This window comes from Pseudoalteromonas prydzensis (genome assembly GCF_011050055.1).
Taxonomy (GTDB): Bacteria; Pseudomonadota; Gammaproteobacteria; order Enterobacterales; family Alteromonadaceae; genus Pseudoalteromonas; species Pseudoalteromonas prydzensis_A.
The window spans coordinates 1-57,671 of the sequence record NZ_DRGM01000023.1; the positions used below are offsets into that span (position 1 = coordinate 1).

At 41.7% G+C, this 57,671-nt stretch carries 36 protein-coding genes and 2 pseudogenes; 27 read left to right on the forward strand and 11 right to left on the reverse strand.

What is annotated here, in order from left to right:
- Together ENH88_RS01665 and ahpC are read right to left on the reverse strand one after the other, a co-directional pair.
- Nucleotides 1–340, reverse strand: a pseudogene (locus tag ENH88_RS01665) (alkyl hydroperoxide reductase subunit F); the annotation flags it as partial.
- 129 nt (nucleotides 341–469) lie between these two features.
- Nucleotides 470–1,039, reverse strand: a complete 570-nt coding sequence (gene ahpC, locus ENH88_RS01670) for an alkyl hydroperoxide reductase subunit C (protein ID WP_304178796.1) — start codon at nucleotides 1,037–1,039, stop codon at nucleotides 470–472.
- 224 nt (nucleotides 1,040–1,263) lie between these two features.
- On the opposite strand from ahpC, the gene ENH88_RS01675 reads away from it, so the two are divergent.
- From ENH88_RS01675 to ENH88_RS01695, 5 genes are all read left to right on the forward strand, one after another.
- On the forward strand, nucleotides 1,264–1,683 hold the full coding sequence (locus ENH88_RS01675; protein ID WP_304178799.1) for a DUF3429 domain-containing protein: 420 nt from the start codon (nucleotides 1,264–1,266) through the stop codon (nucleotides 1,681–1,683).
- Between the two features lie 57 nt (nucleotides 1,684–1,740).
- Nucleotides 1,741–2,112 carry a hypothetical protein gene (locus ENH88_RS01680; protein ID WP_304178800.1) on the forward strand — a complete coding sequence of 124 codons (372 nt, stop codon included), beginning with the start codon at nucleotides 1,741–1,743 and terminating at the stop codon, nucleotides 2,110–2,112.
- Nucleotides 2,112–2,909, forward strand: coding sequence for a class I SAM-dependent methyltransferase (locus ENH88_RS01685; RefSeq protein WP_304178801.1), 798 nt, complete (start codon nucleotides 2,112–2,114; stop codon nucleotides 2,907–2,909). The genes ENH88_RS01680 and ENH88_RS01685 overlap by 1 nt, the downstream gene beginning before the upstream one ends.
- Before the next feature lie 2 nt (nucleotides 2,910–2,911).
- Entirely contained in the window at nucleotides 2,912–3,901 is a 990-nt protein-coding gene (locus ENH88_RS01690) for a Gfo/Idh/MocA family protein (RefSeq protein WP_304178803.1), read from the forward strand.
- Between the two features lie 213 nt (nucleotides 3,902–4,114).
- The gene (locus ENH88_RS01695) at nucleotides 4,115–5,791 is read left to right on the forward strand and encodes a methyl-accepting chemotaxis protein (protein WP_304178805.1); all 1,677 of its coding nucleotides are present in this window, start codon (nucleotides 4,115–4,117) and stop codon (nucleotides 5,789–5,791) included.
- A 61-nt stretch (nucleotides 5,792–5,852) separates the two neighbouring features.
- On the opposite strand, the gene ENH88_RS01700 is transcribed toward ENH88_RS01695, so the two are convergent.
- On the reverse strand, nucleotides 5,853–7,913 hold the full coding sequence (locus ENH88_RS01700) for a TonB-dependent receptor (protein ID WP_304178889.1): 2,061 nt from the start codon (nucleotides 7,911–7,913) through the stop codon (nucleotides 5,853–5,855).
- A gap of 374 nt (nucleotides 7,914–8,287) precedes the next feature.
- Here ENH88_RS01700 and ENH88_RS01705 point away from each other — a divergent pair, with 374 nt between their 5' ends.
- The 3 genes from ENH88_RS01705 to ENH88_RS01715 all read left to right on the forward strand — a co-directional run bounded on the left by ENH88_RS01705 (nucleotide 8,288) and on the right by ENH88_RS01715 (nucleotide 11,150).
- Nucleotides 8,288–8,584, forward strand: a complete 297-nt coding sequence (locus ENH88_RS01705) for a hypothetical protein (protein WP_304178806.1) — start codon at nucleotides 8,288–8,290, stop codon at nucleotides 8,582–8,584.
- The gene (locus ENH88_RS01710) at nucleotides 8,581–10,155 is read left to right on the forward strand and encodes a PepSY-associated TM helix domain-containing protein (RefSeq protein ID WP_304178808.1); all 1,575 of its coding nucleotides are present in this window, start codon (nucleotides 8,581–8,583) and stop codon (nucleotides 10,153–10,155) included. Before ENH88_RS01705 ends, ENH88_RS01710 begins: the two co-directional genes overlap by 4 nt.
- Before the next feature lie 131 nt (nucleotides 10,156–10,286).
- Nucleotides 10,287–11,150 (forward strand): EamA family transporter, encoded by an 864-nt coding sequence (locus tag ENH88_RS01715; protein WP_304178811.1) that lies wholly within the window; start codon nucleotides 10,287–10,289, stop codon nucleotides 11,148–11,150.
- Between the two features lie 79 nt (nucleotides 11,151–11,229).
- Here the strand turns inward: ENH88_RS01715 and ENH88_RS01720 are convergent, their stop codons facing one another.
- Both ENH88_RS01720 and ENH88_RS01725 read right to left on the reverse strand, forming a co-directional pair.
- Entirely contained in the window at nucleotides 11,230–12,093 is an 864-nt protein-coding gene (locus ENH88_RS01720) for a diguanylate cyclase domain-containing protein (protein WP_304178813.1), read from the reverse strand.
- A gap of 319 nt (nucleotides 12,094–12,412) precedes the next feature.
- Nucleotides 12,413–14,440: a PAS domain-containing hybrid sensor histidine kinase/response regulator gene (locus ENH88_RS01725; RefSeq protein WP_304178815.1), complete on the reverse strand. Its 2,028-nt coding sequence runs from the start codon at nucleotides 14,438–14,440 to the stop codon at nucleotides 12,413–12,415.
- A 272-nt stretch (nucleotides 14,441–14,712) separates the two neighbouring features.
- On the opposite strand from ENH88_RS01725, the gene ENH88_RS01730 reads away from it, so the two are divergent.
- From ENH88_RS01730 to ENH88_RS01750, 5 genes are all read left to right on the forward strand, one after another.
- Nucleotides 14,713–17,028, forward strand: coding sequence for a TonB-dependent receptor (locus tag ENH88_RS01730; RefSeq protein ID WP_304178817.1), 2,316 nt, complete (start codon nucleotides 14,713–14,715; stop codon nucleotides 17,026–17,028).
- A 57-nt stretch (nucleotides 17,029–17,085) separates the two neighbouring features.
- Nucleotides 17,086–17,373 (forward strand): hypothetical protein, encoded by a 288-nt coding sequence (locus ENH88_RS01735; protein ID WP_304178819.1) that lies wholly within the window; start codon nucleotides 17,086–17,088, stop codon nucleotides 17,371–17,373.
- Nucleotides 17,370–18,980 carry a PepSY-associated TM helix domain-containing protein gene (locus tag ENH88_RS01740; protein WP_304178820.1) on the forward strand — a complete coding sequence of 537 codons (1,611 nt, stop codon included), beginning with the start codon at nucleotides 17,370–17,372 and terminating at the stop codon, nucleotides 18,978–18,980. The genes ENH88_RS01735 and ENH88_RS01740 overlap by 4 nt, the downstream gene beginning before the upstream one ends.
- Nucleotides 18,977–19,210, forward strand: a complete 234-nt coding sequence (locus tag ENH88_RS01745; protein WP_064665225.1) for a hypothetical protein — start codon at nucleotides 18,977–18,979, stop codon at nucleotides 19,208–19,210. The genes ENH88_RS01740 and ENH88_RS01745 overlap by 4 nt, the downstream gene beginning before the upstream one ends.
- Nucleotides 19,211–19,407: 197 nt before the next feature.
- On the forward strand, nucleotides 19,408–20,097 hold the full coding sequence (locus ENH88_RS01750; protein WP_304178825.1) for a VC0807 family protein: 690 nt from the start codon (nucleotides 19,408–19,410) through the stop codon (nucleotides 20,095–20,097).
- A 240-nt stretch (nucleotides 20,098–20,337) separates the two neighbouring features.
- Here ENH88_RS01750 and ENH88_RS01755 read toward each other — a convergent pair whose 3' ends face one another.
- Nucleotides 20,338–22,317 (reverse strand): ligand-gated channel protein, encoded by a 1,980-nt coding sequence (locus ENH88_RS01755; RefSeq protein ID WP_304178826.1) that lies wholly within the window; start codon nucleotides 22,315–22,317, stop codon nucleotides 20,338–20,340.
- Nucleotides 22,318–22,438: 121 nt separating this feature from the next.
- Here ENH88_RS01755 and ENH88_RS01760 point away from each other — a divergent pair, with 121 nt between their 5' ends.
- On the forward strand, nucleotides 22,439–23,341 hold the full coding sequence (locus ENH88_RS01760) for a LysR family transcriptional regulator (RefSeq protein WP_304178828.1): 903 nt from the start codon (nucleotides 22,439–22,441) through the stop codon (nucleotides 23,339–23,341).
- A 63-nt stretch (nucleotides 23,342–23,404) separates the two neighbouring features.
- Here ENH88_RS01760 and ENH88_RS01765 read toward each other — a convergent pair whose 3' ends face one another.
- Nucleotides 23,405–26,122, reverse strand: a complete 2,718-nt coding sequence (locus ENH88_RS01765; RefSeq protein WP_304178830.1) for a choice-of-anchor I family protein — start codon at nucleotides 26,120–26,122, stop codon at nucleotides 23,405–23,407.
- A gap of 395 nt (nucleotides 26,123–26,517) precedes the next feature.
- Here ENH88_RS01765 and katG point away from each other — a divergent pair, with 395 nt between their 5' ends.
- Nucleotides 26,518–28,731, forward strand: a complete 2,214-nt coding sequence (gene katG / locus ENH88_RS01770; RefSeq protein ID WP_304178832.1) for a catalase/peroxidase HPI — start codon at nucleotides 26,518–26,520, stop codon at nucleotides 28,729–28,731.
- A 99-nt stretch (nucleotides 28,732–28,830) separates the two neighbouring features.
- On the opposite strand, the pseudogene ENH88_RS01775 reads toward katG, so the two are convergent.
- Nucleotides 28,831–29,019: pseudogene (locus ENH88_RS01775) on the reverse strand (alpha/beta hydrolase family protein); the annotation flags it as partial.
- Between the two features lie 100 nt (nucleotides 29,020–29,119).
- Nucleotides 29,120–31,546, reverse strand: a complete 2,427-nt coding sequence (locus ENH88_RS01780; protein ID WP_304178836.1) for a S9 family peptidase — start codon at nucleotides 31,544–31,546, stop codon at nucleotides 29,120–29,122.
- A 144-nt stretch (nucleotides 31,547–31,690) separates the two neighbouring features.
- On the opposite strand from ENH88_RS01780, the gene ENH88_RS01785 reads away from it, so the two are divergent.
- The 5 genes from ENH88_RS01785 (at nucleotide 31,691) to ENH88_RS01805 (ending at nucleotide 40,112) form a co-directional block, all read left to right on the forward strand.
- A complete protein-coding gene (locus ENH88_RS01785; RefSeq protein WP_304178838.1) occupies nucleotides 31,691–32,698 on the forward strand; it encodes a LacI family DNA-binding transcriptional regulator in 1,008 nt (335 codons plus the stop codon).
- Complete coding sequence (locus tag ENH88_RS01790) at nucleotides 32,695–33,936, forward strand: glycosyltransferase (protein WP_304178841.1); 1,242 nt, start codon at nucleotides 32,695–32,697, stop codon at nucleotides 33,934–33,936. The genes ENH88_RS01785 and ENH88_RS01790 overlap by 4 nt, the downstream gene beginning before the upstream one ends.
- A 107-nt stretch (nucleotides 33,937–34,043) precedes the next feature.
- Nucleotides 34,044–35,270 carry a threonine/serine ThrE exporter family protein gene (locus ENH88_RS01795; RefSeq protein ID WP_304178842.1) on the forward strand — a complete coding sequence of 409 codons (1,227 nt, stop codon included), beginning with the start codon at nucleotides 34,044–34,046 and terminating at the stop codon, nucleotides 35,268–35,270.
- A gap of 598 nt (nucleotides 35,271–35,868) precedes the next feature.
- Nucleotides 35,869–38,427: a TonB-dependent receptor gene (locus ENH88_RS01800; protein WP_304178844.1), complete on the forward strand. Its 2,559-nt coding sequence runs from the start codon at nucleotides 35,869–35,871 to the stop codon at nucleotides 38,425–38,427.
- A 275-nt stretch (nucleotides 38,428–38,702) separates the two neighbouring features.
- Nucleotides 38,703–40,112 (forward strand): TonB family protein, encoded by a 1,410-nt coding sequence (locus ENH88_RS01805; RefSeq protein WP_304178846.1) that lies wholly within the window; start codon nucleotides 38,703–38,705, stop codon nucleotides 40,110–40,112.
- Here ENH88_RS01805 and ENH88_RS01810 read toward each other — a convergent pair.
- Nucleotides 40,093–42,246: a winged helix-turn-helix domain-containing protein gene (locus tag ENH88_RS01810; RefSeq protein WP_304178848.1), complete on the reverse strand. Its 2,154-nt coding sequence runs from the start codon at nucleotides 42,244–42,246 to the stop codon at nucleotides 40,093–40,095. The genes ENH88_RS01805 and ENH88_RS01810 overlap by 20 nt on opposite strands.
- Before the next feature lie 201 nt (nucleotides 42,247–42,447).
- Between ENH88_RS01810 and ENH88_RS01815 the strand changes: the two genes are divergently transcribed.
- The 3 genes from ENH88_RS01815 to ENH88_RS01825 all read left to right on the forward strand — a co-directional run bounded on the left by ENH88_RS01815 (nucleotide 42,448) and on the right by ENH88_RS01825 (nucleotide 47,824).
- Nucleotides 42,448–45,072, forward strand: coding sequence for a TonB-dependent receptor (locus ENH88_RS01815; protein ID WP_304178849.1), 2,625 nt, complete (start codon nucleotides 42,448–42,450; stop codon nucleotides 45,070–45,072).
- A gap of 93 nt (nucleotides 45,073–45,165) precedes the next feature.
- A complete protein-coding gene (locus ENH88_RS01820; RefSeq protein ID WP_304178851.1) occupies nucleotides 45,166–47,217 on the forward strand; it encodes a S9 family peptidase in 2,052 nt (683 codons plus the stop codon).
- Nucleotides 47,218–47,398: 181 nt separating this feature from the next.
- The gene (locus tag ENH88_RS01825; protein ID WP_304178852.1) at nucleotides 47,399–47,824 is read left to right on the forward strand and encodes a hemerythrin domain-containing protein; all 426 of its coding nucleotides are present in this window, start codon (nucleotides 47,399–47,401) and stop codon (nucleotides 47,822–47,824) included.
- Nucleotides 47,825–47,894: 70 nt separating this feature from the next.
- Here the strand turns inward: ENH88_RS01825 and ENH88_RS01830 are convergent, their stop codons facing one another.
- The gene (locus tag ENH88_RS01830) at nucleotides 47,895–50,075 is read right to left on the reverse strand and encodes a TonB-dependent hemoglobin/transferrin/lactoferrin family receptor (protein ID WP_304178854.1); all 2,181 of its coding nucleotides are present in this window, start codon (nucleotides 50,073–50,075) and stop codon (nucleotides 47,895–47,897) included.
- Nucleotides 50,076–50,248: 173 nt separating this feature from the next.
- Here ENH88_RS01830 and ENH88_RS01835 point away from each other — a divergent pair, with 173 nt between their 5' ends.
- The 4 genes from ENH88_RS01835 (at nucleotide 50,249) to ENH88_RS01850 (ending at nucleotide 57,600) form a co-directional block, all read left to right on the forward strand.
- The gene (locus tag ENH88_RS01835; RefSeq protein WP_301562933.1) at nucleotides 50,249–50,776 is read left to right on the forward strand and encodes a MotA/TolQ/ExbB proton channel family protein; all 528 of its coding nucleotides are present in this window, start codon (nucleotides 50,249–50,251) and stop codon (nucleotides 50,774–50,776) included.
- Between the two features lies 1 nt (nucleotide 50,777).
- A complete protein-coding gene (locus ENH88_RS01840; protein WP_301562932.1) occupies nucleotides 50,778–51,134 on the forward strand; it encodes a DUF2149 domain-containing protein in 357 nt (118 codons plus the stop codon).
- The gene (cobN, locus tag ENH88_RS01845; RefSeq protein WP_304178859.1) at nucleotides 51,131–55,051 is read left to right on the forward strand and encodes a cobaltochelatase subunit CobN; all 3,921 of its coding nucleotides are present in this window, start codon (nucleotides 51,131–51,133) and stop codon (nucleotides 55,049–55,051) included. The genes ENH88_RS01840 and cobN overlap by 4 nt, the downstream gene beginning before the upstream one ends.
- 224 nt (nucleotides 55,052–55,275) lie before the next feature.
- Nucleotides 55,276–57,600 (forward strand): TonB-dependent receptor domain-containing protein, encoded by a 2,325-nt coding sequence (locus tag ENH88_RS01850; RefSeq protein WP_304178861.1) that lies wholly within the window; start codon nucleotides 55,276–55,278, stop codon nucleotides 57,598–57,600.
- Nucleotides 57,601–57,671: the final 71 nt, after the last annotated feature.

Here is a 57,671-nt window from a genome sequence, read left to right on the forward strand (position 1 = left end):
ATTGTATTTGTTCAATGTCTTCAGCCTTCGCTTTGCTTGCGTGGCCGCCGCTGTGTAATAAGACTAACACTAAACTTGTGAATTCATGTCCCATTGGTACACCTGCAAAGGTGATATGGGTATCTTTTTCAGTGGAATGAACAACCATAGAAGGACGGCGAGCGTCAATATCAGGGTTGTTCGATACTGTAAATTTATCGCTTAACGATGCGAGATCGTGAGCTAAATTTGCTAATTCTGTTGATTTTTTGCTGTCATCCAAGGCGATAAGCAGCTCAACAGGTTGAGTAAGCGATTCAAAATGACTTTTTAATTGATTCTTAATGTTGTTGTCTAACATGGCTCTGCCCTTGTTTTCAGCAAAAAGTAACCCACCACACAGGTTAATGTGCTTAAACTTAAAGTAGTATGGTGGGAATTTTTAGCGCTGCCTAAAAGCAGCGCTTAATGTAGCTTAGCTACAGGCAAGTTAGATCTTGCCAACTAGGTCAAGTGAAGGAGCAAGTGTGTCTTCACCTGGCTGCCAAGAAGCCGGACATACTTCACCATCGTGAGTTGCAATGTATTGTGCAGCTTGAACTTTGCGAACTAACTCTTTCGCGCTACGGCCGATACCTAAATCATGTGTTTCAATGATTTTGATTTCGCCCTCAGGGTTCATTACAAACGTACCACGCAGTGCAAGGCCTTCGTCTTCAATCATTACACCAAAGTTACGTGTAATACGCCCTGTTGGGTCGCCAATCATTGGGTAAGTGATTTTACCGATTGTATCTGATGTATCGTGCCATGCTTTATGAGTGAAGTGCGTGTCTGTAGACACTGAGTAAACTTCTACGCCCATTTCTTGAAGCTGTGCGTAGTGATCTGCAACATCACCTAATTCTGTTGGGCATACAAATGTGAAGTCTGCTGGGTAAAAGAAGAAGATTGACCACTTACCAAGTACATCTTTTTCAGATAGCTCTACAAAGTCACCATTGTGGTATGCAGTTGCGTTAAAAGGTTGGATTTTTGTGTTAATTAATGAAGTGCTCATAGTATTCCTCATTGGTATATTGAAAAGTAATAACAACACAGGCTGCTGTGTTGGCTTGAGTAATACAATAAGGTGTTTAAAGCATTTAATAAAATTGATTGTTTAGATTAGTTCAATCTATTTTTAGGATTAAACTATTTATTTACGGCATTCGTATTTTCTTTGTTGTTCATAATGCTGCTACAATAGCGGCGCTTATAATATGCAAACAAGGGCAAGCTGTTATGGAAAAATTTGTTAACCACATTCAACTTGGCTATCTAGGGCTACTGCCCTTTTTAGGCTGTGTTGCTTGGCCGCTTTTATTAGGAAGTAATAGCGTAAACTTAGAATTTTTCACTTTTTATAGCATCGCAATATTAGCTTTTATGGCAGGTAACTTATGGCGGGCAGGTTCACAAAGTTATAGTGACGCAATAAAAGCAGTCGTACCGGTTATTCCTATCCCCTTCTTATCATTTTTACCGACTGAATGGATGTTAGCTTGGTTGGGTCTTAGCTTTTGGCTAGTACTCGTATTTGAAAAAACCAGTCCACAATGGCAGAGCTACCATGCTGATTATCAAAAAATGCGCTTTGTGCTAACGTCAGTGGTGTTCGTCTGTCATGTTTTTGTGATTGGTATTAGTTTATACCCTAACTAACTCGCCCTTTAAAGCGGATTAATGTACCATCCGAGCTCTGCTTTTTGAGGATAAACTATGATCGACCAATTACGCCAACAGCTTGATCAACTTGGTGAAAACTATGTTGAGAAAAACGCTCATTTCAAAATTAAAGTGATCCCTTTTTTTTGTGCGATTCAAATAAAAAAGGATCATAACAGCGAAGGTCGATTATCGTTTTATTCCAATCAATGGCTTGAAATTGCCTTAGTGGTACTGCTTTTACTGTTTGGCTTAATGCTTTTTGATGTCGACGCGGGCTTTACCCATGGTCCGATCCACATCGCGTTTGCAGTACTCATTACCTTTAATTTAATCATCAAACAAATTGCCATTGAAGGTCTTAAAACACGCTTGGCTTTTTGTCGTTTAGTTGATCATAATTCTAAAAAAACACCACTAGAATAATGTATTTAAATCCAAATTGGCGGATCCTCACGGTAGGCGATGGTGATTTATCGTTTTCTTATGCTTTATTCACGGATATAAAACCAACCAAGTTGGTCGCTTCTACCTATGATGATGCAAGCACGCTTACCACAAAATATGCTGATAACGCATTAACTGCGCTTGAAGCAAGTAAAGTAACGGTACTCAATAGTTTTGATGTAACGGATCCACAAGCGTGGCAACGCTTAAATGGCGAGTTATTTGATGTGGTGGTTTTTCAGTATCCACTTATCCCTGCATTTGTTGGTGAAGCGGCCTTTCGTGAAAATACTGTCAGTATAAATACACTTAACCGCGCGTTACTGCATCAATTTATTAAATACGCGACTGACTTTGCCCTCGATAGCAATGGACCTATGCTTTGCTACATTACGTCTAAAGATGTAAAGCCTTATCGCGAGTGGAATATTGAAGGCAGTTTAAATAACGGTTTAACCTCACATTACCTTGGTCAGATGCCATTTGATATTAGCCTATTTCCAGGTTATAAAATTCGTAACGTTGACCGCGATAAACACGTCAAAGACACCAGTGGTATTAGTTATGTTTTTAGCCCTAAAGCAACGCCCGAAGTAAAAAGTAAGTTAACCATGCCAGCGTACTTAGATGATCACAGTTGCGCGCTGTGCCGTGTTGGCCCATTTCACGGCGAAGAAGATAAACAAAAACACTTATTAGCCAAAAAGCATCAACAAATGTTAGCCTTTGAGGCAGACTGGCAAGCTTGGCTTGCACAATTTAATCATCGGGAGTAGCTATGAACTTTGTAATCGTTGGCACCAATTTTATTAGTGATACTTTACTTGCAGCGGCAAAGACCGTCAGTGAATTTACGCTTTATGGCGTGTGCTCACGAGCCACTAAAAGTGGCGAAACTTTTTTAGCTAAACATGCAATCAGTGATGCAAAAATATTTACCAATATTGAACAAGTGTGTGCCGATGAGAATGTTGATGCGGTGTATATCGCTGCCCCCAATAGTTTGCATAAGAGCTATGCTGTAGCGTGTTTAAATGCAGGAAAACACGTATTAGGTGAAAAACCGGCTGCCGCGAATAGCCAAGAATTAGCTGCAATTTTAACCGCAGCAAAGCACAATAATCGCCTCTACATGGAAGCGATGATGACCACTCATCTACCAAATTTCTCTGTATTACGCCAAGCAATTGAGAAAATTGGCGTTCCTCGTAAATACATTGGTCAGTACAGTCAATATTCATCCCGCTATGATAAATACAAAAATGGCGAACGTCCGAACACTTTTTTACCTGAGTTTGCCAATGGTGCCCTGGTCGATTTAGGGATTTATCCGTTGTATATTTTAATTGCGCTTTGGGGCGCACCAAACAGTGTACAAGCCAGCGGTGTATTACTTGACACTGGCGTTGATGGGGCCGGTGATGTGTTACTAAATTACAGTGATAAGCAAGCGGTGATCAGTTATTCGAAAATATCTCAGGGTGATAACTTTACCGAGATCCAAGGTGAACAAGGCCGTATTAGAATCGAGGCTGTTTCGCTGTTAAAACGTATGCAGTTTATCGCCAACGATGGCACTGTTGAAGAGTTATCACAGCCATTTGACGAACACTTTATGCGTCACGAAGTGAGTCATTTTATTGCCATTGCCAACACAGGACAGCTCGAATCACCGATCAATACTCATCAACTAAGTATCAGTGTGATGGCTGTACTTGATAAAGCAAGACAGCAACTTGGCGTTATTTATCCTGCCGATCGACTATAAGCCAGAAAATATATTCGCGTGCAAATAGTGCCTCAAACTATTGAGGCTTGCCGATTTTGTTGCCTCTTTTACAATAGCCTTTTAACGTACTCACTAATTTAATGCATCGCCAAATCTTCCTCGTTCGCAAATAAAGCCTATGAATTCTTTAGTTAATTGAAATTATACTCTATAGTTATTTAGCATTATTATTAAATAGCAGCAGAGGCAATTTTGACAATTAGATTAATGCTTAGAACCGTTTTTGCTCTAGCAATCACAATTGCAGCCGGGCTACTGATCATCATATTGCTGTTAAAAACAGGATTATCTGATAGTCAACAATCTGCTCAACAACGCTATCAACTCAGTCATTTTGCCAATCTTGCTTCATCTAATTCGATTAAATTAACAGAGCTTGCTCGCCAATATGTGGTTACCCTTCAGCCAAGTTATAAAAATGAATATTATCACCTTGTGAAACAAATAGGCGGCACTGAGCCATGGTTAGATGATCGTAAGAAATCTTATCTCGACCGCCTTAAAGAATTTAATGTTAATGAACAACAAGTAGCGCTGCTAAATAAATCAAATGCACTTTCTTTAAAACTAGTCGAGACTGAAGAGCTTGCTTTTCAGCTAATAAGTAACTTTGTTGGTAAGAGTCCTTCGTTATTGAGCTCGTCAGAGTCAAAACAATGGATGCAAGCAATCGCGCTACTCACTGATCAACGTTATATGGATGAAGTGGCTAAGATCCAAGCCCCAGTACAAGCTTTCTTGACCGCTATACAAAACAGTAGTTTGCAAGAAGTTGAGAGCAACAATAACCGCGTAGCCAATTTAAGTCTGATCAGCATTGTGCTGGTATTAGTTATAATCACTATTTTAGCTTTATGTTACTTGCAGCTTGAGAAGCGTGTAATAAAGACAACGACACTATTAGTCAATGAAGCACAACGTATAGCCGATGGTGATTTAACACGCAAAATTATTCACACTGGTAACGATGAAATTGCTGAGTTATCAGCCAGTTTTAATATTATGATCGATAAATTATCCACGTTACTGTCAGAAATTAACTCGCAATCTCAACAGGCCCAAATTGCTGCCAACGAGCTAGATTCTATTGCACAGCAGGCAAAGCTGCTTAACGACGAGCAGAGTCAAGCAATTGAGGTGATCTCAAGTTCAGTATATGAAAATTCCACCGCAGTCAAAGAAGTATCAAAAAACTGCTCTGAAGCGGCTCAAAATGCAGGAGATGCGGATGCTAAAACACAAGCTGGAATCGATGTCGTTAATCAGAGTATTCATTCTGTCGAATCGGTTGCTGAAATATTAACCGAGTCAATCAATGATTTGAATGACCTCGAATCGTCTGTCAACGAAGTAGCGGTGATCTTAAATGTGATCAGCAATATTGCTGAACAAACTAACCTATTAGCTCTTAATGCTGCAATAGAGGCAGCACGAGCGGGCGAACAAGGTCGAGGCTTTGCTGTGGTTGCCGACGAGGTACGCACATTAGCGAGTAGAACACAAAGCTCAACTGTTGAGATACAACAAAAAATCAATAGCTTGCAGTCTGCAAGTAACGCTGTTACCGAACGGATCCGTAGCAGTGATGCTCGGGTTAAAGACGCGGTAGCAAACTCAGAAAAAGTGGGCTTAATGCTCAAAGAAATAAGCACCCAAGTGCGCTTAATTTCAGATGCAAACCGAACCATTGCAGCTGCATCCGAGCAACAAGCACAAGTAACCGAAGATATCGCTGAACGCTTAACCGGTATTCAAGATGCCAGTATGCAATCGCAGTCGCAAACCGCACAGATCTCATCTTCATCAAGTGAGCTTGCCCAAGTGGCGGTTAATTTAAATACACAAATAGGTAAGTTTAAATTAAGTTAACTGATCTCTGGATTAAAAACCTCAGGCTCTTATACAGCAACAGCCTAAGGTTTGAGGGTAGCTAAAAACGATAAGTAACTGAAGCACCTAATGTTTGTGGGCTAACAACAGAGACATAGCCAGTTGGATACCTGCCACTTACAGGCTCTACACTGGTATAACCTTGTTCATCAAAGGCATTATTAATATAAGCGCTAATTAACCAATTCATTGTGTCATAGCTTATTGTAGCGCGAGTAATAGTGTAATCACCTGCCATGCGCTCTTCAGTGTTAGTAAGATCACCGTAATACTCATCGACATAATTTGCACTGACATTTATCTTAAAGCTATCAGTAAACCAATGAGACAAACCTAAACTGGCCGTAAATGAAGGGGCTGAATTAAGTTCGTTACCGACAGCCTCAGAATAACTGTCAGATACATCAATTTCAGTTTTTAATAGCCCTAGCCCAGCATGTAACTGCCATTGTTCACCCAACATACTATAGGCTTCGAGCTCTAAACCATAACTGTGGGCATCATCAATATTGGTTATTCTTCGCGCTGAGTTTAAAGCTTGATAGCCATTAAAATTATTGTAGAACACATTCGCACTTATGTTGATATCACCGTTATTTAATACACTACGTGTGCCTACCTCATAGGTATTTACGGTTTCTTCATCATAGTAATAATAATCTTCAGCATTAAAGTCGAGTGCACCACCGCCGGAATTATAACCACGCCGCGCACTGGCTGATAAAGTAGTTGCCTCGGTAACTTTGTATTGAATAGCTAAGGTAGGTAATTTAATAGTATTAGAATCATCTAGCTGTTCAGCTAAGGTATCGCCTCTAAATGCCATGTTAAAGTTACGAAGTTGGCTTTCATGTTCAACCCGCAAGCCACCTGTTACTATTAACTTATCTGTTAGGTTGAAGCTTGCCTCTGAGTAAATAGCCATCGAATCACTGCTATCATCACCAAAATAATCTGTTGCTCCAGTACTGTCGAAATCTTGATCTCGATCGAAATAAGCTAAGCCAATAAAGCCTGAATAAAAGTCACTACTAAGGCCGAAGTTTAATTTACCATCAATAGTAATATTTTTTTCATCCATAGTAACATCAGATTCTGCTTTTTCTAGTGACTCATAAGCATCAAAAGCCCAGTGGTAATCCATATACGCCACAAGCAGATCCACAGAGAAGTTCTCATCAATCTTATATTCAAAATCGATTTGTGTTGTATCTGAATCTGTATCCATTATACGTTGAAACAGTGGTATATAATCAGATGGGTTGTCACCTTCATAATACTGACGACCAGAATTTCCTTTTTCACTGTAGTTTGAATAATTTAGTTGAATTGATAGATCATCAAATGGAGTATAAAGTAATTTTGCTCGGGTGCTTGAGGTGTTTAATTTATTTAGATCGCGATCAGTCGGATTTGTTTCATAGACAGTGGGGTTACTGTAAGTTTCACCATCAACATATTGAGTCGATAACCTAAAAGCAAGTACATCTTCAACTAATGCACCGGAAACAACGGCTGCGGTGTCAAGGTAGCTATCTTGATTGCGGTAACCGACTCGCACTGCGCCTTCAAAGTCTTGAGTCGGTGCTTTGGTTGTCATATAAACAGCGCCAGCAATGCTATTACGACCATTACTTGTTGATTGTGGACCTCGATACACTGCTATTTGCTCCATATCCCACAAACCAGTATCACCGGTTAAATCAGCGACAAACGGCTGACTTACACCGTCAACTAACGTTGATACTCGCGCTTTTGATCCACCACTAAACGAATTAAACCCTGTTGCTCCACCGTTACCTGACACACCACGCATATCAGGAACTGACCCCGTTAACACCACTACATTCGCCATTTCTGCAAGCGCTTCTGAAACAGATGCTAGCTGACCATTTTCTAATAACGACTTATCGACGACCGCAACTGAGGTAATAGTGTCTTTCAGTGATTTTGCTATTTTTTCACCCGTAACAACGATAGTATCGATTGATTCGCGATTGCCCTCATCATCATCTGCCAATACCTGAGCTTGAGTAAATAACAGCGCGCTGGCAATAAGCAGTGAAAGCTTATTGCGTTTAAATAAAGCTGCCAAAATCATTTCCTTTTTTTGAGACATTTTAAATTGCGCGGAAAAATACCATATCAACTACAGTATTGCAATTGAGTTTACTTATCATTTAGAATGGCATTAAAAATAAACTATTATTGCTCTTATGTCTCAATTTACCGTTATTGTTATCTTACTCATTGCTATAACTGTGCTCTACTGCAGTAATCGCCATCAAAAATTACTTGCTAAACCTATTTCTAAACACTGGCGTACACTTGCGCTAATACTTTTTATAACCGCAATTATCATTGCTTTTTCTACACTGTCTAAATTAGCAGCAAGCTTCTTTGTTATTTTAATACTGATGCTCGCTTTAATGGTCATGCCATTTGCAAGCTTAATTAAAGTGAAGGGGCTAAAAAATGACATCTGAGCAAAGACAAAAAATTCAACCAACTTGGCTTGGTAAAAGTTTAGCTGGTGCATTGCTGGGTTTAGCGCTGGCTTATATTCTGATTGCTTTTTTTGCTTGGTACGGCCCAGGCGGAATTGATGCCCAAGACAAGGTTCAATTTAATATGTGGATGATCCCGATTTTATGGCTCACGCTCTTTAGTTTTACTTATTTATTTAATTCAGCGAGGCAAGCTTGGCTCATACTCGGTGGAGCAAATGTTATCTTGTATAGTTTATTTTTGCTGTTAAGGGGTGGATTATGAAAGTAAGAGCCGATATTTTACGCACCTACCAAGGTGTGCATACATGGACGGGGATCATTGCAGGTTTAGTACTTTTCATCGGCTTTTATGCTGGTAGTTTGACTATGTTTAAACATGAAATCCAACAATGGGCAGAGCCAACTACTGCACCACTTACCGATCCCACTACTACAAACTATCAAAGCTTAGTCGACCAAGCCATCACCGTTTATCCTGAGCAAATGGCAAAAGGTTTTGAACTCGACCTTTTAACAACAGCTGCGCCACTGTCGTGGTATACACAAGGTCAAGCTCGTGGCATGCACCTAGATAATCAACAGCAAACAGCATATCTTGATGAAGATCAAAAGCTGATAATTGCTGATCAAACAGAACATAAACTTGCTGATTTAATCGATTACCTACACCGTACCGCAGGCTTTATTGGTGAAATTGGTCACGACCAATCTGGCGTTTACATTCTTGGTATTGCTGCAGGACTGTATTTTTTAGCCTTGGTGTCCGGTGTAATTATCCTTTTACCAACACTGGTAAAAACATTTTTTGCGCTGCGAAAAGAAAAAGGCCCGAGTCGCTTTTGGTTAGATAGCCATAACCTTATCGGCGTTGCGAGTTTGCCCTTTCATTTGATCATTGCGTTTACTGTTATTGTATTTGCTTTTCACGACTTAATTTATGATGGTTTGGCCCCGTTTTATGGTGACAAACCACTATTTGAGCGTCCCCCAACCGCAACACACGCTTATAACATCAGCGAACTGAAACGTATTGATACACAAATACTAGCGGCTAAGGGCTATGCTACAGGCTATGAGCCAATACATATTAGCTACAGTCGATTGAATTTAGCGTCCCCTTCCGCTGTATTTAAAATGAGTAATGATTCTGCAGTGGTACGTGGACCTGATACGGATTATTTATTTATGAACCCGTATACTTTAGAGATCAGCGGATCAACTTACCCACAGGGTGAAGAAAGCTTCTGGGGCAATTTTGTCGCGAGTCTCTTTTCACTGCATTTTGGAACATATGGCGGTGAGTGGGGTCGCTGGGCTTACTTTATAATGGGACTATTCGGCGCATTGCTTTTTTATTCAGGCAACTTATTATGGATAGACAAACGAATGAAAAAAGATGCAAATAAAACCAGCACACATATTATGGCAAAGTTAACGATTGGCGTGTGTTTAGGATCCATGCTCGCTGTTGTTGCCGTATTATTGTTAGCAAAATGGGGTAACATACTGATAGGTAACATTAATCACCATTATATGCAGTGTTATTATGTTGTTTTTTTTATTTCCTTAGCCTACTGCTTTACACTAGGCGCTAATAAAGCAAGCTATACTGGCTTAATAACGTTATCGATTTTAACCGTATGTTTACCCATATCGAGTGTTATTCAAGGTCTGAATAATTTAGATCTTTTACCCTATTACGAAAGCTATTCTGTTGATTTTATAGCCACATTTTTCTCAGTTATGTTTTTCTTTATCGCTAAACGCTTAAAGCAAAAACCCATTAAAGATAAAGTAATTCTGGATCACAAAACAATAGAGTTCATAAGGTAAATAAAGGCTCACGCATTGTTTAATACGTGAGCCTGCATCACTTAATGGCTGCTATTTATCGCAAATATATTAAATTGTTACATTAATCTGTACACTCTGCAGATAATTTCCTTTTTCATTTTTTATACGTTATGTCTCGAGTTATTTCTCCTTTTTTCATTGCTGTTATATGTGTATTACTTGCCATGGTGACTATTCAGTCAGGCGCTTCAATTGCTAAGCAACTATTTCCATTAATTGGCCCTGAAGGGACAACCGCACTTCGTTTAGGTTTTTCAGCAACGATATTGTGCTTAGTGTTTAAACCTTGGCGCGCTTTTCCGCCACTGGGTCAACGCATGCCAATTATTGTTTATGGCTTATGCTTAGGCGGTATGAACATTTTTTTTTACTACGCCATTGCGCGTATTCCATTAGGGATTGCGGTCGCCCTTGAATTTACCGGCCCGTTAGCGGTGGCACTGTTATCATCGCGACGAAAGCGAGATTTATTCTGGGTCGCTTGTGCTATATCGGGGATCGTAATGTTACTCCCGGATATGAAAGGTGAAGAGAGTCTCGATCTACTGGGCGTGATTCTGGCACTGGGTGCTGGTGCTTGCTGGGCGGGCTATATCTTATTTGGCAAAAAAACGGGGAATCAAAGCTCTGGCGGAATGACCGTGGCGCTTGGTATGAGTGTGGCGGCACTTATATTAGTTCCTTATGGTGCTATTTCTCAAGGTAGTGCACTACTAAGCTGGGAAGTGATCCCTTTAGGCTTGTTAGTTGCGATTATGTCAAGTGCCCTACCTTACACGCTGGAAATGGTTGCACTGCGTAATATGCCAGCGCAAGGTTTTAGTATTATGATGAGCTTAGAGCCCGCTATTGCGGCACTTGCTGGATTTATAATTTTAGCTGAGTTGCTGAGTATTTGGCAGTGGCTGGCGATTTTATTAGTGATCATTGCATCGGTTGGCAGTTCAATGTCTACAAGTAAAGACAGCAACTAACAAACCAAAAAAGACGCAGAGAAAATATTATTTATAAAACTAAATGTTAATTTATATTAACCAAAGGGGAGTAACGTGTTTAGACAATACAATTACCCCCAGCATTTTTTGCAACATACATTGCTTGATCTGCATGTTGAATAAGTTGTTGTTCATTCTCGCCCATTTCAGGATAACTGGCGATACCTATACTGACTGAAAGCTGCAATGTATGTTCATCTATCACAAAAGCTTGCTCGCACTCTCTGCGGATTTTTTCAGCTGTTTTATGTACGTCTGAGCGTAAGCTAATTCCGTGCAGTAAAACTAAAAACTCGTCGCCACCTAAACGCCCAACAGTATCAGAACTTCGAATACACCCTTGCAGCCGAGCTGCAATGGCTTGCAATAATCGATCACCACATTGATGCCCATATGAATCATTAACTTCTTTAAAACCATCAAAATCTATAAATAGTAGCGATAATTCAACCTGCTGTCGGTCAGCTTTCGTTAATGTTGATTGAATACGGTCAAGTAACAACATACGATTAGGTAGCCCCGTTAGCTGATCATGTCCCACCATATGTTGTAATTGCTTTTCAAATTTTTTGCGCTCGGTGATATCATGAGCAACAGCAATTCTGAACTGATGTGAATCAGACCAGCGGACAGACCATAATATATGCACCACTCGCCCGTCTTTTCTCACCCAACGATTTTCAAAGCGCGGTTTAGAGCCCCCAGATAATAACGTATTTACTGCGTCAAGCGTGATCTCAATATCTTCTTTATAAACAAAGTCGAGCATTGGTTTACCAATGACTTCAGCAGGCTCGTAACCAAAAATGTCTTTAAAAGCCGCGCTCACAAACACAAACATCCCTTGTTTGTCAACCACACAAACAGCGTCAAGCATCAGTTCTAGTACATCAGTGAGACAAACCAACCCAGTATTTTTCATTCAACCCCATGCCTCAAGCAGTAAAATTGCAGACTTCATTATTTATTTACAGTACGCATCACTTAAGTAACTAATCATTGCGTAATAGTGTATAACGTATCTTAGGATACGATTCATTGTTGTTGAGATCTATAAAGAAATAATAATATATTGCGATAATAAAACTAATCATAGTGTGTTTTATCAAATAGCACATTAAAAATACATACAAATATCAGGCCACGTTATGTTTATCTGCCAGTAAACTACTTTTATTATGCTCTAATGCTTAACACGCCGTCGCCAAACATAGCTTGAAAAGCGTGATATCTGCAATAAACTAGCTTATTTCTTTAATCTGGCTCTTTCCAACCGCATTAACAACCGCCTCTTCAATTGAATGTAATTTAAATGGTTTTGAAATAAACATGTCCATGCCAGCTTCTTTACAGGCCACTTTATCTGTGGCCGAAGTGTTTGCTGTTAAGGCAACAATTAAGGTATCGTTGTGGCTGCAAATATTTTGTGAACGGAGGATTTTAGTGGCTTCAAGTCCATCAAGTTGCGGCATCACGCAGTCCATAAAAATAAGATCGTACTTGCTTTGCTTACATTTTAAAATGGCGTCTTCACCATCTACTGCAAAATCGGCTTTTATCTGTAACTTTTCTAACGACGCCTCAAGCACAAACCTATTTATTTGATTATCATCAACAACCAATACCGATAAATGACTCGCATCCACAGTGACCTCTGAGCGTTGCTTCATCTCAACTTGCACTGCGCCGATTGCCAATGGGATAGCAACGACAAATGTAGTGCCCTGCTGAAAAGTACTGTTGACTGTAATTGTTCCCCCCATGTGATCGATCAGTTCTTTTACTATCGCTAAACCTAATCCTGTGCCCCCTTTACTGCTTTTGGCATCAACCTCTTGTGTAAAAGGTGAAAATAATGAACCAAGAAATGGCTTTGTCATTCCTCTGCCGGTGTCGCTAACTTCAAGTTGCAATGCTAATTGACTATTAAGCTGCGCAACGTTTACCTTAAAATTAACCTCTCCTGCATCAGTAAACTTTAAAGCGTTGCTTAATAAATTTGCGGCTATTTGACTCAAACGCGTATTATCACAATACGCCCAGCAGTCATCCGCTATTGTGATCTGAGTTTTAAAATCAATATTATTAGCCTTAAAGAGTGGAATATATAAAGAGGCTAAATCAATAAAAATTGTTTTTAGTAAAAAGTGATTGGGTTCGAGTTTTAATTCACCATGATTTATTTTTGAAAAATCGAGTACTTCATTAATAATGCTTAATAAAATATCTGCGCTGCGTAATGCAACTTTTAGCTTTTCAGTTCTTTTTGCTTCATTGTGCTCACCAAGTAAGGTTGTTAACATGCCGGTGATGCCATTTAACGGCGTGCGTAGTTCGTGGCTAATTTTTGTAAGCAACATACTCCTATCTTCTAGCATCCTCTCAGCTTGTGCTTGTTTACTTTTTAGTTCTTCACGCAACAAAACTGATTCGGTTACATCTTGTAAGGTACCAAACAAGCGAACACACGAACCATCAACAAACTCGCTTTCACCAAATGCACTGACCCAAATGGTTTGCTTTTGAGCTGTGACTAGCTCTAAATCTAAATGCCATTTTTCACCCGTTTGCATACCTGATTCAACCGCCTTGGTGATACTTTCTCGGCTGTCACCTTCTTTAAAAAAACTAATCGCAGACGCTAAATCAGGAATAAATGAGTCGTCAACTTGATAGATCCGCTTGGTTTGTTCGCTCCAAGTAACTTTACTGGTCAATAAATCAACTTCCCAGGAACCAATATTTGCAATGCTTTCTAACTTTACTAATGTGTTGTTGTTTTTTAAAAGTTGTTCATTAGCGCTTTTCCTTGCAAATTCAGAACCTAACCACTGGGCAAATAATTCAACATAGTCATGTGCTTGCTGTGAAAACGGGGTGGAGGAGCTAGGGGATGAAAAATTGACGGTACCATATATATCTTTACCGACTTTAATAGGCGCACCAATGTAGGATTCGAGTTGAAAATTTACATAACACGGGTGATGTGCGATGCGACTTGTTGAGGCTTGATGAAAAGCCAGTGCCTTACTTGCGGCTAAGGTATGCACGCAATAAGTGCCCGCTAAATCAAATATCGTGCCCACAGCTAACGAATTGTCAGGGGTAATAACGTAGCGTACTATATATTGGTTATTGATTATTTCACTAATTATAGCAATGTCTAAGCTAAAAACGTTGAGTCCAAACTTTAACAAACTCGCTATTTTCTCATCAAAACTTTGTTGTTGATCAGATACGATATCGTGAAAGCTTCTGAGAAAATTCAAATGCAACTCCCCGTGCAATTTAATTTTGCTAAAGCAAAGCATCATGCCATTCATTCAATCTACGCTTTAGCCCATTGCTTACTTTAATCTATAACGACTTAATACTCTACGGTAAATTTGCCGTACTGCATTGATTTTACACCGTCGTCCATTGTTAGCAGAATCACATTTTATTTACGTATTTATTCTATTTATGATTGTTTACATTACAAAAATAATTATATAATAACAATAGTTATCATTTGCGGTATCAATACGGAGTTGCATCGTTCATGGCTATTCGTTCATCAAAGTTAGCATTTGCTGTTGCCTTTGCTATTTCAGGCGTTACATTTAGCAATATCGTCCACGCGGATGATATTGCTAAGATTGAAAAAATCATGGTAAAAGGTCAAAAAATAGACCGTACTTTACAAGAAACCCCTGCCAGTGTGGCTGTTATAACCAGTCAAACAATTGAACGCGAAAATTTAAATGATTTTTATGACATATTAGCCCGTACACCTAATGCTTCAGGTACTGATGGCGCTGGTTTTAATATCCGTGGTATTGATGCTTTTGGGGTTACTGATGGTGGCTCTGGTGGGCTTGCCAGTGTTTATGTTGATGGCGCACCTGTGCCTTATCGAATCATGCAGCAAGGCGGATTTTCTACCTGGGATATTAGCCAAGTAGAAATACTACGTGGTCCGCAATCTACCTTACAAGGGCGTAACTCACTTGCCGGTGCGGTGGTGATGAAAACCCGTGATGCAGTGCAAGAGTATGATTTTAAAGGCCGCATTGGTATGGGCGAATACGGGACTAAAGAAGCTGCGGTGGCGTTTGGTGGCGGCTTAATTGACGATCAATTAGCATTTAGAGTCAGTGCCGAAAAACGCGATTTTGATGGTTATAATACGAATGTTGCCACTGGCAACGAATCGGATTTTGATAACAATGAGTTTTACCGTGCAAAATTGCGTTATACCCCGTCTGCTTTGCCTGAGTTTGAAGCGCAACTTAGTTTTATGCACAGTGAAAACGAAAAAGGCGTTGATTGGGTAATGGTTGAAAGTGGTCATGAAGACTACCCTATCAATAATATTTACGATGATCGTTATGTGTATTTAGACTCGCCAACATTTGAATCCACAGACAGTGATCTCTATATCCTCAACCTCAATTATGATCTCTCTAATGAGTGGTCTTTTTCATCAATCTCAACTTATTCTGACGCAGAGTACAGTTACGAGTGGGATGGGGATGCGAGCATGCAAGCACCACAATCTATTTTAACCGATACCCGCACTGATAAAACCACCACACAAGAGCTACGCTTTACCTATGAAGGTGATAAATTATCCGGCTTAATTGGCTTTTATTATTCTGACTTAGATGTTTTTGATAGTAGTGGCGGTGAACGCGGTATTACCTTTGCACAATTAGGCGTGCGTAGTCTATTAACTGCACCTGCAGAATACGGCGGTTTAGGCTTAGCGAATGCTTTAGCTGATCAAGTTCTGCAGTTTTATGCTGGCGCTGATCCAGTTTATATCGGTCAATCTTCAGATTTTACACAAAAAGTAAAAACGAAAGCGCTGTTTGCCGACTTTACTTATGAAGTAAACGCAGCATGGGATGTATTTGCAGGTCTTCGCTATGATAAAGAACAACAAGCAAATGGCACCAATGCTGATATTTACATTACCGAGCAAACCCAAAATGCTCTGCCTAAACCTGAGAACTTTGCAGCAGATCCTATGCTTGCTCAGTTAATTGCAGGTATCAATCAGCAATTATATGCAATGGCTGATAGCGCCTCAGGAGATGAGCCCGTAGAAGATGCCAGCTTTGATGCATGGTTACCTAAACTCGGCGCAACCTATCGCTTCAATCAAGATATTTCAACTAGTTTTACAATTCAAAAAGGCTATCGTTCAGGCGGCGTGGGCACTAATGTCGCACAAGCCACCCCCTTTACCTTTGATCCTGAATATACTTGGAACTATGAACTAGCGCTGCGCTCTGTATGGCTTGATGATAAATTAGTTGTTAACGCAAATATGTTCTACCTCGATTGGACCGACCAGCAAGTGTCGGTGTATTTATCGGGTAATCAATATGACCGCGAAACGCGTAACGTAGGTAAATCTCATGTGCAAGGTTTTGAGACTGAAATCAGTTATGAGTTATCCCCTACAACTAATTTATACGGCGGTATTGGCTATTCTAAAACCGAATTTGACCAATTCAGCGCTACTTTTAATGGTGAAGAACAAGACTACAGCGGTTACTCATTTGCAGGTGCGCCAGAATGGACAGCGCTACTGGGACTCGATTACGCAAGTGATGAAGGCTTTATGGCTAATATTAATGCCAGTTATACAGGCAGTTCACAACGCTTGGCAACAGCCCTTGAGCCTAGAAATGATGCATATTGGTTAGTCAATTCACGTATTGGCTATCAATGGCAAAACTACGGGGTTTATGCCTTAGTAGAAAATCTGTTAGATGCAGAGTATGTCTCACTTGCTCCAGCAGGTTTTGATAATCAAACATTAAGTTCACCACGCACCGCGAGTGTACGCTTTGAAGTTAATTTCTAACCAAGACTACAATGCGGCAACAAATTATAGTTGCCACATTTTAGGGGCAAACTAACAATGAATATGAAACGCACTTTTTCTGCCACTAAACGACGCCACTTAATGGCCTGTTTACTGGCATTAATTACAGCGGTTGTGATGATCCCTGGGATGACAACCTACTTACCCTTTGCTATGGAAGAACAAATACTCATCCCAATTATGCTATTTCCCTTTATTTGGGCTGGATTATTTATTTATGCTTACATGGCTGAAAAAGCATGGCAGCCATTTGTGGTTATGTTAGTAATCATATTAAGTCATGCTGGCTTGAGTTTTATGGCTTTATCGGGGGTACAGGGATGAAATCAGTTTCATTAAAAAAGTTATTTTTGCTGCATAGCTGGGTCGGCATTGTCACTGCTATTTTACTTTTCATTGTTTGCTTTACTGGCGCTTTGGCCGTACTTAGCCGTCCTGAATTAAAGATTTGGGCCAACCCTGAATTGCATCAGTTAAATTCAGTCCCTAGTGAAAAGGTTACCGAGTTAATCAATCATTACCACACATTAGTCCCTAAAGAATTTGCTGAGAACATTCATGTTTACTTACCTACAGGCCATAACACTCACTTACTCACCATTTTATTCGAATCCCACGATGGCGATGAAAACTATGACGAAGAAGCCGCGTATGCATACCAGTTTGATCCTCGTAACTTTGAATTAGTTAACGAATATTATGGCGCTGCTGGTTATTTTTACGAACACCGTAAAACTGATGCGCCATCTTTTATTGGTCATTTTCATGCAGACTTACATTTAGGCCGCCCTATTGGCCTGATACTTACAGGGTTTTTAGGCTTAACCTTATTGGTTTCAACAATCACCGGGCTATTTATACATCGCCAATTAATCAAAGAGTTGTTTACTTTTCGGCGTAAAAAAGAGCTGAATGTAGTTGTAAATGATGCACATAAAATTATGGGGATTTGGGGCAGCCTATTTCATGGCGCCATTGGCTTTACGGGCGCATTTTTAGGTTTAGCGACAATAATATTGCTACCTGCTGCGGCATTTGTCAGTTTTGGTGGCGATCAAGATAAGCTGGTCGCAAAATTCACTGCAATGCCTGAGCCTATTATTACTAATGACTATCAAGCAACTGATATCAATACTATTTTAATTGATGCGCAAGCGCGCTACCCAAAAGCTAAAATTATTGATTTAACCATTATGGCGCATAACGATGCAAATGCTCAAGTGTACTTACGTTTGATTGGCGGTGATGCGGTCGCTTCACAATTGCTACACTATCATGGTAACGGTGAATTTAGTAAATCAATGAGTAGTTTTGGTGATATTCCAGGTCCTGCCATTAAAGTATTAGAGCTGTTGTTTCCATTGCACTTTGGTAACTTCGCTGGCATTTTTGTCAAACTGATTTGGGCACTATTAGGCTTAAGCACGGCACTATTACCACTGTCAGGCATGATGATGTGGTTGGCAAAGCGTAGCCGCGGCAGTAACCCAACCTTATCTGAACTAGCTTACCAACGCTGGAATCGGGCGATTATTGGTAGCTGTGGCGGTTTAGTACTCGCTACTGCTATTTTGTTTCCGGCTCAAGTACTGTTAAACAACCTTGTGCCAGTACAAATGCATAACGCTTATTTTGGGCCGCTATTCTTTTATTCATGGCTGGCTTGGTGTTTATTGGCTGTTCTACCTATTAATTATCATCGCTATTTACAAGTAACGATGACGCTGACAGGACTTGCTTGTATAGCTGTATTACCGCTGAACTTGGCCCTTTCAGCCAGTCATGCATTTTCTGCAAATAATTTGCTCATGACAGTTGTAGATATTAGTTTCTTGTTTATTGGTGGCTTATTTATTTATGTAAGCCAACGCTTAGTAGCCAAACAGTTAAATGGAGTAACAGCTAAAGCCACTCAAGAGGTAACTATATGACGTTTATCTACCTAACATTAGGTTGTTTATTATTAGTTGCTAGTAGTTTACTGCTCAGAACTGCCAACAGCGCTAGCCGCTGGTTAAGCCTGGTGGTTTTTTGTATTGCCACAGCCTGTTTTATTGCTGTGTACGGTAATATAGCCGGTGTGTTTATTGCCGTGCCTACGGCACTATTAATTGGCTTATTGACGGCATTTTTATTAGGCAAAAAAACCTCAAAACAATAATTAAAGACTTGCGCGCCCAAGCATCATGTTGAGGGCGTTACTTGAAACAACCTCTCGCTGCCTGCATATTCTCTCTGATCATAATGCTTATATGGTTGGGATAATGGATTAGCTACATAGCTGACCACGCAAAGCCATGTATCTTCAAGTAACTTGAGTATATACTTCCTAGCATGAGTACTTGTAATGACTAACTAATGACAAAACCAAAAAAGAAAAGTAATTTTTTCAGTAACCTTATTTTTAATATTATTTTACCGGCGGTGATTTTAAGCCGCTTCAGTACACCAGATACCTTAGGTCCAGTGTGGGCGGTGGTGGTGGCACTTGCCTTTCCACTGTTATTTGGGTTGTGGGAGCTTAAGCAATCAGGCAAAGTAAACTTTTTCTCAGTACTTGGCATCATCAGCGTACTGCTTACTGGCGGTATTAGTTTATTTGAACTCGACCCTAAATACATTGCCATTAAAGAAGCCATGGTGCCCGCTATTATCGGTATTATTGTGTTAGTGAGCCAATACACACCTTACCCGTTAATTCGCAAACTATTAATTAACCCTGAACTTTTAGATATAGAAAAGCTAACTCAGTCACTTGAGCAACAAAATAACACCGCTGTATTTGATGCGAAGATGCGCCTTGCCGGTTTTATTGTTGCCAGTGCGTTCTTTTTATCTGCGATACTTAACTACTTTTTAGCAAAAAATATCGTTGTTAGCATGCCCGGCACCACAGCTTATGCGGAAGAGTTAGGGCGTATGACGTGGTTAAGTTACCCAGTGATTGTAGCCCCAACAATGATATTACTCGTTGGCGCTATTATTTTCACTTTTAAGCAAATTGGTAAACTAACTAAACAACCAATCGACGAATTTATTTTGCAGTAAGTGCTTGGTCAAGTCGGTATCATTATGGTGCTGGTGATGCCATTTGATCCATTTACCACCACGGCATTAATATTAGTAAACACCTTGCAAGCGGTGATTCTTGGCTTATGTACATTTTATTTACTATCAAAACGAAAATTGCGCTGTAAATAGGCATTCGTTAACGTTTGTGCAAGCTAAACAAGCTACATGAAAAAGGCCTCGATTGAGGATTGAGGCCTGCTATTTATGTTAAATTAATTAAAATTCCCAGCTGAGTGACGCCCAATAACGGCGACCATCTTCTACATAACCATACTCATCTTCAGTGATGTCTTTATCAAACATGTTATACACACCAAAGCCAAGTTTTACTGTGTTGGTTAAGTTATAGTTACCACCAATATCGGCCAAAGTATAATCTGGCGCAATAAGGCTACTTTGCGAAGGTCCAGTGGTTGGTTGACTTTCTTCACCGCGGTAATGAACACGTAACCAGCTGCCAAATTTATCACTGGGTTGCCAGTTAAGTGATGTTTGCAAAATATGTTTCGGCAACTGGTTTAGTGGGCTGCCTTTGTATTCACCCGATTTTTGCTCTGAATCGGTGTAAGTGTAATTTGCCCTTATGTCGATATCACTGGTGATGTCATACGACAGGGTAAATTCAAAGCCTTGAGTGACGGCCTCATCCACATTGACATACGTAGTGGGCAGTGAACCAAAGTCGTTAGGGCCATCTGTACACTGGGTTAGCGGGCAGGCGATACGGGTGATTTTGTCATCAAACTGATTATAAAACACGGTACTTGACACATTCAGATCACGGTTCACATCGTAATAAATACCCATTTCATAGTTTACTGACGTTTCTGGGCTTAAATCTGGGTTACCATAAATATTTCCACCGCGACTTACTTGTCCCCAGTCTGGCGTAGATTGGCGAATGTTTGGCGCTCTAAAACCTGTTGAGATGCCACCTTTAATAGTAAGATCATTGGTTGCTGTATACACGCCGTATAAACGCGGGCTCCAATGCCCGGCAAAGTTACCATCGTGATCGTACCTAAGTCCCGTGGTCAATTTAAACGACTTTGTGGCAGCCCATTCATCTTCGGCAAAGATTGACCACTGCTCATTCTCAACGTGCGTTAAATCGCTAATTTTATTACTAGTATAATCATCCAGTGTTTCTTTTAAATACGCGGCACCTAGCGTGGCATTATGATCCGTAATAATTGGCAACGTCCAGCTAGTTTGCGCGTCAGTGTTTTCCACATACATTTCACGAGAGGTGTTGTCAAATTTATCGTACTTTAAGTAGCTACGCGAAGAACCAAAATCATAAAAGCCATTATGGCTGAGTGAAAACGTTTGTTGTTCATATTCAGTCGTTGATGACTCAGGACAACCGCGGCGTCCACAGTTTTCTCCTGGTGCAAGTGCTGCAACTGTTTTACCGAGCGTCGCATCCAAGGTTTGTTTACCGGTGCCTGCCTCAAACATAATTTCATGATTGTCAGTCGGGGTTAAAATAAACTTGGCTTTGATATTACTTTGCTCTTTACCGCGAAAACCTGCTGTGAAATCATCTTCATCTCGTTTCGAAAACTGCCCAGAGAACTGCACACCTAATAACTCAGGAATTAGCCCACCGGCGGTAAAAAAACTAGCTTGGTTAATATTACCCGACTCACTGCGCTCTTGAATTGTGCTATCAAGACGTACTTCACCGTACCATTGCTCTGGTGTTTTACGGGTAATAATATTGATCACCCCACCAATGGCGTCTGAGCCATAAAGTGACGACATCGGGCCGCGAATAACTTCAATGCGCTCAATTGCTGAAATAGGCGGTGTCCACGCCCCTTCGACCCCAGGCCCATCACTGTTAGGGCGTGTCTCACGGGATGTTTGCCGCTGTCCGTCAATTAATATCAAGGTATATTGGCTCGCCATGCCGCGCAGACTAATGTCTTTTCTATCGCCGCCGCCAGTGACAACAACACCGGGGACGTCGGTTAATGCATCGGTTAAATCACGATAAAAACGTTTTTCGAGCTGTGCTCTGTCTATCACGCTAATACTGGCTGGTGCCTCTTTGAGCATTTGTTCACTGCCAGATGCAGATACCACAATCACTTCCATATCTTGCTTTGCATCATCCGCATGGGCTGACACACTTAAAGCGCTTAAAATTGCTGCAGTTAACGGTATTAATTTACGGCTTACCGTATTCATGATGATTCTCCGTGACTTTTGTCTTATAAATGATAATAATTAGCGTTTGCGATATTAATCAGAAGTTCCCCCGTTCTCAACGTGTGAATTCTTAAAGCTATGTTAAGCAGGACTTAAAGTTATGAATGGGAAATTACTAAAGGCGCTCAATGTGTTCGCACGCACAGTGGAAACAGGGAATATGAGTAGTGCAGCGCAAGAGTTAATGATGACCACCTCAGCTGTAAGCCAACAAATAAAGCAACTTGAGCATGAGTTAGGTTTAAGCTTGTTTAATCGCAGCCCGCGGGTGCTCACACTCACCGAAGCGGGCGAGCTGTATTATCAAAGCTGTATCAAGATGCTGGCCCTGAGTGAATCTGCCTCGCAGCAGTTACAGCACTTACAAAATAACCCCAGTGGCCGATTAAAGTTAGTCGCACCGGTGGGCTTTGGCGGCGGGCTGTTAAGTGCACCACTACAGCAATTAATCAGCCAATACGAGGATATTGATATTCAACTCAGCTTGTCTGACGAACCTGTTGATATGATAAAAGCGGGCGCTGATTTAGCCATTGCTATTGGCCCTTTGCAAGACTCAAACTTAATAGCAAGGCACTTAGTTGACTGGCCTTTAGTGTTATGTGTACACCACAGCCACCTTTTAGCCAATGAGATCAGTAACGATATTGAGCAATTAACGAAAATGCCACGCATTGCCCATATAAGCGCAGAATATGCGCTGACGCATAAAGCAACTGAACAAAGCGTTACATTACCCGCAGCACGGATCACCGTAAACAATATGCAAAGCATCATTCAACTAGTATGTGATGGTGTTGGCTACGCCATTTTACCCGAGCCGGAAGTGCGCAGTTTATTACATTCAGGTGAATTAAAACCTTTGTGTACCGATTGGCAACTCCCTCATTACAGTGTGTTTGCAGTCACTCCTGCGCGGGATATTTTAGCTGCGAAAACGAAAGCCGCAATTGCCTTATTAAAAGCAAGTTTTGCGGCTATTTCGTTAGCAAAAGCCTGTTAAAAAATAATAGTAACTTGCTTGACTACGTTGCTCTTGTTGGTTTTTTACCAAAACCAGTAAAAATTAATTTACTGGTTTTAACTCAATTATTGATACGGAACCAAGAGGATCAATCATGTAATCTTCACTCGGTTCGCCTTCATCGGCGGTGATGATTAATTTTCCATCTGGACTGAAAGTTACCATATCTGGCAGCGCTCCGACTGCAGCTATCATTTCAAGCTCATAACTACTGGTGTTAAACATAGCAACAACGCCAGTATCCGTTTTCACGCCTGACTCGATCGCAGCGGCAAGTTTTCCGTTTGATACTGCGACAGAATTAACACCGGCACCGTAATAGCTAATATCAATTGCAGCGAGTGTTGCAATGTTACTCGGATTAGCAAAATCAACCACTTCAATACGCGGGGCATTAAGCAAGCTGCCGTTATTTACCACGAATAAACGTTTTGTTTGGGCATCATAAGCCGTGATCTCTGCAGCGCCTTCACCGCCTTCAAGTAACAAGCGTGATGTAAAATCAAACTTGCCTTCGCTGTTTTCACTATAGACGGTGATATTACCGCTATCTTCGTTTGCAACCACCAGCTGCGCTTGTAACGTTGGGCTTTGCTCGGCGGGTATAAATAACACCCCCTCTGGTGCATCATCACCTTGAGTAACGAGCATTTGCACAAAGCTTACGGCATTCACATCACTAATATCATATACTGCAACCGCATCAGCACGCTCCAAGGCAATAAACGCATAACGCTTATTGGCGACCATGCCCGTTGTTACGCTCTCAGGCTCAGTGCCTTTCGCATCACTGCGACCATCAGGGTAAACGCCGGCTTTATTTGCCTCAACGGCAAGCGATGAACCACTATCAAATACCTGCTCACCGGTATCACCATTAAAGATTGAGAATGAACGAGCGCCAAAACTATAGAGCGTATTATGACTGGATGCCGCAGTATCGGAATCAACATATTGCGATACTAATAAACGCCCTAATTCAAGGTTGTTTTGTAATGTACTTACGTCAGTAAATACCGATTCATCAAGCACGATATCTGCAACTTTCTCACCTTCTGCAAAGTTAGTAAACCAGTCACGTACATCCCCTTCGTTGGCAGTAAGTACGTAATGTATGCCATCTTGTGAAAATGTTGCAATGCCATCAGGTTGATACATTCCCATTACGTTTGCGCGAGTTTGTAGCTTGATCATATTGTCTTTATCACTGGCATCGATTTCGTTGCCTGCCATGCCATAATCTTTAAAACCCAGCGGGAAGATATCAGTGATAGTTTTAGTGGTTAAATCTATTTTCGCAAGGCCGTTATTCTCTTGCAATGACACCCATGCAGTGCTTGAATCCGCTGATACGGCGACATATTCAGGCTCAACGTCTGCAGCTAAATCGGCACCTTTGCCAAATACCCGAAAGCCTTTGCTTTCAAGGGCCGCTTCTTGATCATTAAATGCTGTGAAATTTAATGTAGTTGCAGCAATCACATGCATAGGAGTTTTAAAGTTTTTCCGTCCAGGGCTGGCATAAAGCTGTGGCGCATTCTCATCAGCAAGCTCTATAAATTCCATACCATCAGGAAAACGACCATAACTATTAACATGGAAATCGCCATAACTGACCTGTTGATGTACTTGGCCTTGGTATTTTAGTTTAATGGTTTCGCCTTTGCCTAAGCCAAAGTCTTCATTATTATTTAAAATAGCCGTTGCGGGTGCACCGTTAGGAAGCTGAGTACCCGTAACTAAATTAGGCAATAATACAATAAAGCCGTGACCAGGAATTTCAGTGCCTGCAGGGATAGTTAAACCCGCTTGGTTATTTGCTTCACGATCTAAATCAACTAATTCCCACTCATTAGCTGCAAAAACAAATGGTTCGGAAGATGTGTTGTACAGCTCAACAAAATCAGCGTCAGCACGGCCTTTTGAGACTACTTCGTTGATCACAATATTCGCGGCAGTTGCACCGTCAACTGGCGCTGGCAATTTATTGGCAGCACCAGGCGTTGGCGCGAGCGCTTCATCTTGAGTATGCCAATCACCGCCATCTGGTAAACGCCCCCATGAAGATACATGATTACCATCATTCCAATGTGCACTTTGCACAACTAGATTATTGTGCACTAATAATGCGGTATCGCCTTTACCTAAACCGAAATCAGTGTCACCTTCCCCAGCAACAATTGTGCCCGTAGGTGCACCAAATGGAATACTTGTTTGGTCTGTGGCGATCACTAAAAATTCCCCGCCAAGCAAGGTGGTCCCTTCAGGAATAGCAATACCCGGCTCTAAATCTTGTTCAAAACCTTTTAAATCATTTACCGCCCAATTGGCACCAAAGGTGAAGCTTTGAGCTGAATTATTATAAAGCTCAATAAAGTCATACCCACCGTCCGTTGAGCGTACTTCATTAATAACAATATCGCCTTTCGCAGGCACAACAACTGCACTAAACGTGGCAGTAATATCTTTATGATTATCCATCGTCAATGTGAGTGATTGGGCGTCGTACTCTGCGCTGCCGATATCGCCAGACCAAGAGATAAACTCATATCCTTCAGCTGCTTGCGCTGTGAGAATGACGATTGAGTCTTGCTCATAATCATCTTTTGCTGGGGTGATCACCACATTACCCGCACTTTGTGGGGTAATTTCTAGCATTAATTGGTAGCGACTAGGCTCCATATCGTTATTATTATCGAGATCGCACCCGCTTAATGCCCCCAGCATTAGCAAACTGCCTACTAATGGTTTCAGTTTCATATTTTGTCCTTAGTTATTTGTTAAATAAAACTGAACAAAACATTAATAAGAACAAATTACAAAGCGATGTTATTTACATGTAATAAACATGACAAACTAAATCATCACTTAGCTAACAGCTAACCACAGGCCAACGAACATCATTAAAGAGCCAGCAACACGATTAAGCCAGATCACAAGGCCAACCCGCCGCAAAGTGAATGACAAAAGGCGAAGCCTTTATTGCCGAGTAGTAACATCATTTCTAAAGCCAGCGTTAATGCTGGCTTTTTGTTATTAATCTTTCATTCATCTATTTTGTCGAACTATTCAATCGCTTTAAACCCTAGAAACTAACTAGCTAGTCGCTTTTTTCGCAACTATAGTTTTCCTTGTTAACTCACAGGAGAACACTCATGTTAAACAAAACAACTTCGACAGTAACAAAAGTTGCCGTTGCTGTTTCATTACTTATCGCAAGTAACAGCCAAGCTGCGACTGACGTTAAATCAAATAATTTTTGGTGGCCTGAACAACTTAACCTAAGCCAACTACGTGCGCACGGTGCAGAATCAGATCCAATGGGCGAGAACTTCAACTACAAAGACGCCTTTTTGAGTTTAGATCTTAAAGAAGTTGAAGCCGATATCGCAAAAGTCCTCACCGATTCACAAGATTGGTGGCCAGCAGATTATGGTCATTATGGCCCGTTTTTTATCCGTATGGCATGGCACGCATCGGGCACCTATCGTACCTTTGATGGTCGCGGTGGCGCAGGTGGAGGCCAACAACGCTTTGATCCACTAAACAGCTGGCCTGATAATGCGAACCTAGACAAAGCACGCCGTTTACTTTGGCCAATCAAGCAAAAATATGGGCGCAATATTTCATGGGCCGACTTAATTGCCTTAACTGGTAACGTTGCACTTGAATCGATGGGCTTTAAAACCTTTGGTTTTGCCGGTGGCCGTGAAGACGATTGGGAACCAGATCACGTATACTGGGGCCCTGAAGGGAAAATGCTAACCGACGAGCGACGCGACAAAAAAGGCAAACTTAAAGGCCCGCTAGCAGCGGTAGAAATGGGTTTAATTTACGTTAATCCAGAAGGCCCACACGGAAACCCAGATCCATTACTTGCCGCAGACGATATTCGTATGTCATTTGGCCGTATGGCAATGAACGATGAAGAAATCGTTGCCTTAATAGCCGGTGGTCATAGCTTTGGTAAGGCACATGGCGCTAAAAAAGCTGATTGCTTAGATGCAGAGCCAGCTGCCGCAGGTATCGAAGAGCAAGGCTTAGGCTGGAAAAACAAATGTGGTAAAGGCCACTCAGAAGACACCATAACCTCAGGCCTTGAAGGTGCATGGACAGTTACGCCAACACGCTGGTCAATTAACTACCTGCAAAACTTATTTAACTTTGAGTGGGAAAAAACCAAAAGCCCAGCAGGTGCAACACAGTGGATCCCCGTAAACGGCCAAGCTTCTAGCCTAGTGCCAGATGCACACATAAAAAATAAGCGTCATGCGCCTATTATGTTCACTACCGATATCGCCTTGAAAAAGGATCCTGAGTTCCGTAAAATTTCTCAGCGTTTCTTAAACGATCCTAAAGAGTTTGAACTGGCATTTGCCAAAGCGTGGTTCAAACTAAATCACCGTGATATGGGCCCACGTGCACGCTACTTAGGTGACCAAGTACCAGAAGAAGTATTGATCTGGCAAGATTACATTCCAGCAGCTGATCACCCACTGGTAAACAACAAAGATGTCACTAACTTAAAAGCGTCGATTTTAGATTCAGGCTTGACTGTACCAGAGCTTGTTCGTGTTGCTTGGGCCTCAGCGGCAAGCTACCGTGATACCGATATGCGTGGTGGCGCAAATGGCGCACGTTTACGTTTAGCACCACAAAAAGACTGGCCAGTAAACAACCCTAAAGAAGTGCAAAAAGTACTTGCTAAGCTTGAAAACATCCAAACTAAGTTTAATAAGAACGCCGCAGACGGTAAAAAAATATCACTTGCGGACATGATTGTACTCGGTGGCGCTACAGCCATTGAAAAAGCGGCCAAAGATGCAGGCTACTCAGTAAACGTACCATTTCAAGCAGGCCGTATGGATGCATCATTGGAAATGACCGATGTTGAGTCATTCGACGTGCTTGAGCCAACAGCTGACGCGTTTCGTAACTACTATAGCTCGGCGTGGAAATCACCAGCCGAAATGCTAGTAGAACGTGCCGACTTACTGAGCTTATCGGTACCTGAAATGACCGCACTTGTCGGTGGTATGCGTGCTTTAAATGCAAATACTAACCAAACTAAACACGGTGTTTTCACGGCAAAGCCAGGCACATTAAATAACGACTTTTTTGTGAACCTACTTGATATGTCAACTAAGTGGTCTAAGTCATCGACAGAGGGCATTTACGAAGGCCGCGACCGCCAATCAGGAAAGCTTAAGTGGACCGCCACTCCGGTTGATTTAATCTTTGGTTCTAACTCAGAGCTTCGTTCGATTGCTGAAGTGTATGCCGCAGATGACGCAAAACAAAAGTTTGTTGATGACTTTGTTGCTGCGTGGACAAAAGTGATGACACTCGACCGCTTCGATCTACGTTAAGCGTTTATTTTCATAATTAACCAAGCCGCTTTTTATCATCAATCTGAAGCGCGGTATGAAACCGCGCTTGTATATTTTTGAGTTTACAGTGAGTCAAAATTACTCAGCTGAAGTTACTGCCTCAACAGAGCGTTCATCGCTCAATAAATACTTATCAAGCCATTGCTCTTGCTCCCACAACACATGCAGTAAACTCTTGCGAGCGTAAGGTAACATCACTAAACGCGCTTCTTTACCTAAACCTTTCAGTGCAGCGTACATACGCTCGCTTTGCATCGGGAAGGTGCCGTGAGATTAAGGGTGGGTCTTCTTGGCTGACGCTCTGAAATCAAAAAAGCGCGATATCAAACCACGCTTTTAATCCTAGCTATAACTTACTGAATTTCAGCTATTCTGCTGACGGCTCGTCACTTAATAAATATTTTTCAAGCCACTGCTCTTGCTCCCAAAGCACATGCAGTAAACTCTTACGAGCACGGTAGCCGTGAGCTTCGTAAGGTAACATCACTAAGCGCGCTTCTTTACCTAAGCCTTTGAGTGCTGCGTACATACGCTCGCTCTGCATCGGGAAGGTGCCCGAATTAGGATCCTCCTGACCGTGGATCATAAGCATTGGCTCATTTATCTTTTCAGCATGAAAAAACGGTGACATATTGGCGTATACATCCTGTGCTTGCCAAAAATCACGCTCTTCACCTTGAAACCCAAACGGCGTTAAGGTGCGATTATACGCGCCACTGCGGGCAATACCGGTTTTAAATAAATCACTGTGCGCTAATAAGTTCGCTACCATAAAGGCACCATATGAATGGCCTGCAATAGCAATTTTATCTTTATCCGCTATGCCTTTTTCGACCAGCACATCAACCGCAGCTTTGGCACTTGCAACTAACTGTTTTCTAAATAAATCATTCGGCTCTTTGCCTTCTACGCCAACAATGGGCATTTTCGGATCGTCAAATACGGCAATACCTTTAGCAAGGTAAGGCATTGGGCCCCAATAACCAACATAAGTAAATTCATATGGCGATTCACGCACTTGTGATGCAACCGCTTTGTCTTTGTATTCCAGTGGGTATGCCCACATTAACACCGGTAATGGGCCTTGGCTTTTGTCGTAACCAGGTGGTAAGTAAAGTGTCCCAGAAAGCTCAACACCATCATCACGTTTATAACGGACCAGCTCTTTTGTTACACCTTTAAACGCCGGATATGGATGCTCAAACGTAGTGAGTTGAGTCAGCGTGTCATCGTCTAAATCACGAATGAAAAAGTTAGGTTGCTGCGTTTTAGATTCGCGAATAGTGATTAATCGCTCACCTTCATCATCAAGCATAGCGCGTACGCGTTCATAGTAAGGCGCTTTTGATTGCCATAAACGCTTGGTTGTATTGGTTTTAATGTCGTATTGATCTAAAAACGGCACATTTCCTTGCTCAGACGCTCCATCGCCACGCAAGAATATATAACGACCGCCGACCACTTTAATAACGTTTGCACCAAGATCATTATGTTCATAAATAACATCGCCGGGATCTTTATAGGCATCGTTATAACTGCGCTGTGAAAATAATACGCGGTTGCGATCCGCATTGCGCGGTTGGATAACATAGGTACGTACTTGGCGATCACTAAAACGCCATTCGGTTAATAAAGCAACGTTTTCATTGGCCCATTGCATGCCTGAAAAACGACGTTCAACTTTGGCAAACAGTTTTGCTTCGCGTTTAAAAGGCGAACGTAAACTATATAAATAATCATGATGAGGCACATCGGTTTTCATATCGCCGCCATCTTGCGCCTGCGCCCAAATGATTTCAGCACCTTGATCGTCACGCCACTGAAAATCACGGCGCCCGGTGCGTACACTGTCATAACCCTGCGGGATATTATCGGCAAGCGGCTGTTTAGCTAGTTCTACCAATGTATAACCGCGCATTCCCCATACCTGCCATGTTGTTGCAAAACGGCTATACGGCACTTGATAAGAAAAAGGTTCATCAATGCTTGCTACTAATATATTGGTTGAATCAGGTGAAATTGAAAATGATTTAAATAATGCTGGCTGACCAATTGCTGAGGCAACACCACTCATCGGAATATAGCTTAACTGCCCTTGACCATAAAACTTAAACTGCTGTTCATCAAATGGGCTAGTTAATAAATTTTGGTAAGTCCGCGCAGGGGCTTTTTGACCGCTACTTTGTTGAATAATCGGTACTATGCTGTTGCTGTCGTTGGCTAATCTTGGTTTACCCAAGTTAACAGCCACATTGGCAACAATAGCCGTGCTATCTGGCAACCACTGATAGGGGGCTGCGGTTAACACGGAATTAAGCGACACGTCTGACAACTGTCGTGCTTGTTTTGTTTGCGTGTTATAAACCCATAAGTTTGCTTGTGTTGGCTGCTCAACAATAAACGCGAGGTACTCACTATTACTTGACCATTTAGGCGAGCGGATCACCCCGTTTGGCAAATTATTAACTGCAATCACAGCTCCCGTCGCAATGTGCTTTAATTGCAGGCCACTAAATTTAGTACGAGGACGAGAGCGGGAAAAATTAGCTGGGTTTAGCTGTATTCCTGCTAATTTTAGTTCTTCTTTCGCTAAATCATCCAGTGTCTCTACACGTTTACGATCAAATAGCGCCAACCATTGACCATCGCCCGATAAATAACTGCTAGGTGCTAATTTTGCGTCAACTAATGCTGCTAAATCACTGGAGGGGGTTTGATAGCCTTGTGCAGCAAGTGCTGAGCCAGTAACACTAACACTCAACACAAATGCCAATAAAAGCTTGATACCTTTCATGGTTTATCCTTGATTTTTATTATTAATGGCTGTATCTAAACATGTTTTGATACATTCATAAAGTTTTTGCGAGTATTAGGTTTATATAGACAAACTGCGTTAAACTGGCTACTTAGTTCAAGCAATTGCTGACGCATAATTAACATGAAAACAAAAACCGATAAAATAACTATTTTTGACGTTGCCAGAGAAGCACAAGTTTCTAAGTCAACGGTGTCGTTAGTGCTTACCCAAAGTGACAAAGTCAGTGATAAAAGCAAAGCAAAAGTCTTACAGGCAATTGATGCATTAGGGTATGTTTATAACCGTGATGCAGCAGCACTGAGAAGTCGTCGCTCTAACTTAGTGGCGTTAGTGATCAACGATTTAACCAACCCTTATTCTGCGCAACTTGCTGTTGGCCTTGAAAACCATATTCATGCATTAGGCATGCTGCCAATGTTGGTCAATACTGCTGAAAGCGTAGAGCGTCAAACTCAAGTAGTTAAAACACTCAAAGAATATAATGTGGCTGCGTTTATTATGTGCCCTGCTCCTGGCACTACCCAGCAATGGGTTGACGGACTGATCGATAGTGGCTTTCCGGTTATTCACATTATGCGCGAAGTGCCCTTTTGTGGCGCGCCAACTATATTACCCGATAATAAAAAAGGCACTCATTTAGCAACCTGCCATATTTTACAACAAGGTATTGAAGAGGTTGCATTTGTAGGTGGTACTGAGGATATTTCCGATCACCATGAACGTTTAAGTGGTTTTCACAGCGCTTTACAACAATTTAATTTACCTCAAGATAAACCAATCATTACCGCAGCCACGAATCGTCAAGGCGGACGTGATGCCTTTAACGCTCTATACGCACAACATCCTCACACTAAAGCGATTATTTGTTTTAATGATGTTATTGCTTACGGTGTCATCGAAGCTATTCGTGAGCAGGGTTTAATACCAGGTAAAGACATTAAAGTCGTGGGTTTTGATGATTTAGCCGATTCATGCTTAATGTCGCCATCACTAAGTAGTGTCACTATTAATGCCGATGATATCGGTAAGCGTGCATGCCAAGTATTGCAAGAATTGCTCAATCAAAGTATCCCTGCGGTACGCACCTTAGTTGATGTTCAGTTACAGATAAGAGATTCAAGTCAATGAAAAAAGTATTAGTAATTGGCTATGTGTGGCCAGAGCCAAATTCATCCGCCGCCGGCACCCATATGATGTCGCTGTTAAACGCCTTTAGAGCACAAGATTGGCAGGTTGAGTTTGCCAGCCCAGCACAAAAAACCGAGCATATGGTTAACCTTGATAACTACGGGATCAGCAGCGCGACAATCGCCCTTAATTGTTCAAGTTTTGATGAATATGTTAGCAACTACGCCCCTGATATCGTGATGTTTGACCGCTTTATGATGGAAGAGCAATTTGGCTGGCGAGTAGATAAATACTGCCCTAGTGCACTGAAAATTCTCGACACTGAAGATTTACAGTGTCTGCGTAATGCGCGCCATGAAGCCCATAAAGGGGGGCGAGCATTTAGTCACAGTGATTTACATTCTGACATTGCCAAGCGTGAAATCGCCGCGATTTTACGCTGTGACATAAGCTTAATTATTTCCAGCTTTGAAATGCAGTTGCTAGCAGATGTATTTAAGGTCGATAGCCGTTTGTTACACCATTTACCGTTTATGGTCGATTTAGCCTCACTCCCTGAGCAAACTAAATCATTTGCACAACGCCAACACTTTATGACCATTGGCAATTTTCGCCATGCACCTAACTGGGATGCCGTACTCTATTTACAACAAATTTGGCCACTCATTCGTAAACAACTGCCGCAGGCAGAGCTACACATTTATGGCTCTTACCCACCGCCAAAGGCCACCGCGCTTAATAACCCCAAAACTGGCTTTTTAATAAAAGGTTGGGCGGATGATGCCTATCAAGTAATGGAAAATGCCCGCGTCTGTTTATCACCGCTGCGTTTTGGTGCAGGCATTAAAGGTAAGCTGTTAGAGGCGATGATCATGCAAACACCTAGCGTAACAACCCCTATTGGTAGTGAAGGCATGCATGGAGATTTAGACTGGCCTGGCGTGGTAGCAACTGAGCCGCAACAATTTGCCGATGCCGCTGTAGCACTGTATCAAGATGAAGGCGTATTTAAACAGACACAAAAAGCTGCGACTCTTCTACTGCAAACATTTTATGACAAAAAATCATTATCCTTTGATTTAATGCATAAAATAACTACAACTTTAGCTAATTTAACCCAACATCGTGAAGCCAATTTTACCGGGCAAATGCTTAAGCATCATACCATGCGCAGCACCCAATATATGGCGCAATGGATTGCAGCAAAAAATAACCAACCTCTCACTAGAAAAAACTAGACAGGCGGGGATTTGTGTTTAAAATTCCCGCCAAACTAGGTAGGCAAATTTAGATGTGTTGTCTATATTTTTTAACTGAATAATTTAAATTTTGGTTCAATACACATTTGAAAACCGCAACGTTCACAGAAAAGCGCAAATTTATCGTTAAACTGGGCAAAATGCTCCATAAATATGGCACCCCAGCTTATCGACTCGAAGCCCACTTAATGGAAGTGGCGACTTACCTTGATCTTAAATCATCATTTGTGATGTCACCCACCTCTGTTACTTTTGTGATCTGGACTGATGGCCACGAAGACGAATACACCCACGTAGCCCGAGTTGATCCTGGCGATCACGATTTAGGTTCGTTAGCCGATACCGATGATCTGGTGAATAAAATGCTCAATGGCGAACTCACACTACAAGAAGTTGATGTGCAACTCGACGCCATTTTTATTATGCCCAACCCGTATAATCGCTTTACTACAGGGGTTGCCTTTGCCACCTCTGGCGGTGCATTTGCAATGTTAATGGGCACCAGCTGGAATGACGTATTTTGGTCAGCTTTACTGACCTCTGTGGTCTACTTATTTGTACTATGGTCTGCGCGCTCAAAACGCGTAGCCCATATGTTAGAGCCATTAGTGGCGATAGTGTCGGCTATTTTGGCCTGCGCTGTAAGCGTGCATTTAGATGCTGGGATCAATATTCGCCTAGTGGTTCTCTCTGCCATTATCGTGTTTATACCTGGACTTGCATTAGCATTGGGCTTAGCTGAACTTGCAGCGCGGCACTTAGTATCTGGTACAGCGCGGGTGATGGATGCCTTTATGCTGTTGTTTAAACTCTATTTTGGTGCATTCATCGGCATTGCGATTGGTTTTGCACTGTTTGGTCAAGCCGATTTTATACAACCTGAGCCTTTACCGAAATGGACCGCATGGCTGGCAATATTTTTACTCTGTAGTAGCTTAATTGTTATCTTTAGAACCAAACTAAAACACGCTACTTGGTCTATCGCCTCTGGCTTTATTGCTTATGGCAGCAGTATTGGCTCTGCAATGTATTTAGATTACACCTTAGGAACGTTTGTAGGCGCATTTGCGGTGGGCGTATTTAGTAACCTATTTAACCGCATAGCGAATGCTCCCGCTTCAATTGTTGCCATGCAAGGCTTGATTGTATTAGTACCGGGCAGTAAAACTTACATAGGTTTAAACTCATTAATTGAAGGACAAGATTTTGTGTATGCCGAGCACATCGGCCAACAAACCTTCCTGATATTTATGTCACTGGTGGCTGGATTGATCTTTGCAAACGTTGCACTGCCACCGAAAAAGAGTTTGTAAACCAATTAAGAGCCTGTTCGACAAGGCTCTTAATTTAGAGTTCTTAATTTAAAAGAAACGCATAAATTAATATGCTAGTGAATTCCTTTATCCTGATGTCTGCACTCGCCACTGCTGATTTCCCTACCTGACCTTTTACCTTTTACCTTTTACCTTTTACCTTTTACCTTTTACCTTTTACCTTTTACCTTTCATTTTTTAATCCACTAATTGTGAATTACAATAATTAAAAACACAAAACCAATTAAATAAACTTAACTTATTAAAGAAAAACAAAAGCAGTGAAAATAATAAGCAACTGATAAAAACAAATAAATAAAATTAAAACAAGATTACATTTTAAAATTTGTTACTTTCACAACTATTCATCTCGATTCAAGACTCTAATTTTTAAAAGGCGTTTAATAGAGCCACAAACAAAACTGGCAGTGGTTATTTTTTATATGCGAAGTAACCATAAGCTAATCACTTAGCCGCTAATCTAGTTTGTAGACAACGGTCTTATCAAATTCGACTATTAAAAATGACTATATAAGTACGAATGGTAAGTCCTCATTTGACACAACAAAATGAAGTTTTGATTCAAGGGGAATCGAGGATGTTAAAAGTAAAAATAAATAAACTGTATTTAGCAGTAAGTGCATCACTAATTACATCTGCATTGAGCTTACCTATGCTAGCGCACAGTGCTGAGCTTAAAAGTACAGACGAAGTTGAAGTGATCCAAGTTCGCGGTATCCGTGGCAGTGTTGTAAAATCACTAAACACTAAGCGTTATTCAAATGCGATTGTCGATGCAGTGACTGCGGAAGATATCGGTAAATTCCCCGATCAAAATGTCGCAGAATCATTGCAACGTATCACCGGTGTATCAATTAGCCGTAACTTTGGTGAAGGTGAGCGCGTGAGTATTCGTGGCACCAGCGAGAGCCAAAACCGTACACTGTTAAATGGTCAAGCTGTTGGATCTGCCGACTGGTGGACTAACTCCGCAGCAAATCGTGGTTTTAATTATACAATGCTGCCTTCGGAAATTGTCTCTGGCTTAGAAGTGTATAAATCACCTGAAGCGGATATTGATGAAGGCTCGATTGGCGGGACTGTTATTGTGCGCACTCGTAAGCCGCTTGATTTAGAGGCGAATAAATTTGCCGGCTCAGTACTTGCACAGCACAGCGAAATTTCGGGCGAAACCGACCCGCAACTCTCTGCTATGTATAACTTTAAAACTGAAGATGAAAGCTTCGGGGCGCTTATTTCGGTGGTTCGCCAACAGCGTAATTTACGCCGTGATGGTATTGAGTCATGGAGCTGGGCAAAACGTGATATCACCTTAGAAGATGGTACTGAGTATAAAGACGTATACAGCCCAGGCGGTGGTGGCTCGGCGATGTTCTTACAGGAGCGTATTCGTACTGGTATTAATTTAGCCATGCAGTATCGCCCTACCGAGCAATTAGATTTAACCTTCAACGCACTTGATTCAACCCTTGAAGCAAATAATGAAAACCAAAACTTCCTTTGGCTACCCGGTTACGGTGGCTCACAATACACTGATGTCACGTTAGTAGAAAATGATCACGTTGGTACTATGCTGGTTGGCGGGACTTTAGGCTTATCTGCAACTGCGAATAACATTTTAGACGAAACCAAAGTACGTAACTCTGAAATCAACACCAAATCATACGATTTAAAAGCGGATCACCAAGGTGATTTATGGTTGACCAGTGTGCATGTCGGTTATACCGAAGGCAGTGGTGGTTCACAAGCTGATCGCAGTGTTGGCTGGGAAGGTAACTATGTGCATAGTTTTGACACCTCAAATGTAGAAGATGTACGAACTAGCTATGCCGCAAACCCTGCTGATGGTAAAAACTGGGATTTAGGTTTTCTACGTTACGATAGTAATGATGCCAAAGATGATGAAACTTACCTGCAAGTCGATTTTACGCGGCCAATTGACATCGCTGTCTTTAGTAAAATTAAGTTTGGTTTAAAGTACCGTGATCATTCACGTTTTAATACTAAGCACACCACTGATAACCGCACGGATCTAGACTGGAACTTAGCTGACTACTCGCTATCAATGCCAGCCGATTATTTATCGGGCCTAGGCTCTGACGGTACGTTACGTGATTATGCAATCACCGACTCTGATAAAGTTCGCCGTGAAGGGGATGCCCTTGATTGGAACTTCCGTGTACTCAAAGCCAGTACCTTTGAAGTTGAAGAAAAAATTACCGCCGGTTATATCAAAGCAGATATCGATGTTGAAGGTATGCGCGGTAACTTAGGTGTTCGTTTAGTGCAAACGCAACAATCAACCGCAGCCTATGTAGGTGAAAGTGGCGCTGAAGTATGGACCGATGATGACCGTGACTATTTTGATATTTTACCTAGCATCAATCTTGCGATTGATTTAGATGACGATGTACTGCTGCGCTTTAGTGCTGCACGTGTTATGTCGCGCCCAGATTATGCAGCAATGACACCTTCGACCTCTTATAATCTTGAAACACAAACTGGCAGTGGTGGTAACCCTGATATCGACCCATATCGTGCAACACAGTTTGATACTGGGGTGGAATGGTATTTCAGTGATGCAGGTTTATTCTCAGCGGTGGTCTTTTATAAAGATATTCAATCATTCTTAGATGTTTCACCCAACTTGGAGATCCATGAAGGGATAGAAATCTTAGTGAATCGCCCTACTAACGGTCGCTCAGGGCGCATCCAAGGTCTTGAATTAGGTTATCAACAAGAAATCTTTGCTGGTTTTGGCTTAAATGCTAACTATACATTTGTCGATGGTGAAGCAAAAGATGCCGATGGCAATGATACGATTATTCCAGGTAACTCTGAACACACTGTAAATTTAAGTACTTACTATGAAACAGAAACCTTTAGTACACGTATTTCATACAACTTCCGTACTGGTTATAACTCAGGTCAAGGTCATGGTTATGTTGATGATTATGGCCAGGTCGATGCGAACTTTACCTACAACGTAAACGATAATTTAGCGCTTGTTTTAGAGGCAATTAACCTCACGGACGAACATACCTTTAGTTACCAAGAAGAAGGTGTGCAACAAGCACTAACAGGTGTATACGCCGATGGCCGTCGCTTTGTAGCCGGAGTACGTTTTAACTTTTAATCCCCATTTGTCGAACTCCAAGCTAACACAGGTATTCGACTCTCGCCAAGGATGGCAAGCCCCTATGCCCAGGGGTTATACCCAAGCCGCTTCAAGATGCGAATTCTGCATATTGAGGTGGTTTGGGTATTAAGCAGGCAGTCACTTGACTGCCTGCTTTTTTCATTTGTGAAATTACCCATATTAGTCGCGCTAAGGCGCTAGTAATAATAAACAAAACAAGTACAATCAATAGGTAAAAACGTTACTCGAACAACATCGGCGAAGCATAATACGTGTCAGCACAGACAGCTATTGATCACAGTAAGCAAACAACAGGATTTTGTCACTACAAACTCTTATTGGTATTGCTATGTCTGCTGTTTATACCTCAGACGAAAGCAGACTTGCTTAGTGCAACCCTTGACTACCACCAAGGAAACTTCAACGAAGCACAACACGAATTTCAACAATTAGCGTATTTAGGCAATGCAGACGCAATTTATAACATCGCTGTAATGTATTTACACGGCCAAGGGGTTGCAAAAAACAAAGCACAAGCCTATGCCTGGTTTAGCTTAGCTGCTGATTTTGGGCTGCTCGATGCGCGCGATACGGCAATGCTAATAGCCAGACAAAGTAACAATCAACAACCCCTTGATGACGCCTATAATGCACTGTTAAAACAACTTAGTTTTCAATGGTATGATCAACAGTTACGGCCAGAGTTAACCGCCAGTCCAGCCCCGCATTCAAGTCCACAGCGCAGCTATACCGTTGAGCCTAAATACCCAAAGCATGCCTATCAAAATGGCATAGAAGGCTGGGTGTGGCTTGAATTTGATATTGATAAAAGCGGCGCTGTAACCGATATTTCCTTAATTGACTCATACCCAGAAAAAACCTTTGATCAAGCCATTATCAACGCAGTGAAGCGCTGGCAATATCAAGGTGATAGCCAAACCTTACCTTACTATAATCGTTCTTTGTTGTATCACTTCACCACTTACAAGGGTAAGCAGTACGAGCAAAGCTTTAAAAGTCAGCAGCGTGAATACAATGAAAAGATTTCTGAGTTAATTGATGCCGCAGAGCAAGGTAACGCCTTAGTACAGTATTATATTGCCAATTGGCTAAGTTCAGATGAATACAACGCGACCCGATTGTTGAAATACCATTGGCAGCAAAGCAATGCTAATAGTGAATTATTACTGCGCTCAGCCGTTAACGGGTATGCTAATTCACAATATCGTATTGGTGCAAATATGTTACGCGGCGAGTATGGTAAAGTTGACCGTGAAAAAGGCTTAAATTGGATCCTACTTGCTGCTCAAAGTGGTTTTGCCAATGCGCAATACCGTTTAGGACGAGAGCTGTTGAACAGCCAATATGTCGATTATGCCCCCAATAAAGCCCTAACATGGTTAAAAGCGGCAGCAGCACAAGGATTATTTAGTGCTAAACGTGAACTTGCCTTATTACTTTTTGAGTTAAAAAAACCACCGCAACAGGTCACCGCAGCCTTAAATTCGGCATTGGCTGATGATAGTGAACACCCACAATTATTATTACTTAAAGCGCAAATTCAAGCGGCTAATAATAAACCGCAGGCAGCTCAAAAACTAGCAAATAGCGCCCTACAAGAAGCCCGTAGCCGTAATTGGGATCAAAGCAGCATCAAACAGTTTATGGCGACACTGCCTTAATGGCTTTGTGCAATAAAATATCTGTTTCAATGCCATCCACTTGACTAAACACCACTTGACGACCATCGACTGAGCTACTGATATTAAGATTAATGTCAATATCATAGCCGTACACACCAAGCTCTTTTATAAACACATTGCGCTTTTGCTCGGTTAAGTAACAATACAGCAAGAGCTGATGTCCTTGGCGTAGTACATAATAAATGCCCTGTTTAAATACCGCAGGTTTAAACAGCTCAAGTGATGGCAACAATTGCGCTAATGGTAATTGCTGCTCCAACACCGCTGATAAATAAGTACGCACGTGTAAATCATGCTCTAAATACGAGCTATTAAGCTGCCAAAGTGGGTGTTCCCCATCTAAGCTTTGCAACGCGACGTTATCTTTCACTAAGGTATTACTCATAAGTTGAATATCGTAACGCCAATCTTGCCATTGTAACTGCTCATTGGCGCTTTGCTCATTGCTAACTTGATAATAAATACTGTGGCTATCTTGTGACCAACGCACCCCATTGAGCTGCTCAAAACCAGAAATGATTGGTACTAAACGACGTGAAAAGGTATTAATCAAATACACATTTTGCTGTTCATCCGCCAATAATACATTGTCGCCATTCGGTGAGAAAAGCAGGTATTTAGGGGTAATATTACTAGGTAAAGTGGCAATTAGGTTCGCGGTTTTACGCTGTTTATGTTTCAGCCATACTTCGATATGGGTAAAGCCGGTGATCCCTCGACGTTGCAATGAAATAAATGCACTTTGCTGTCCGTCTGGCGATACTGCGGGTAAAATGTCCATTCGTGCAGAAGACGATAATTGCATAGTATTGCGGATTTTCGGGACATCCTTACTTAAATCTAATTCAATTTGATACAAATTAACCCGTGCTTGCCCTTCCGCATGAGCAATATCGCCCGTTTGCGGGTTAATTGCCAAATCGGCGACAAAACCCAATGGTTGATGTACCAGTTGCTCATTACCTTGGTAGTCATAACGACGTAACGCATCATCACCGAGCCAGTAATAACCCTGTTCACTGTCAAATAATAACGGCGCATGACTGTGCCGACTGCGCTTTATTTCAGTGCGTTGCAGTGATTGTGTTAAATCCACTTCACTAACGCTAAACCAGCCTTGATCTTTTTCAAGGATCAGCATTTTTTGCTGCTCATTAATATCAAAGGTGATCGGTTTAAAATCCCCCACGATTTGCTGCTCTAATAAAGTGGGCGTAGGTGAAAATGCCAAGGTATATTTTACTAATCGCGGTTGTTCATCTTGCCAGTGCGTGGTGTAAATAGTGTTGTCGTCGGCCCAGTGTAATTTGCTAGGTCCATGACGTTGTTGGCAGCGAGTGAGTTTAAACTCAGGACTCAAACGCCATGTTTCAATGGCATTAGAGACAGGAATAACGCGGATATCGCAACTAAGCGGATCATATCTAAAGTAAGCCAGCCATTTACCGTCTGGCGACCACACTGGCGCTTCTTCAGAATAACCTGAATTTTTAATACTGTGCACGGTCTTGCTTTGCTGATCATAAACGGCTAAATCAAATTGACTTTGTTGATCATTTGATTGGCTAAATGCTAAATATCGGCCACTGGGAGAGTAACGTAAAAAAACTTCAGCCCCTGGCGCTGAGGTGATCCGTGATTGATATTCATAGTTCAAAGTTGGCGCTTTCGGTGCAAGTAAGTGCTGGCTGACAAGTGTCAGCATAGCGCCTAACATTAAACCTAGGGCAACAAATAAAGCCGATGTGCGCGGCGTAGCCGGAGTCACTTTATCTAATAAGGTTGGTGCATCACTGATCTCTGCTATTAACTGATAGCCAACTCGCGGTACGGTACGAATAAACGTTGCGGTGTTTTTATCATCATGTAGACTTTTACGCAGTTGTGTTACTAGCTGACTGACTGAATTGTCGCTCACTACGACATCCGGCCAGAGCGCATCCATAATTATATCCCGTGATACTGCGTTGCCTTGGTGTTCTAGTAACAACTTTAATAACACCAACTGCTTTGCTTCAACGGCACACCAACGCCCTGCTACCTTTACTTTTAGAGCAGCAAAATCAACAAGCACATCGTTGAGTAGTAACTGTTTTAGTTCGGCTGTTGGCATCGTTTATTTTTTACACACGTTAATCTATGGTTAAATTAGTCAAGAAAGCGTACTATACCCAAACCATCTCAAGATGCAGAATTCAGCATTTTGGGTATATAAGCAAATACGGTACATAGTAGCATACTCAATGAGTGTGTTCTTATTTTATAGGTAGTTATCACTGCTAGTTTTTCTCATGTTGTTCTTGTTGGGTTGAGTATGACAATAAAAATAAAAATACTTGTTAACATAATGCTCATTGTCAGCGCATTCAATGCGCTTTACTCAAGTGCTAAAACGCCCCCTAATACTGACCAAAACCAATTAGAAACAATTCAAATTAGGGGCTTTCATGACAGCGCTATCAAATCACTACGAGACAAGCGCGATAGCCAGTCAATCATAGAAGCAATCAGCGCGCAAGATATCGGTAAGTTCCCTGATAAAAATGTCGCGGAAGCATTGCAACGCATCACCGGCATTTCACTTTCACGTGTCCAAGGGGAAGGTGAACGTGTGGGTGTTCGTGGCACAACACCGGAACAAAATCGCACTTTTTTAAATGGTCAAGCGATTGCCTCTGCAGATTGGTGGATCTCAACCCAGCCTGATCGTGGTTTTAATTACACGCTGTTACCCGCTGATTTAGTGTCCTCTCTGGAAGTATATAAAACCCCGCAAGCGGATCATAACGAAGGTTCATTAGGCGGCTCTGTTAATATTAAAACACAACGACCTTTGCATACACAGAGCAATCAGTTTGTTACCAATGCACAAGTACAATACAATGATTTATCAGGTGAATTTGACCCACAACTGGCTGTATTTTATAACTGGACTAATCCCGATAAAAATTTTGGTGCATTAGTTACCTTTACCCGAAATCAACGCTCACTACGCCGTGATGGACTTGAATCTTGGGGCTGGCATGAACAAAACTTTCAACAAAATGCCGATGGTAGCCTGTCCGCAACAGACAGTGACACTGCCAATATAAAAAACATCTGGACGCCCGGTGGTGGTGGCTCTGCCATATTCCAGCAGCAGCGACTATTAACGAGTGCCACGGCAAACTTTGAGTATCAGCCCAATTTAGAGTGGAACATTCAACTTAATACCTTGTATTCCGTACTTAATGCCGATAACAATAACCAAAACTTTTTATGGCAACCCAGTAGCGTGTTTGCCAGAGGTGGTCATGTCAGTGATGCTCGCATAAGTGATAACACATTAACTTACGCCCGCTATTCAAAAGTACCCGCACAAAACGCCCAAAATTTACCATTTAGTACCGCCATGGAAGCTATTTGGCGAGAATCTGAAATCAATACCAGTAGCGCGCATTTAATTGTTAGCCAACAAGCGCACCTTTGGCAGAATCAATACCAAATTGGTTTTACCAAAGGCGGCGGTGGTTCAAAACAAGATCACACCTCACAATTTTCAGCCAATACCGCCTATACGGTTGATACTACTGAACGTAAAAATATAATCGCCAACTATGATGTGTCGCCTCTCGATGCAAAGGCTTGGCAGCTAACAGAAGCACGTAACGACAGCCAAGATTCCAATGATCAAGAGCTCTATTTACAAGCTGATTTTGAACGCGCAATTGATCACTCAATCATCAGCGCCATAAAGGTAGGTGCCAAGTACCGCGATCATCAACGCGATTTTATTCGTTATCGCTCATTTAATGGCGCATTTGATGGTATAGCCCAGCAACTTGATTGGACCTTAGCGGATTACCCAGCGGCTTTTCCTCATGGCTTTTTAGCCGATATTGGCGATCAACACACCCTTAAAAATTATAGTTATGCCGATATCAGTGCCTTATCAAATGATTTCCAAACTATCGACTTTGTGCAACAAGAAGAAAAAGCCAGCCGTTTTGATATTCAAGAACGCACTACTGCAGGTTATGTTAAATTAATGTTGGATGGCGATGATTACCGTACCAACTTAGGCGTACGCGTTGTTAATACCGTTCAAGACTCCGGTGCTTATCAGCGTGTTGGTTCACCGGTTGAACAACAAGAAAGCTTTGTCTGGCAGCAACACAACAAAAACTATGTCGATATATTACCCAGCGCCAATATCAGCATTGACCTGAACGAGAACCTGATCGCCCGCGTCAGCGCTGCACGAGTGATGTCGCGTCCACAATATAATCATTTGATGCCTTCCACTAATTACAATGTCACCCAAGCACAAGGACAAGGTGGCAACCCTGACTTAGATCCGTATCGCGCCAATCAATTTGATGTAAGCCTTGAATGGTATTTTGATGATGCCGCCCTGCTTTCTGTGGCATTGTTTAACAAAGACGTTGAATCCTTTGTCGAATTTAAACGCACCATTGAACAACATGAAGGCATTGCTATGACCATTGACAGGCCCATCAATGGCAGTGGCGGCACTATTCGAGGTGTAGAAATTGGCTATCAACAAGAGCTTATTTATGGTTTTGGCTTGATCACTAACTACACCTATGTCGATGGCGACCGCACAGATAGCATATCAGGGCGTGAGGATTATGTGCCTGGCACTTCAAAACATACAATAAATTTAACCAGTTACTATGAAAATGAGTGGTTAAGTTCACGTTTAGCCTATAACTATCGTACTCATTTCGCCACGGGGGTTGGTGAAACTATGATGGATAATTTTGGTCAACTTGATGGCAGTATTACCTTCAAAGTATCTGACAGCCTTGATTTTGTAATTGAAGCAATCAATCTTACCGATGAAATCACTTACCTGTATGAGCGTAATGAATATGCACCAACAGGCGTTTATCAAAATGGCCGCCGCTTTTATGTTGGTGTACGTTACAGCCATTAATCGATAGTGCTTGGAAGTTAATCGCATATTTTCGTAATTGAGTAGCCTATTGATATACTGCCTTCGATAATTAAAACAAGCGAAGGAAAAATCATGCTAAAAACTAGCTTAGCGCTGGCCATTGGGCTGTCAAGTTCACTGGCGGTTGCTGCCACATCGTTAACCGTCGAAGATATTCCAAAAATTCAATCTGTGCTGCAAACCAGTATCAGCCCTGATGGTGATACAGTGGCCTTTACCCGCTCTGTGCCACGTGAATTATACGTAGCTGAAAATGGCAGCAATTACAGCGAACTTTACGTTGTTGATGATAAAGGTGTAGAGCGCCCTTTCATTACCGGCTCGGTAAGTATCAAGAGTATTCAATGGTCAAACGACAGCAAAACCATTTATTTTTTAGCTAAGCTAAAAGACGACAAGTTTACCGCGTTATACCAAATTCCAGTAGACGGTGGTCAAGCGCAAAAAGTACTGTCGCTTAAAGACACCTCAATTTCTAGTTACCAATTAAGCCCGAACAATAAACAACTCGCTATTTTAGCCATGCCAGCGGCTGATAAGTCTGAAAAAGAGCTTAAAAAACTAGGCTTTATGGCAGAAGTATATGAGCTTGGTTTAAAGGATAAACAACTGTTTATTGTTGATTTAGCCAAAGCAGACCTGCCATTAACCCCGCAAGCCCTAAACGTTGCTAACTACGTCAGCGATGTAAACTGGGCAGCACAAGGCGACAAATTATTAGTAAAAACCCAGCCTACTGCACTGATTGACGATAAATACACTAAATCACAATGGCATTTATTTGATATCGCGACTAACCAAGTAACCATGTCATTTGCCACAGAAGGTAAATTAGACGGTGCTGAGCTGTCTCATGATGGCCGTTATATCGCGATTTTGGGTGCCGAAGATAAACACGATCCGGCGACAGGTCGCTTATTCTTAGCAGACACTAAAACCGGTGAAGTAACTGACTGGTTACCTGACTTTATGGGTCACATCGTTGATTTTGAATGGTCCAATAAACGTAATACATTGAACTTTATTGCCAATGTAGGCACGCAAAGTTTTGTCGCGAGTATTAAAACGGGTTCAAACAAATACAAAAAGCTGATCAAAGAAGGCCAATTTATTGCCTCAAACCTAAGTATTTCTGATTCAGATAAAACCTTAGCGCTACGTGCAAATACAGCAAAGCACCCAAATGAAGTATTTATTGTTCGTGGCTCTAAAGCGCAGCGCTTAACCGATTCAAACAACTGGTTAAATGACAAGCGTTTTGCTAAGCAAGAGACTATTTCACTTAAGGCTCGCGACGGTGTTGAGATTGATGGGGTACTCGTTTATCCACTTGATTATAACGAAGGCACACGTTACCCATTGATCATGTCTGTGCACGGCGGCCCTGAAAGCCATGATAAAGATGGCTGGCTAACAAACTACTCGCGCCCAGGGCAAATGGGCGCCGCACGCGGTTATGCGGTGTTTTACCCGAACTACCGCGGCTCTACCGGTAAAGGGGTAGGTTACTCTAAACTAGGCCAAAACGATTACGCAGGTAAAGAGTTTGATGATCTAGTTGATTTTAAAGATCACCTTGTTGAAATGGGCTTAGTTGATGCAAAACGCGTTGGTATTACCGGTGGCTCATACGGCGGCTATGCCTCAGCATGGGGCGCAACAAAACTGACTGAACACTTTGCGGCAAGTGTGATGTTTGTGGGCGTAACTAATCAGCTATCTAAATTTGGCACTACGGATATTTCTAACGAAATGAACCTAGTACATGCCCGCTCTTACCCGTGGGATAAATGGCAGTGGTATTTAGAGCGCAGCCCTATTTACTGGGCCGGTCAATCAAAAACACCGTTGCTTATTATGCACGGTAAAGATGACCCGCGTGTACACCCTGCACAATCAATGGAACTGTACCGTTACATGAAAGTACAAGGCAAAGATGTACGTCTTGTATACTACCCGGGTGAAGGACACGGTAACCGCAAAGTCGCTGCACAATACGATTACAGCTTACGCCTAATGCGTTGGATGGATAATTACTTAATTGATGGCAACAAAGATATGCCAGCGTTTGAAATTGACCATGCCGCCAAACTAAAAGCAGTAAAAGACGCGAATAAGTCATAGTTAAGCTTACTTATTGAAAGGCCAACCACAGTATTGGCCTTTTTCATTTTAACCTGTAATTTTTACATTCTTTCTATACCACCTTGCTATGCGCCATTTGTATTTCAATATAAAACAACAGCTTAAATCATGGCTCGTCACTTGCTTACAAACCTATAGATGAGTAAAGCAAGGATAAATCATGAATATTTTTAAAGCATTACGTAACGATCACGATAAACAACGTTCACTGGTTGATGCACTAATTGCAACACATGGAGATTCACCAAATCGTCAATCGCTTATGGATAATTTAAAGCATGAGCTGGAAGAGCATGCCAAATTTGAAGAGCGCTATTTTTATAATCCCTTAATGTTTGATGATTTAACCCACGAAAAAGCCCGTCATGGTATAGCCGAACACCATCAGCTTGACGAATTAATTGAACAACTTGAAGAAACCGATATGAGTTCATCCGCTTGGCTGGTGACTGCAAAAAAACTTCATCATCTTGTGCACCATCATTTAACTGAAGAAGAGCATGAAATATTTCAGTTAGCTGGGAAAGCACTGAGCGAAGAGCAAAAACTAAGCTTAGCCGAAAAATATAACGATGCGATGAATTAAGCCTTATAGATGGGTACTTTGCTAGCAAAAGCACCCTGTATAACGCGAGCAATGTAGCGTGTTTTGCTCATTAAAAGTTATATTTAATCGTGGCAGAAAAGTTACGCCCTGCGCTGGCAAGGTTTGCTAAGCTGTCGCCAGCATCATGACCAGCAAGATTATTATGCTGGTAATACTCTTTATCAAATATGTTATTTACCGCTAAATTTAGCTGTGTATCAGCTAATCGATAACTTAACTGCCAATCAACTGTGCCATAACCTGGGGTTTGGTATTTTCCTTCATTTACCTTCGTCATTTGTTTTGCCCAGTTTAAAATCACATTGCTGGCAAAATCATCCTGTTTGTAACTAATACCTAGATTACCTGACAGCGGACTGATACTGGAAATATATTCATCTGTGCTGTTATCTTTACCATCTTGATATGCCACATTAAAGAATAGGTCAAGGCTGTCTGTTGCATAAAAGGTCGCGCCAAACTCCGCACCTTTAATCGTTACAGAGTCAAGGCTGTGGTATTGAAACGTATCTTGTATATACGAAAATGAGCCATCAGCATTAAAAACGCTGTCACGGTTAACCAGCTCAGTGGCCAAAAAGTTATCAAACTCATTGTAGAAAACAGCGGCATTAACTGTAAAGCTACCAATATGACCACGTAAACCTAGTTCGTAGCTATCACTTTCTTCCGCCGATAGATCATCACTTGGCATGATTTCATAGATGTATTCTGAGGTTGGTTGATTGTAGTGCTCAATGTACGCTAAATCATAGGCTGGCACTTTGAAACCTTGGCCATATTGCGCATACGCCGACAGCATATCGTTAATGTAATAAAGTGCACCCAAATTAAACGATAGGTGTTGGTCATCAATTTTTGCAAACTGAGTGCCATCCGTTTTCAATGCACCATTAGGGTCCATTTCATAATAGTCAAACCGAACGCCTGGGGTGATCACTAAACGTTTATCCATGAACGAAATTTCATCATTAATGAAAAAGCCTGCTCTGAAGGTATCATTGCGCGGAAATTTACTGGTTGAGTCATCTTTACTGACCACGCCATCCGCTTCTCGGTATTCGTGCACGGTACGCAAACTATCAGTTGTTTCAATATCTAAACCAAAGCCTAACGTGTGCTGCTGATTTAGCTGCTTACTGGCGTTCGATAACAAGCCTTTCGTGGTTTGCTTATAAAGACCTGTTTTAAACATATCGCGCTTTTCAACGGTACCAAACATCGGCGCATTAATATCTAAAAATGCGTACTCTTCATCTTCTTGACTGCTTTCATTGTAGTACCCCCTCACATTAAATTGATCCCACAGCAAGGTTTGCGCGTTGCTGTGATAGCTTAATTGATACGAGTTAGTTTCTTTATCAGTAATAGTGTGCTCATCGACAATGTTATACCCGTATTGTGCTAATGAACGAAAATAAGCCAATAAACCATCAGCGCTATCACCTTTCGCTTCTTGGCGCCAAAGATCGACGCTAAAATCTAGCGAGTCAGTTTCACTGATATTGTACTTGCCCTTATACATGAAGCTGCTTGATTCAATGTCAAATGGGCTCAGTGATCCATCATAACTTTGCTCTTCTTCACCATCGCGTAAGGTGCTACTAAGCACATGTTCAACATCGCCAGTAATAAAAGCCAAAGTACCAGCAAGCGTATATTGGCTACTTAAATCGCTATAACCGGCTTTAACATTACCTGCAAATTGCTCACCCGGCTGTAAATAATCGCTGGCATCTTTAGTGGTAAACACCACAATACCGCCTAATGCATCTGAGCCATACAATGATGACGATGCGCCCTTTGCCACTTCAACCTGCTTTAACGTATCTGTTTCAATAAAACCGCGCCCTACAATATCGTTTAAGCCATTTGCCCCATACCCCTCATTCATGCGCATGCCGTCTTTGATCATTAAAATGCGGTCCGAGCCCATGCCACGCACTGTAATATTTTGCGCCCCACCAATGCGACCCGTAATTTGAATGCTCGGGTCATATTTAAATAATTGATTGATGTCAGTTACTGCTTGCATTTGCATCTCTTCAGCCGTCATTACTGAAATACTCGCAGCCACATCTTTTAAAGGCTTTGCAATACGAGAGCCTGAAACAACCAGTACTTCTAATTCATCATTGGTAATTGACTGCGTATCATCTGCAATCGCACTAGTATGAAAAAGAACACTGCTAATAGCCAGTGTGATCAAAGAGAGTGTCGGCTTAAACATTTTTACATCCTTAATTTTTATTAGTAAAGCAGTGAATTCCTGCAAAAAACGAGAGAATAATACGCCATTATGAAAATTGATCAACACTAATGATAATAAATTTCATTTAGATTCTTGATTAAATATATGCAATGCTTTAAATTTGCCGCCTACTAATAAAAGGGGTAACTACTGTGAGTATTCAAACCATTGAAGTATTAATGGCTAATGTTTCTGAAATTTTAATGACACCGGTGATCATCGCTATTGTGGTGTTATTTATTTATGCAATTTTTGCATTGGGGCGGTTCATCAGCGAATATTGTATTCGTAAAAAACACAGCCTGCTCTATCAACGTCAAATAGACACTAAAAGTCCCAGCTGGTTGCGCGGCTTTGATATTCATAATTACTTTATTAAACACCCCAACGCGAGCGAGGATGAATACGAAGTTTTTGCGCTAAAACAACTCGAAACCTTACGAATTGTCACCCGTATTGCGCCAATGTTAGGGCTAATTGCCACTATGATCCCGATGGGGCCTGCACTCAAAGCATTAGCCGATGGTAACATTCAGGGTATTAGTGAAAATCTGATCATTGCATTTGCAGCGGTGATTTGGGGGTTAACTATTTCAACTATTACTTTTTGGCCTGCGTCAGTAAAAAAACGCTGGTGTGCCCAAGAGCTAATTAACATTCGTAAGTTTAGAGGCCAGTGAGATGCGCTTTTTAGATGAAGATGAAGAGTTAAACCCAATTGTAAGTGCGGTTAATCTAGTGGATGTATTTTTAGTGATCATCGCAGCATTACTGATCGCCATCGCACAAAACCCTCTCAGCCCATTTACTGCAGAAAATGTCACTGTGGTAAAAAATGCAGGCAAACCAAATATGCAAGTGATTGTAAAAGAAGGAAAAGAAATAAAACAATATCAATCAACAGGTGATATTGGCTCAGGTGCAGGAATGCGTGCTGGGGTCGCTTATAAAATGGCCGATGGCAGTTTTGTGTATGTGCCAGAAGCCGGATCGCAAGATCAAAACACCAACAATAACAACGAGAAAAAAATCCCATGATGCGTTTTATCATTTTATGCTTATGTTATCTAAGCATAGTTACGCCAAGTATAGCCGCTGAAGATAAACCCCAAGTGCTAATGATGATGTCGAGCCATGTATCAAAAGCCAAGGGAGATTTATTAACCTCATTAAGCGCCGATCAACCTTTTACATTCACCAACTACAGCGCCAAAGGTAAATCTGAGCAACAAATAATGCAAGATTGGCAAAATGCGGATCTAATCCTACTTGATGGTATCAACCCTGCTTTATCTAAATTCATGTTTGCAAAATATCAGCCTTATTTAAGTCAGTTTTCAAACGTGCCTGTCGTGTCATTAGGCGATCTAGAGAGCAGCGCTATGAACCAAGGGCTAACAGCTAAGCAACATCAACAAATAGGCCTTTACTATAATAATGCAGGGCGCGAAAACTATCGCAATTTAATGCTTTTTTTAAGTAACCAAGTATTTAAATTATCAAACACCACAGCAAAAGCCCCTACAATCGTGCCAAATGTAGGCCTATATCATCCCGATTTTGATACGCTCGTTAGCGCCGATGAGGAAGCTTTCTTCTCGTGGCTTAAACCTGCCCTCAATCAACCGGTGATAGCGATTGGCGTACACCGTTCAGTGATTGATTATGAACAACAACAGGTTGTAGATGCGTTAATACGTGGCCTCGAAAGAAAAGGAGCAAAAGCCATCGCATTCTTTTTTGAGGGCAATGATGAAAGCCTCGCATACCCTGATTTACTCACTGATGACAAGGGCGCGCGGGTTGACTTACTAATCAATTATCGTTCATTGCATTATGTTGAAAAACGCCGAGCTGAATTTGCTCAGATTGGTGTGCCCGTGATCCATGCTCTCAATTACACCGCAGGTGATGAACATGCTTTTGAGCAAGACCATGCTGGTATATCTCCCTCCCTCACCCCATTCTTTTTAGTAATGCCTGAAGATACCGGCAGTACCGATCCTACTATTATCGCGGCCAATCAAGAGGGTAAAAAAGTGGTGATGAAGGCCCAACTTGATGCCTTAATTGAACGTGCCTATAATCATGCAAACTTAAGCCATATCAAAGCCGAAGATAAAAAAGTGGCCACTTTCATCTGGAACTACCCGCCAGGAGAGAAAAACATTGGCGCTGCGTTTTTAGATGTGCCCTCATCAATCACCAATATTGCCACAGCACTAAAAGCCCAAGGCTATCAAATTGACAGCCTAAGCCCGCAGCAAATTATTGCCAATGCCGGTCAATTATTGCGTCCCTATTATCGTAATGAAGATACCAGCGCACTTATTGAGCAAGGTTTAGCCGATTGGCTGCCTCTTGAGACTTACTTAACATGGTTTAATGCCTTACCTACATCCGTTACTCAGCCAATTATTGAACGCTTTGGTGAGCCGCGCGATAACCCAATGGTTACTGAACATAATGGCCAACTAGCCTTTGTGATCCCACGTATGAAATTAGGTAACTTAATTGTATTACCGCAGGGTGTACGTGGGCAAAATGAGCAAGAACACTCCTCGTTATACCACAGCACTAAAACGCCAATTAATCACAGCTACTTAGCTATTTATTTATATGCGCGTGAAACCTTTGGCGCCAATGCCGTGATCCACTTAGGCACTCATGGCTCGCAAGAATGGTTAACCGGTAAAGAGCGAGGTTTATCCGTATACGACGCAGCAACTTTAGCTATCGGTAATATTCCTGTGTTTTATCCGTATATTATTGATAACGTGGGTGAAGCAATGCAAGCCAAACGCCGTGGTCGCGCAACAATGATAAGCCATCTAACCCCCGGTTTTGCTAAAGCAGGTTTATATACCCAAGTCGCTGAATTAAATGAATTGATCACTAACTTCATGATGCTTGAACAAGGCCAAACAAAGCAAAATACACAGCGTCAAATTACTGAACTTGCCAGTGAGCTCAATATTTTAACTGACTTGGCGCTAACACCCGATGCACTCAGTGCTGATTTTGATAATGCAGTCACCCATATTCAAGATCACCTTAATACGCTTGCCCAAATGAGCCAGCCATTAGGCATTCATATTTTTGGTGAATTACCCAAAGAGCAACACTTATACAGCACTATTTTTCAAATGCTCGGAGATGAATTTACCCAAGCCGCTGCGCAGTTTGAACAACAACATCACCTTACACTGTCTGTTGAACAACAAAAAGATCAGCGCAATGTGGTTAATCTTGAAGCACTTGAAGGCTATCAACTCGTTAAACGATTTATTGCTCAAAACAGTAATAGTAACGACCCTGTATTAGCAGCATTACCAGCAAAACTGAACTTACAACTTAATGAAGCTAAAAAATATTGGGATAACTTTCATGATATTGCTGAGCTAAGTGGTTTAGTAAATGCGCTTAACGGCGAATATATTCCGGTCAGTTATGGTGGCGATCCAATCCGCAGTCCTGAAGCTGTGCCTACAGGTCGTAATTTAATTGGTTTTAACCCAGCCAAAGTGCCGTCTAAAGAAGCTTACCAAGCCGGTGTAACGTTAATGGAGCAAACCATTAATGACTATCACAGTAAACATGGGCGCTTTCCACAAAAGCTAGCCTTCTCATTATGGTCATTAGAAACCATGCGTCATCAAGGGGCACTGGAAGCACAAATACTTCATGCCATGGGGTTAAAACCAAAATGGGATCATCAAGGTAATGTGATTGATACTGAGGTTATTCCCTATTCAGAGCTTGGCCGGCCACGCATTGATGTGGTGATATCTGCCACCGGTTTGTACCGCGATGCATTTCCAAATGTCATGTTATGGCTCGCTGAAGCGATTGATAAAATTGCCAAAATGAAAGAAGACAATAACTTTGTTTATCGCCATACCAATAGCCTAAAAGAGCAACTTTTAGCGCAAGGAAAAAGCGCAGCAGATGCTGATTACCTATCGTCAATCCGGTTATTTTCCAACGAAACTGGTAACTATGGAACCGGTCTTGCTGGTGCAAGTTTAGCGTCAGATAGCTGGGATGAAGAGAGTAAACTCGCTAATTTGTATCTTGATCGGATGGGTTTTGCGTTTGGCAAAGATGAACAGCGCTGGAGCGAAAATGTTAGCGATAGCAATTTATATAGCCAAGTGCTCTCTGGTACTGATGGCGTTATATTCTCACGCTCAACTAACTTATATGCACTGATGACCAATGATGATCCATTCCAATATTTTGGTGGTATCGGCCTTGCCGTACGTCATTTAGATGGTAACACGCCAGAGATGTACGTCTCTAACTTACGCCGTAAAGATAATGTCAAAGCACAAACCCTCAGTGAATTTGTCAATGCTGAAATGCGTAGCCGTTATTTCCACCCTCGTTGGATCAAAGCCATGCAAGAGTCTGGTTATGCCGGAGCCACAGCCATATTTGATCGCATGAATAATATGTGGGGCTGGGAAGTTATGACACCAGAAGCAATTAGAGATGACCAATGGCAAGCGTTTTTTGAAGTCTATGTTGATGATAAGTATGAAATGCAAATGCGTGAGTTCTTTGAACAACACAACCCAGAAGCACTCGCGCAAATCATCGAACGTATGGTTGAAGCGGTACGCAAAGGTTATTGGCCAGCGGATGCACAGACATTAAAGAAAATGCTTGAAACCTATACTGACATAGCCAACCAGCATGATGTGGTGACCGATAATGAAAAATTCACTGAGTTTGTTAAAAACCAAGCTGCAGGCTTTGGTTTAGCGCCGCTGCTCCCTGGCAGTACGCAAGCCTCAGTTAATGCTGCGGGGCAACAGCAAGTAAGCGGTCAAAAATTAGCACAGGTAGAGCAAAAAAGTAAAGATAGCGAACATGACTACACTCTTTGGTACATATTATTTGCAATTTTTACCCTTGGCGCAGCCAGTCCGCTACTGAGCAAAAAACGTTAACTTATTTGCCCAGCATCCCTCTTGCTGGGCTTTTCTATTTCATCCTAACCACCCGTACTAAGTACTGAAGTAATTTCACCCTTGTTTATTTTAATATGAATATTATTCACAAAATGTAAATATGTTTGCATACACAATTGAACATGCAACTGATAATTGTTATCATGCCGACCTTGGTTACTAGTTAGATTAACAATCTTTATTCTTTTCATGAAGGAAGTACAATGAAATCCCGTCCGCTTTATTTGGCCTCACTGATCAGTGCATTATTAACATCAACAACGCTTATCGCTGATGATGACACCGCTGAAAATATGGAAGTTATGGTTGTCACGGCGTCTGGTTACGAGCAAAAATTAATTGATGCACCCGCGAGTGTCTCGGTTGTTTCTCGCGAAGATCTCCAAAATAAGCCGTTTACCAGCCTTGCTGATGCACTTCGTGATATCGAAGGTATTGATGTCGGCGCAGGACAAGATAAAAATGGTAATATCAGCATTACTATGCGTGGTTTACCGGCTAGCTATACGCTCGTGTTGATTGATGGTCGTCGTCAAAGTGATGTAGGCAATATCGGACCAAATAATTTTGGCAATAGCCAATTTATGTACATGCCACCACTGGAAGCAATTGAGCGCATTGAAGTTGTACGTGGGCCAATGTCTACGTTATACGGTGCCGATGCCATCGGTGGGGTCATTAATATCATCACCCGTAAAAACCTTGATAGCACCCATGGTAGCGTGACTGTAAGTAGCAATATTCAAACCGACGACCAATACGGTAACGATAACAAAATCGACCTATATTTAACCGGCCCAAGTGGTATCGAAGGGTTAACCTATGGTATTCGCGGTAGTTTTTACGACCGCCAAGAAAGTGAGCCTACATACAGCGAAAACTTACCGCTACCAGATGGCAGCATGTGGGTTGATGATGGCAGCTTTGGCGATAAAAAAATCGTTGCAGCGCGTAACTGGAATGCAGGCGCCACAATAAACTATCTGCTCAATAAGCAAAACGAAATTACCTTTGAGTACGATATAGCTAAACAGCGCTACGATAATACCGAAGGTCAAACGGGTACGCTAGATAGCCCTGTCAGCTTATGGCGTGTTAGTAAAGGCATTGTCCAACCGCGAGTTGGTTATACACCTTATCAACGTGTTGAACGTGAGCAATTTGTCCTCGCCCATGTTGGTCGCTATGATGTTGGCACGCTTACCAGCAGCATTACCCAAAGCAGCAGCGAAAACTTTGGTCGCTCATTACCGCTTAATGTACAAGAGCGCTTAGGCGTGCAAGCCATTTGGGATCAAGCGGTACAAGATCAAGGCACAGACAAGCCTGAATTAACGGATGCAATTTACGCTCAACTTGATGAGACTTTTTTACCTCGTCCAATGCGTACATTAAAACTTGATAACTTAATTATTGATACTAAGTTTGAATCAAATATAGATAACCACTATTTTGTAGTTGGCGCACAGTATTTTGATGCCGAAATGGAAGATGGTGTATTTGGTATGTACGGTGATGGTTTCCGTAAAGGTACGACTCAAAATCACCGCCAAACCGCTATTTTTGCAGAAGATAACTGGGAAATAACCACAGATCTAACCGCTACTTTCGGCGCCCGTTATGATCACCATAATATTTTTGGCTCACAAGTCAGTCCGCGTGCTTATTTAGCTTACTCTCCTGCTGATCAATGGACCTTTAAAGGTGGTATCAGTACTGGTTATAAAACACCAGAGCCAAACCAATTATTCCCAGGCATCACCGGCTTTGGTGGCCAAGGTACTAAACCTTTTGTTGGCACGCCGGATCTACAACCTGAGACCAGTGTAAACTACGAAATGGCCGCTTACTTTAACGGTAATGATAACTTTAGCGGTAATATCACGGTGTTTTACAATGATTTTAAAGACAAAATCATTAACCAAGATAACTTGCCAAACTGTGAAGTGGCCATCGCTGATGAACCTTGTGTTGAAATTGGCGCAGGCTGGGCTGGCATCGGTAGCACCACATTCAGACAAGCCGCTAACGTTGATAAATCAGCAACTCGCGGCGTTGAAGTCGCTGCTAATTGGCAAATTATCGATAACCTAGCACTGCGTGGTAACTTTACTTATACCGACAGTGAAGTGAAAAGTGGCCGTGATGAAGGGCTTCCTTTGGTTAATACACCTAAAAACATGTATAACTTAACGCTTGCATGGCAGCCATTAGATGATTTGAGTATTTCACTTATTTCAGAAATTCGCAGTGATCGTTACCGTGGGACTGCTAATGTATCTGGTCCACAAGGCCCTGAAACACAAAAGTTATATTACAAAGCCTATGATTTATATCATCTCGCTGCGAGTTATAAAATTAATGATAGCCTAGCACTGAATGCACGTATTAATAATCTATTGGATGACGACTTATCAAGCCGCACTTGCTTGTTAGCAACATCAGCAGAAGAATATGAATGTACCTCAGATTATAATACCACGCAAAAAGCGCGTAGTTTTTGGGTATCTATGAGTTACAGTTTCTAAATAAAGATCTATAAGAATACAGCCCAGCAGCAATGCTGGGCTAAAACGCCTCAAAACCCAAAATAACACTT

What these genes read in the sequence shown, in the direction of transcription:
- ahpC (WP_304178796.1), bottom strand. Translation starts at nt 1,039, where the DNA reads ATGAGCACTTCATTAATTAACACAAAAATCCAACCTTTTAACGCAACT.
- ENH88_RS01675 (WP_304178799.1), top strand. Translation starts at nt 1,264, where the DNA reads ATGGAAAAATTTGTTAACCACATTCAACTTGGCTATCTAGGGCTACTG.
- ENH88_RS01680 (WP_304178800.1), top strand. Translation starts at nt 1,741, where the DNA reads ATGATCGACCAATTACGCCAACAGCTTGATCAACTTGGTGAAAACTAT.
- ENH88_RS01685 (WP_304178801.1), top strand. Translation starts at nt 2,112, where the DNA reads ATGTATTTAAATCCAAATTGGCGGATCCTCACGGTAGGCGATGGTGAT.
- ENH88_RS01690 (WP_304178803.1), top strand. Translation starts at nt 2,912, where the DNA reads ATGAACTTTGTAATCGTTGGCACCAATTTTATTAGTGATACTTTACTT.
- ENH88_RS01700 (WP_304178889.1), bottom strand. Translation starts at nt 7,913, where the DNA reads ATGATTTTGGCAGCTTTATTTAAACGCAATAAGCTTTCACTGCTTATT.
- ENH88_RS01705 (WP_304178806.1), top strand. Translation starts at nt 8,288, where the DNA reads ATGACATCTGAGCAAAGACAAAAAATTCAACCAACTTGGCTTGGTAAA.
- ENH88_RS01710 (WP_304178808.1), top strand. Translation starts at nt 8,581, where the DNA reads ATGAAAGTAAGAGCCGATATTTTACGCACCTACCAAGGTGTGCATACA.
- ENH88_RS01715 (WP_304178811.1), top strand. Translation starts at nt 10,287, where the DNA reads ATGTCTCGAGTTATTTCTCCTTTTTTCATTGCTGTTATATGTGTATTA.
- ENH88_RS01720 (WP_304178813.1), bottom strand. Translation starts at nt 12,093, where the DNA reads ATGAAAAATACTGGGTTGGTTTGTCTCACTGATGTACTAGAACTGATG.
- ENH88_RS01730 (WP_304178817.1), top strand. Translation starts at nt 14,713, where the DNA reads ATGGCTATTCGTTCATCAAAGTTAGCATTTGCTGTTGCCTTTGCTATT.
- ENH88_RS01735 (WP_304178819.1), top strand. Translation starts at nt 17,086, where the DNA reads ATGAATATGAAACGCACTTTTTCTGCCACTAAACGACGCCACTTAATG.
- ENH88_RS01740 (WP_304178820.1), top strand. Translation starts at nt 17,370, where the DNA reads ATGAAATCAGTTTCATTAAAAAAGTTATTTTTGCTGCATAGCTGGGTC.
- ENH88_RS01745 (WP_064665225.1), top strand. Translation starts at nt 18,977, where the DNA reads ATGACGTTTATCTACCTAACATTAGGTTGTTTATTATTAGTTGCTAGT.
- ENH88_RS01750 (WP_304178825.1), top strand. Translation starts at nt 19,408, where the DNA reads ATGACAAAACCAAAAAAGAAAAGTAATTTTTTCAGTAACCTTATTTTT.
- ENH88_RS01755 (WP_304178826.1), bottom strand. Translation starts at nt 22,317, where the DNA reads ATGAATACGGTAAGCCGTAAATTAATACCGTTAACTGCAGCAATTTTA.
- ENH88_RS01760 (WP_304178828.1), top strand. Translation starts at nt 22,439, where the DNA reads ATGAATGGGAAATTACTAAAGGCGCTCAATGTGTTCGCACGCACAGTG.
- ENH88_RS01765 (WP_304178830.1), bottom strand. Translation starts at nt 26,122, where the DNA reads ATGAAACTGAAACCATTAGTAGGCAGTTTGCTAATGCTGGGGGCATTA.
- katG (WP_304178832.1), top strand. Translation starts at nt 26,518, where the DNA reads ATGTTAAACAAAACAACTTCGACAGTAACAAAAGTTGCCGTTGCTGTT.
- ENH88_RS01780 (WP_304178836.1), bottom strand. Translation starts at nt 31,546, where the DNA reads ATGAAAGGTATCAAGCTTTTATTGGCATTTGTGTTGAGTGTTAGTGTT.
- ENH88_RS01785 (WP_304178838.1), top strand. Translation starts at nt 31,691, where the DNA reads ATGAAAACAAAAACCGATAAAATAACTATTTTTGACGTTGCCAGAGAA.
- ENH88_RS01790 (WP_304178841.1), top strand. Translation starts at nt 32,695, where the DNA reads ATGAAAAAAGTATTAGTAATTGGCTATGTGTGGCCAGAGCCAAATTCA.
- ENH88_RS01800 (WP_304178844.1), top strand. Translation starts at nt 35,869, where the DNA reads ATGTTAAAAGTAAAAATAAATAAACTGTATTTAGCAGTAAGTGCATCA.
- ENH88_RS01810 (WP_304178848.1), bottom strand. Translation starts at nt 42,246, where the DNA reads ATGCCAACAGCCGAACTAAAACAGTTACTACTCAACGATGTGCTTGTT.
- ENH88_RS01815 (WP_304178849.1), top strand. Translation starts at nt 42,448, where the DNA reads ATGACAATAAAAATAAAAATACTTGTTAACATAATGCTCATTGTCAGC.
- ENH88_RS01820 (WP_304178851.1), top strand. Translation starts at nt 45,166, where the DNA reads ATGCTAAAAACTAGCTTAGCGCTGGCCATTGGGCTGTCAAGTTCACTG.
- ENH88_RS01825 (WP_304178852.1), top strand. Translation starts at nt 47,399, where the DNA reads ATGAATATTTTTAAAGCATTACGTAACGATCACGATAAACAACGTTCA.
- ENH88_RS01830 (WP_304178854.1), bottom strand. Translation starts at nt 50,075, where the DNA reads ATGTTTAAGCCGACACTCTCTTTGATCACACTGGCTATTAGCAGTGTT.
- ENH88_RS01840 (WP_301562932.1), top strand. Translation starts at nt 50,778, where the DNA reads ATGCGCTTTTTAGATGAAGATGAAGAGTTAAACCCAATTGTAAGTGCG.
- cobN (WP_304178859.1), top strand. Translation starts at nt 51,131, where the DNA reads ATGATGCGTTTTATCATTTTATGCTTATGTTATCTAAGCATAGTTACG.
- ENH88_RS01850 (WP_304178861.1), top strand. Translation starts at nt 55,276, where the DNA reads ATGAAATCCCGTCCGCTTTATTTGGCCTCACTGATCAGTGCATTATTA.